We start from the raw sequence: 44,813 nt of genomic DNA, 5'->3' as shown, positions 1-44,813 counted from the left end.
GTCGACAGCACCGGCCGTGTGGTTAGAAATAACAAACGAGGTGCTATCCCACTGCATCACCCTCCTATCCTCGAACGACTGAGAATTGATCCACAACGTTGGCTGAGCAACGCTACTGAATTTGAACAACTCTATCCGAAGAAATTTGCAGCCAAAAAGCGATCTAAACGACGATCCAAACGAATCGCCTGAACTAAACACTAGCCTCTCACTCACCAATTATCAGCTACCGATCTGAGACTTTCAGTATTCTGAAATACCGTGCTCAGTGCCCAACATCCAATTTTTCTTCCAGAAAGTAACACTAGCAAAGCTTAAAATCACAAATAGAGCCTGCCCTAACTTAAAAGGAATTGAAGACCTTACAATTAACGCCTGTCCCAGTCTAAGTTCTAACTTAAAAGAAACTAAAGGACTCACAATCAACGCCTGTCCTGTTTTAATATTCTAAGTAGTACCTATTCTAATTAAATGCCTGTCCCAGCTAAGGTTATCAGACTGCATAGTTGTGTCGCACTTCGGAGTTGAATTCGCGCCTGTCCCAGCAAAGGTTCAACAATACAATCAACGCCCAGTTTATTAAATGCCTGTCCCAGCTAAGGGCCGCGTCTGTCCTAACTAAGGTTAGGTTAGCTTCGCTCAACTCATAGACTGCGCATCACATTAGCCATTAGATAAAGCCCATCACGGGGCATTTCGTTCCGCGGGGCTCGTTTTAAAATCCATAAGTACTCCGTGAGGATCAACCTCAGCGCGATGGTTCTGCGCCGCTTGCGCCCACCACATTAACTGCGTCAAAGTTCGGTTGAAATAATCAAACCAAGTATTTTGATCCTCTCCGGTTTGCATGGATCCATCATCTAGAAAGATCTCTTGCGCTTTAGGTACATGGATCATCGCCGAAACCGGCAAGCAGCCGAGCTCTGAAAGGAATGTCCGCATACCTACCGCCGCTCGCATGCCACCCCACTGACCGGCCGAATAGGTCAGGATGGCACTCGGCTTATAGGAAAACAGTGAGCTACCGAAATGATTTAACAGATTCGCCAGCGCAGGACTCATTGAATGATTGTATTCAGGGCTAATCATGATAAAGCCATCCGCGGATTCTATTTTCTCCGCCAGATCATTTAACGCCGCCGGCGCTCTATTCTTTGCATAAGCAAAATGCGGTTTAAACACCGGCTCCAATGGATAATCTAAGGCATCCACCAGCTCCACCTCGTGTTCACCATAACGCCCGGCAAAAAATTCAAGGCACGCTTTAGCAACCCGCAAACCAAGACGAGCCGGCCTCGGGGGCGTACTATCACGGACGGTACCCAAAAACATTAGAAACTTCATTTATCGCGCTCCTTCAATGATATAACTGAGCAGACACTCCTTACATACGACCCAAAAGCTCGGTCAAAACCGGAAACAGAGGAACTCCAATCAATAGAGTAGGCGGTTTGATTCAAGAGATAGATGCCATTAAATCATCTGCAGAGAAAAGCTTTGCTCACCATCCGTTATACCGCAACGAGTGCCCTGCGAGCAACGCCCATCAATATGACGAAATGGGTTCAATAATCACACACCGGCGCGAACGGCCTAGCAGGAAAAAAATCACAACGATTGCACATCATTAGTTGTGTAGGCAGTGGCTTCAGTAAATATGGATAAGAGAAAACCGATTTAAGCAAGCAGGCACTAACAAGAGCGACGAATGCCAAATTTAACAACCTGACATTCGCTCTATACCTCAGCTCTGAAAGCGATCATATCCGCATGAAAATACTCGATACGGACAAAGGCACTCGCTTTACTGCGCGGTATAACCACCGTCAATCACAACGGCTTGCCCAGTAATGCCTCGGCCACTCGCACTGGCTAAAAATAGGCAGTAATCTGCAATTTCTCGCGACTCGAGTAAACGTTTTTGCGGCACCAAAGGATAGATAACCTCCTCTAACACTTTTTCGATGGGCACATTCCGTGTTTTAGCCAGATCATTCAGCTGCCCACGCACCAGTTCAGTATTCACATAACCTGGGCACAAAGCGTTAACCGTAATACCATGCTCAGCACCTTCCAGCGCCGCCACTTTAGTTAAGCCTATCACCCCATGCTTAGCGGAGTTATAACCCGCCTTCCCGGCAAAACCGACTAACCCGTTAATGGAAGCTAGGTTAATGATGCGCCCACTGTTTTGACGCTTCATCACTGGGAAAACCTGCTTAATGATTAGAAAAGGAGCCACCAGCATAATATCTAACAACTTACGATAACTGTCAGATGGGAAGTCTTCTATCGGTGCCACATGCTGTATACCGGCATTATTGATGAGTACATCCAAGCCCTCAAACTGCTCAACCACCTGATCGACGGCCGCAAGCAGAGCCGCTTCATCCGTCACATCACATGCAACTCCAATACGATCAGGTCCAGCACCACCAAGCTGCTCTAGTGCCTCAGCCAATGCGTTTTGATCGAGGTCTAGAATGGCAATACGATCGCCCTCCTCGACAAACGCGCTTGCCACCTCGAAGCCGATGCCTTTAGCGCCACCGGTAATGAGTACTCGTTTTCCAGCCATGTTCTTCACCTTTTCATTAATACAGTTTATTTACACTCACAGCAGACCCGGTAGCCAAAGGATAATGGCTGGAAAAACAATACAGAGTATGAGGCCTGTCATCTGTAACAGTACATAAGGAACAATCGATCTGTATATAGTCGTTATCTTAACACTGCTATCCGTAACCCCTTTTAAGTAAAAAAGAGCGTAGCCAAAAGGCGGTGTTAAAAAGCTCGTTTGCAAGTTTATGGCCATCAAAATCGCAAACCAAACCAATGTCGCCTGGGATGACATACCAAAATCGAGCAAGCTAATCACCGGCAATAACAACGGTAAAACCACATAGCTAATTTCAATCCACTCGAGGAAAAAGCCGAGTACGAAAATCATTAGCATGATGGATATAAGCAAACCATAAGGGCCTAAGCCTATCGAGTCGACAATATCCATAATCAGATAGTCACCGCCAAGCTTTTTGAAAATCAGACTAAAAGCGGTTGCCGCAACGACAATGAAAACGATCATCGCCGTACTTTTAGCAGTGTCATAACAAACGTCTCTTAAGGTGACGTAGTCCAGCTTACTGGCGAAGATGGCTAAGAAAATAGCCCCTAAAGCGCCGATGGCTGCCGCTTCTGTCGGTGTCGCAATACCACTCATAATAGAGCCTAGCACCGCCACCATCAGGAACACAGGCCCAACAAGGTCTCTTAGCAAAGCGAGCGGTAACGGTGTGGTATCCGCGTCTAAATCATCAGGATCCGCTAAAGGCATCCACTCGGGCTTAAGCCAGCCGGTGATCAGTATAAAGGCGATATACAGCACACCTAGCATCAAACCAGGTATCAGCGCTGCCTTAAAAAGGTCGCCGACCGATACCTGCATAATGGACCCCATCAGCACCAACATAATGGAAGGCGGGATAAGAATTCCTAAGGTACCGGAAGCGGCGACAACACCGAGGGCCATCTCTTCCTTGTAATTTTGTTTGAGCATCACTGGCAGCGCTAGCATTCCGAGCATCACCACGGAGGCACCGACAATCCCCGTACTGGCAGCCATCACCACACCAAGGAGTGCCACCGATATCGCTAGACCACCGCGCACTTGGCCAAAGAGTCTTTGCAACGTCAGTAAGAGACGACTGGCAACACCGGACTTTTCTAACATCAACCCCATAAAAACGAACAGCGGAATGGCGATATAAAGCCAGTTTTCAACTACGCCGCCGAAAATGCGTGATCCCATCATCCCCAGATAAGGCAGAGGAACATCAGCGACCAGAGAAAACATAATACTCAGGCCACCCAAGACAAATGCAACGGGATAACCTGTAAAAATACCGATCAACAAACAGACCACCATCAATATAGGCAGCATGTATTCAATGAACATGGAAAGGCTCCTTAGTTGCTCGTGAAGGATCCAAAACAATAGAAAGGCTATAGCAAACTCGGCCTAAAGCATTTAATGCCATAAAAACTAATGCAACAGATAACGCGCCCTTAATGATGTAGCGGTCCGTCAGCCCCCCAAAATTTGACTGTTCTCCTGAGTTAAAACTCATGACCACTTGTGGCCAATAAAGATAAGCAACCATCAGACAAAAAGGAATTAACAGAAACAGATGTCCAATCACATCAACGAGGTGTTGACCACGTGGAGAAAAGCGATGATATAGCAGATCGACCCGAACATGAGAGTTGGTATGCAACGCATAGGTTGATGAAAAAAGTACTAGAAAACCATAGAGGTACCACTGCAGCTCTGTCGCTGAATTGATGGTGAAGGCGTTTTTAAAAAGAAACACGTCACTATCCCAACGCAACAGCTCATTCATACCCAACACATTCATGATGATCGTTGTCATGACCGCGGCGATGACTGCCAGAACGATCCAGCTCGTCAACCGTCCCACCCAAACTCCCACCCCAATGAGGGGTCGGGAGATTTGATGCAGGGCCGCCGCCACTTGTAAGTGAACGGCGTCTTTCATTATTTTAGCTCCTGTAGTTCGTACCAACCATCAATCAATTTGGCATGCGCCATCAATGACTCATAAGCTTCTTTGAAGCTTGGGTTATTGGTCATCTCTTCAGCGAGGACTTCATTCCAAGCACCTTCAAGCTCAGCTAATGTTGCATCATTGAAACGTCGAACCTCAAAGCCTTCTTTCTTTTCCATCCGTGCAATCGCACGCATCTGCTCTGGTGGTGATGAGGTCATAGACCAAGCTAGGGTAGACTGACAAGCCGTTTGGAATTGCTGCTGTTGCTTCTCACTATACTTAGCCCAAACATCTTTGTTGATGATCAGAGAGAACCAGCTGGCAGACTGATGCCAACCCGGGAAGTAGTAGTATTTAGTAATGTCATTAAAGCCCATCACTTCATCTACCTGAGGAACGGAGAACTCTGCACCGTCGATACGACCACGCTCCAGTGCTAGGAATATTTCCCCACCGGGCACTAGCTGAGTCGAAGCACCAAACTTGTTAAGCACTCGCGCACCTAAACCAGAGATACGGAACCGTAAGCCATCAAAATCACTCGCCGATTTAATCTCTTTGTTATAAAAACCACCGGTTTCTTGGGGTGAGACAAAACAAGGCAGGACCTTAATGTTGTAGTCATCATAAGCTGCCTGAATATACTTAGTACCGTCACCCGCCCACATCCATGAAGCAAAGGCTTCAGGCGTTGGACCAAACGGCAGTGCGCCATACAGGTTCAGTAGAGGAATCGTACCGGCCCAATAGCCCATCCAATCCCAGCCAGCATCAATGGCACCGGTTGAGACCGCATTGAATACTTCAAAAGCAGGGACTAGATCACCCGGCTCATGTACGCGAAAGTTAATTTTGCCATCAGAAGCGACATTGATCTGCTTCCCCATATACTGGGCACCAGCACCGAGAAAGTTATTAGTCGCAAACGTACTCGCCACATCAATACTTTTTGGACCATCAGCAAGGGAGGTTGTCGATAGAGCGATCGTCGCAGCCGCTATTGCAGCAACGAAAGGTTTTTTAATCATGATATCAACCCTAATTCTTATGATTATTTTAGGAACTACTAACCACTTTGCGTGGCAGCCTATTACTTAGAGCAACACTTAAGCCAGATAACAAAAAACCCTTAAAAATCAGCAAATTAAAAAACACATCGTCACTTTTTCTATTTTTAGCGCTCTAAATAAGCCTCATAAATTCCTACTTTCCGGAATTTACGGGCTCAAAAGGCTGCAAATCCCCCAGCTGCAGGCATCCGAATATCCGGAATGATTCCGAAAAACAGGAATAAATAAGGGTTATGCCTTATTCCTCTCATAGATGCAGTGATTTCAGGTCATTATTCAACCAATAATGGTAAACATGACGTTTGCTTAGTCACTTATTCAGTGCCGAACGCCAGCTATCGAAACAGAGGGATTACCGAATTAAGTATGAGGGACACCCCATCAAAGGGTTACTCTGTTATGGGCTTATTGCACTCGATAAATAACCCAGTGCAATAAGCGCAAGAGGACTTGTGATTATGTAGATGGCGGCTATCCAATGTTGACTAAACTAGCAACAGAATAACGATAGAGGTTAATTATTGAAGGATTCGCTGGCTAACTGATAGCGAACTAATTTGTCATAAATCGTTGTTTTTCCGATGCCCAGCACTTTTGCCGCATGCTGGCGATTCCCCTTGCAAGCAATCAGCGTTTGTTCGAGTATCTCTTTTTCAGCCAACGCCAAGCGCTCTTTTAAGGTACCTTGCTCAAGGCGATGATCAATAATCTCAATCCCCTCCGTTAAGGCCGCAGGTAAAGCCTGTAACGAGATCTTATAACCTTGGCTAAGATAGAAAGCCGATTCAATCGCGTTTTCCATTTCCCGCACATTACCTGGCCAACCATACTCTAGCATCCGCGTTAACGCGTCGACCGTTAACTTAGGCGCTCGGCGTCCAGTTCGGTTCGCTAGGCGGGTTAGAAAATGCTCAGCCAGTGCAGGGATATCTTCGCGGCGATCCCTCAGCGGAGGCAGCGCGACAGACACTACATTAATACGATAATAGAGGTCTTCACGGAACTCATTAGATTCGACCAGCTTTTCCAGCGGTTGATGTGTTGCCGTCACGAGGCGCACATCAATTTTCACTAACTGATTGGAGCCCACCGCCTCGACCTCACGATCTTGCAATACCCGTAGCAGCTTGGCTTGCATACTCAACGGCATATCACCGATTTCATCGAGGAAAAGTGTACCTTTATTGGCTAATTGAAACTTACCCTGCTTACCACCGCGTTTAGCGCCGGTAAAGGCTCCTTCCGCATATCCAAAAAGTTCTGACTCCAGCAAGTGCTCAGGAATAGCAGCGCAGTTGATCTTAATGAACGGCCCTTTAGAACGCTCCGATAATAAGTGCAGCGCGTGGGCGTATAGTTCTTTACCCGTACCTGACTCACCACGAATGAGGACAGAAGCATCACCACCGGCCACTTTTTTGATTCTTTCATTTACGTTTTGAATGGCCGGACTACGCCCAATCAAGTCATTAAGATGATAATGAGCTCCGGTTTGCTCTTTATCGAGGGCCCGGCGGTAATAATCTAAATCGGATACCAAGGCCTTAATTTGAGTGTTGATTTGCTGCCATTGATGGGTGTCGTGATAAAGTACAAAACCAATCGCACCAATAATTTTACCCGCTTGGCGAATAGGATAGCGGTTGGCGATCATATGCCGCCCACGTATCTTCTGTAATCTAGACAGCTCTTTTTGTCCGCTTTCAAGCACAGAATGCATCTGCGTATTTTCAATCACATCAACCACATGACAGCCATAGGACTCTTCACGCTTAATACCAAGAAACTGCGCATAAGGCTGGTTAAGAAATTGAATTTTAGCGCTATGATCAACCACAACAACCCATTCATCCAAAGCATCGAATGCTAGATTTAAACTATCAAGATCTCTGTTTAACTGCATATCTATCATTTTGACTCAGTAGCATAAAGGTAGTTAAGGGTTTGACGTCGTTAACAAGGTGGTCTGTATCTTAATCTAACAGCCGCGTTCGATGGTACCTCTGTTGCACTCTCTCCAGCCGTTTTCCAGCATAGTGCTGTTGAAAAACCCGTCGAGCACAAAGGGGCTAAGAGCAAAGTCGCTATATCGTTAGCCGCGAACTACGCCCGTCAAATCAAACGATAATTCTAACCTACTGGAAAAAAGAATACCTCGCTGATTAACTCGATCGCTGTTCAGCAAATCTTTCCTGTGGCATCGAGACCCACAAACCACCGATTGACCCAAGGCCCTTAGAGTTCCCCTTATCTGTCTGTATCAGTCATAAAAAAGGCCGATGCGTTAACATCGGCCTTTATCTGTTTTCTTGTACGATACCGAGCGTTCCGGCTATTTGAGCAATGCCTTATAAGCGGATCAGTACATTTTTCATATCGGTATATTTTTCCAACGCATGCAGAGACTTATCACGACCATTACCCGAAGCTTTCACTCCACCAAAAGGCACCGTAGAATCACCTTCACCCCAAGTATTGACCCAAACCATGCCGCTTTCGACTTTGCGGCTAACCCGGTGAGCGCGGGAAAGATTCTGGGTCCAAACCGCCGCCCCTAGACCATAGGCAGAATCATTGGCCAGCGCGATCGCCTCCTCTTCGGTATCGAACTCACAAACGGCGAGCACCGGCCCAAAGATCTCCTCCTTCACAAAGGTCATTCCATTATGGGCATTATCAACAATGGTCGGCTTAGCGAAGAAGCCTTTACCTTGTTGATATTCTGGCACCCCACCCATAATCACATGACCACCCTCTTCCTGAGCCGAGCGAATATACCGTTCGACCGTTGCCAACTGAGTGCCATCGACCATCGGCCCCATTGTGGTGGCAGGGTCCAGAGGATCACCTGGCTGAAACTGTGCGGCCGCTTCAACCAAGGCCGCGACAAACTCTTCTTTGATGCTTTTCTCCACATACAATCGAGAACAGGCGATACATACCTCCCCCTGATTGCAGAAGATCGCCGCCGCCGAGGCTGCCGCTGCCGCTTTAATATCCGCATCAGCAAACACCAGATTCGGTGATTTACCGCCCGCTTCCAACCACACCCGCTTCATATTGGACTGACCAGCATAGCCCATCAACATGCCCGCCACTCGGGTTGAACCCGTGAAGGCCAGCACATTAACATCCATATGCAACGCCAACGCTTTACCTGCGGTATGACCAAAGCCCGGCAACACATTCAACACGCCGGCAGGAATACCTGCTTGTACTGCGAGTTCAGCCAACCGTAGAGCACTTAAAGGTGTCTTTTCTGACGGCTTAAGCACCACGGAGTTACCCGCCGCCAACGCTGGAGCGATCTTCCAACTCACCATTAATAAAGGATAGTTCCACGGAGTAATCGCTCCCACCACTCCCACCGGTTGATGATGAATCATCGCCAAGGTGTCATGTCCTGTCGGGGCGATTTCGCCATAAACCTTATCGATACTCTCGGCGGTCCAACGAATGCAGTCAATCGCATCGGGCACATCGATATTCACCATTTCCGAAATTGACTTACCCATATCGAGGGTATCTAACAAGGCAAATTCATCCTGATGCTGCTCAATCAGATCCGCCCAGCGGAGCATAATCTTTTTTCGATCCCGTGGGTGCAGCTCAGACCAACTGCCAAGTCGAAATACCTCACGGGCCGCCGTAACCGCGGCATTTACATCCGCTTCATCGCAGCTAGCGACATTAGCCAATAACTGCTCAGTCGCCGGATTAATACAGGGGAATGTCTCACCGCTCGCCGCAGGTTGAAACTCACCATTGATAAAAGCCCAATCATGGAAGTTCAGGGTTTTACTTTGGGCTTGCCATTCAGAATAACTTTTCATTGGTTCTGTTCTCCACAATCAGTAGGTATAGCGACCCGCAGCGGGGTACTCCCGCGTCACTCAGCGCTTTGACTAATTTATCAGGCCGTTAGCAATTCAAACCCATGCTCTCTTCAATCCCGAAACAGGGGTTAAACAGTATTCAATAATGTGATAACCCTGCCCTTCGACTGATCACAAGGCTAGTTCTAGCGGCTTGGGTTTATGGGCCTAGATTTAATGAACGCCAGTATAGGCAGCGATTGCCTACGGCGGCTATATATCCTAGGGGGTAGCTGTAACAACGCCGCTGATCAATAGTGATAAATACCGGTGACAACGGACTCGTTAGATCTCTGCTGATAGCAACGACTGACTACCCACAAATAGGTATCCCTCCTTAGGTATATCCTTTCAACCCGTCATTTCCAGATAATCATGACTCAACAAAAATCATAGGTATTCTCGATGAAGAAGATTCTTACCGGCCTAGTCGCGGCAATGGCCCTTAGTACGACCGTCCACGCGGCCGATGTTTCCGGCACTATCTCATTTACCAATGACTACCGTTTCCATGGTCTGTCACAAACAATGGGTGATCCTGCGGTACAAGGCAGCTTGGATGTTGGTTTTGATAACGGCGTTTATGCGGGTATCTGGGGTAGTAATGTTGATTTTGGTGACGATGCCAACTTAGAGATCGATTACTATGTCGGTTACGGCAACGATATCAACGATGCGCTGTCTTATGATGTGATGGTCGCTTACTACACCTATTCCGGTTATAGCGGTGAAGACTATGACTATCTAGAACTGATCACGAGCCTCTATTACAGTGATTTCAGCTTTAGCTATGCGTATGCTGATGATTACGGCAACTCGGGTGAAGAGTCTCACTACCTAGGCGTAGATTACAGCTACCCTATCAACGACACTATTGCGCTAGACCTGCATGCCGGACACTCCTTTGGCGATGCTTATGCCGAGGATTATGAAGATTACTCCATTGGACTGTCTGGCAGCGCTGCCGGAGTGGACCTCTCCGTGGCTTACCTGACGAACGACATCGAAGGGGCTAAAACTGATGACTTTGATGACGACACCGTCGTTTTCAGTGTCTCACGCACCTTCTAAGTCAAACTTAAGTCAAACTAAGCGACCCATCAGGCACGTACCCCCTTCGCCTGTCTGATGAAGGCCACATAGAATATTCTATGTGGCCTTTTTTATTGTGATAACTGCGCGTAATATGCCGTTTTAATTTTGTCATGCTGAGGCACGGATGTCGGTTACTCTTCTCTCTCTGTTTGTTCCCACCTTTTTCTTTGTCTCGATCACGCCTGGCATGTGCATGACCCTAGCGCTAAGTCTCGGCATGTCAATTGGTGTCCGCCGCAGCCTGCATATGATGTGGGGCGAGTTGATCGGTGTGGGCTTAGTTGCCGCTGCTGCCGCGGCCGGTGTGGCGGCATTGATGCTGCAGTTTCCAGAAGCCTTTATCTTTTTAAAACTTGGCGGTGGCGCCTATCTTGGCTGGCTGGGATTGCAGATGTGGCAATCAAAAGGCAAGCTGGTGATGCAAGAGCCCGGTGCTGAGGTAAAGCATCAAGGTAACTTACAGTTAGCGTTCAATGGTTTTATTACCGCGATCGCCAACCCCAAAGGCTGGGCCTTTTTCGTCACTTTGCTGCCACCATTTTTAGATCAGAGCCAACCTTTGGCGCCACAACTGGCTTTGCTGATCGCGGTGATTCTGACATTAGAGTTCAGCTGTCTGCTTATCTATGCCAGTGGTGGTAAGGCCATGCGTCACCTACTGCTCAACCGCAGTAATGTTAAATTGATGAATCGCATCGCCGGATCACTGATGATCGCAGTAGGTATCTGGCTGGCCGTTGGCTAACACCTGTTCAGCAAAGGCCTTTCAACTGAGCCTTTTAAACTAAGACTGTTTAGGCTAGCTAGTTCGGTGTCGCAAACCGGCGTGGCTGAGGCCATCGCTGTTGTAATAACATATCCTCATCGTCGCGATACAGGGTGTAATACTCCATCGCTAAGACATCCCAAACCACATGTGTGGCATAGGTCGGCGGTACCCGATATAGCTGATCACCCACTTGCTCGGCCTGATAGCGATCATCCGGTGGATTCAATACCAATGCCGCTAGCTCTTCGCCACGCCAACTGTAATACTGTTTCGGCATACTAAAGGCTGCAGCAATCCAGCCCTCCCGAAAAGAGGGCTGAATCAACGAAAAAGCATAACACTCAAACCCGTCTTCAATACAATAACGCTGCTGTTTAAGGTCGACAATGTAGTTCTGTGATGCAAACTTTCCATCGCTGATGACACAGCCACTCAACAACAGTGAACAGATACCGACAAGGTAATATTTCTTCATCTGTAGCACGTCCCTTATTGCTATTTGCACCGAATAACGCTTTACTTTCAAGGGTAACCCGCTTAGAACTATATGGACATACCGTCTGATAAAACAACGTCACTGATTCTATCCTAACCATAGAACCACTCTAAAGAGAGTATTATCAGACCAAGGAGCCAGCATGAGCCCGGCTGAAAAACGTACCTACCAAGCCTTAGAAGACCGCACTAAAGCCCTATCAATCGCGCTAGGATTCCGCGACTACTCTACCCTTGAACACTCCGATCGAGTGCAAATTCTAGCCGCTGAATTGGGCATGGCTGTCGGCCTAAGTGAGGGTCAACTGAGCGCTCTGCGCATCAGTTCTAAATTCCACGATATTGGCAAGATAGGCATTCCCGACCGTATTCTGATGAAGCCCGACAAGCTCGATAGAGACGACTGGGAAGTGATGCAGCGTCATCCGGAGATTGGCGAAAAAATCGTCTGCTCTACCGAACTCGATGGCGCGCAACAAACCGCCCATATTATCCGTCATCACCATGAGCATTTTGATGGCAGTGGCTATCCAGATAACATTGCGGGAGAAGATATTCCCATAGGTGCACGCATTATCAGCATTGTTGATAGCTATGATGCTATGGCGTTTACCCGCCCCTATCACCGCGGTCGTAGACATACCGAAATTATCACCCTGATCACCCAAGAAACAGGCGTCAAACATGACCCTTATCTGCTCAAGCATTTTTGCCAGATCATTGAAACCAGCCCTAACCGTATTCCATAGCTCGTATTCCAAAAGTGCCATGAAATGCATCACAGCACCATGTAATAACACTCTGGCGAATTTACAGCCCGCCCACTAATCGGGTATCAACTCTCCGACCACAGAGGTCACAGGTTTTACCCCCGCCCAAATATCTAACGCCATATCCTCAGGGTCATCATTCGGCCCACCAGTGCTGACTTTTGCCGACACTTCTTCAATGGGAAAAGCAAAGACAGCCGTCGCTTTCATTTCGATGGCATTCGGTGGCCGCGCTTCTGACGAACGCCCAGGGCTATATTTATCCAGCATCGCATCCAAGACCGTCCGCTTCTCTTCGGGATCATCAACCAAACGGCCCTTGCCATAGAGCACCACAGAACGGAAATTAACCGAGTGATGATACGCCGAACGCGCAAACACCAGACCGTCTAACAAACACAGCGTTATACAGGCGGTTTGCCCTTTCATTACCTGCTGAAACAAACCATTTTTGACCGAGCCATGCAGAAATAACTCATCACCAACCCGCCAGTGGGAGCTTGGCTGCACCATCGCCTCGTCAGCCACACTCACCCCAATATTGCAGACCCAAGCCTCATCGAGGATGTTATTAATCATATCCCGATCATAGTTTGCTATTTTGCGGCCACGCCTGACCCGGGTTCGTTCGGTTACAGCAACGTCACTCATGGTAAATCCTTCACATCATTTAAGTTTGTTAAAGGACAAGATTAGTCGCTATAGTGGATCCAAATAAGACCCAATTATTGATAACTTTTAGGGCCCACTGTGAATAAATCATCCCATTCAGAACTGTTTATCCCTTTTCTGCATCTCGAAACCCTACAACACCCTCGTTATCGCGCCCTGTTTAACTATATTCAGCAACGCATTCTCAGCGGCCAACTGCCATCCAATAGCCGACTCCCCTCCACCCGTGAACTAGCAGACCTGCTGAGCCTTTCCCGCAACACGGTAAAGCAGGTGTATGAGATGCTGCAATCCGAAGGATATATCGAAACGCGTCAGGGCAATGGCAGTTATATCTCGGCTCAATTAGCACCAAACCGTCGCACACAACAGGCCCGTCGACAGCCTGCCTACCAGCCGATCCGGCTTTCCACTAAGAGCACTCAGCTAGAGCAGATACGCCCGCTGTATCATCAAGATAGAGAGCAACGATTATTGCCTGGCATTCCCGCTCTGGACCAATTCCCTTGGCCGGCTTGGCAACGCTCGGTTGGGCATGCCGGGCGACAGATGAAATTTAGCCGCGACCAAGACTATATGGGCGAACCGGCCCTACGCAATGAGATCGCCAACTACCTCAATGCCACCCGGGGGATGCATTGCACCATGGCCCAGGTAATGATCTGTTCCGGCTCACAACAGGGTATGCAGTTAACCTTTTCCATGCTGTTGAACCCCGGCGAAAAGGTATTAGTTGAAGACCCGGGCTTTCCCGGTATCGATGGCGCAATTAGCAACGCTGGCGGAATAAAAGTATCAGTGCCGATCGATCGACAGGGCTTCAGAAGCGATCTGGCCCTAACGCCACAGCAGGATGCTCGATTGGCCTTTATCACCCCTTCACGAAACTTCCCTCTGGGATATACCCTCAGCATCGAGCGACGCTTACAGCTACTCCAGTGGGCTAAACAGCAAGGCTGCTGCATTATTGAGGATGACTACGATAGTGAATTCCGCTTTGATGGCCCGCCGCTCACCGCGCTGCAGGGGCTCGATGGAGAACATTCAGTGATCTACTCCGGCACCTTCAGTCGTATTCTCCACCCCGCCATCCGGCTCGCCTATCTGGTGCTACCACCGGCGCTTGTCGAGCCTTTTAACCGGATGCGGGGCTTCCTTGACGGCGGCTTATCTTCCCTACCTCAGTTAGCACTGGCCGATTTCATGTCCCGAGGGTTATTCGCTAGTCACCTGCGACGGATGCGTAAACTGTATAAAGCGCGTCGAGACTACCTGCGACAGCGGGTCGACCCATTATTTGCAGGCCAGCTTAGATGGGAACCCAGTGATGGCGGGATGCATAGCGTGTTTCTGCTCCCCGCGGGCAGTGATGATAAAGCTATCGTTGCACAAGCGATGCAAGCGGGGTTGGGGATACGTCCACTGTCTTATTATTATGATCAACAACCCCCTCGCTCAGGGCTCGTGATCGGCTTTGCCGGTGACAGTGAGACTCAAATTGAGCAGGCGTTGGCTCGACTCAAGCCAATCATTGAGCAACAACTCCCCCTAAGTGCCCAAATTTAGCCCACAAAAAAGGCTGCTATCTTAATTGATAGCAACCCCAAGACTAACCGAGCATCCTTACTTAGCAGACAGTTTTATCCCGCCGCTTGTTTATTACTCGCCAAGACATACAAATATTCGAGTGCTAAGGTCGCCCCAGCCAGCGAGGTAATTTCCGCATGGTCATATGCCGGCGCCACTTCCACCACATCCATGCCCACCAGATTAAGCCCTTGAAGGCCACGAATCACTTTCAGTGCGCAATCCATTGTCATGCCGCCGGATACCGGTGTGCCTGTGCCTGGCGCATAGGCGGGATCAAGCCCATCGATATCAAAACTGACATACGTTTTCTTGTCACCCACACGGGCATGAATCCGTTCTAGAATGGCATGCGGCCCATGATCGCCAACCCAGGCAGCATCCAATACTTCAAATGGATGATCGTCGGGATCATAAGTGGTGCGAATACCGATCTGAATCGAGTGCTCCGTATCCACCAACCCCTCTTCCACCGCATGGTGAAACAGCGTGCCGTGGTCATACTGAGTACCGCCGGAATAGGTATCGGTGTGGGCATCAAAATGAATCAATGCCAATGGGCCATGCTGTTTAGCATAGGCGCGTAAAACCGGCAGGGTAATAAAGTGATCCCCACCAAACGTCAGTGAAGATTTACCGGCCGCCAAAATGGCACCGATATGCTGCTGCAGATTATCCACCATGGTCTGAGGCTCACCATGCTTGAACAGCACATTACCGGAATCCGCCACCTTAAGATGATCATCTAAGGCAAATGACCAAGGCCAACGCGCCCCTTCCCAGATTAGTTGCGCCGATGCCTGACGCACGCCACTCGGCCCAAACCGGGCGCCCGGACGACCCGATGTCGCCATATCAAACGGCACACCGGCGACAATCACCTCCGCATCACTGTTTGGCAGATCACTGACGACCGGAAACTCCATAAACGTCATACCTAGCGAGCCATAAATAGGCAGCTCGGCATTCGCCACCGTATTAGGTATATCAGACATCACTCACCTCTAAATACAATTGAATTGTCACTCATTAAGAGCAGCCTACCTTGCTGAGTGTAATTATTGAAATGCATAGTTATAATAACCTCATGCACACTATTAATAACAGAGACTCTATGAAGCCCTTGCGTCAGTTCGATCTAAACCTACTACTGTTACTCGAAGCGCTGCTAACCGAGTGTCATGTTAGCCGTGCAGCGCAACGGATGTGTCTGAGTCAATCAGCCATGAGCCACGCCCTCAACCGACTCAGGCAACAACTTGATGACCCTTTACTCGTGCGCGCCAGCAATGGCCTAAAGCTCACCCCCCGCGCCAAATCAATGCTACCGGATATTCGTCAAGCAATTCGTATGATTGAGCACAGCTTGAACCCACCGGAGCCCTTTGACCCCGCCCGTTCAGAGCGCTGTTTTACCATTGCCAGCACCGACTATTTTGAGGCTATCACCCTGCCCCCACTGATGCAGGAACTACAGCAGTCCGCCCCCGGCATTCGTATTCAGATTGACGTCATCGCTCAAGATGGCAACCTTAAACAGTTGGAAAACCGACAAATAGATCTCATCGCCGGACTGGATAATCGGCAACAAATTGATCCGCAGCTCATCCGTAGACAATGGCACAACGAACCCTACGCTTGTCTGGTTGCAGAGCAAAATACTTTAGTTGGCCAGCAACTCTCATTACAACAATACTGTCAGCTAAAGCATGTGTTGTTCTCTGACTTGGCCGGCGTTACCTCCGACCAGATAGACCATTGGCTAGTAGCACAACAACATCAACGAAACCCGATAGCCCGCACCGTCAACTATATGGCCGGCGCCCGTGTCGTGGCATTCACCGATGCTATCATGACACTGCCACGGCAAATGGCACTGCTGTTTGCCCAGATGTTACCGGTAAGGCTGATCTCGCCACCCAAGGGTATGCCTCAAATTGAGATGATCACCCTACACCATCCGCTGTACGCCAACGATCCAGGGCTGCAATGGCTGCTACAGAAGCTGCATCAATAACACTTAAATCTAAGCAGACTGACCGCCGCTAATGCGCCGCGGTTTTAGAGAAGATATTCATAATCACCACACCCGTAATAATAAACCCCATGCCGATGATGGCCGGAATATCGGGTATTTCTTTGTACATAACCGCACTCAGCGACGCAATCAAGACAATCCCCATTCCTGCCCAGATAGCATATGCCACACCAACCGGCACTGTTTTAAGCACTAAGGACAAAAAGTAAAATGCCGTTAGGTAGCCAACCACACAGAGGGTGCTGGCAACCGGTCGACTAAACTCCTGTGATGCTTTTAACGCCAACGTCCCCATCACTTCAGCAGCGATCGCAATCGCCAAAAACCAGTAACCCATCAACGACTTCCTCCATAACGAATCAACGCCAACATCAATGCCTGAAGATACAGACTTCAATAACAGCTCACCAGCGAAACCGACGTTGAGGGCTTATTGATAAACCATCATCAAACAAACCTTCTCACTCTCAGCCTGATACCTTCGAGCCGAAATCTCAACGCGCGGCCTAAACCCTAACAAATACCCCCCAGCGGACAGCCGCGTCAACAACAATCATCCAACAGAAAAAACTTTATTCACACCTGAACTCAGAAAAACCCACTACTGTTAGTCAATCAGGCATATAAACTATTGTCTCCACACAGAAAGCAGGCTTTAATTAGCCCTCTACAACATCGCTGGTTAAGGTTTCTGATTTGTCGAAGTTTCATCGTGTAGCAAAACAACCCTTGATGCTCTGGCATGATGCCATTGCCGGTATTATTACCCACGGGGTCAATGATGACGCCGTTGATAATCTGATGGACTCACTTCGCCGGATCGTCGATGCGGATGGCAGCACTCTGATTGTCTACCCTGACGGCAGCCAACCCTATTGCCCGTCACGTAAACGACGCCGTGGTGAAGATCCCCGCATTCATATTGATCAGTATCTTGAAAGCGCCTACCTACTGGACCCCTTTTATCGTTTAGCAGTCGATGGGCCTGCCGAAGGCGTGCATAGCCTAGCAGAGGTTGCACCCGATGGTTTCAAGCAGAGTGAGTTTTACCGGGTCTATTATCGACTGGTCAATTTCGGTGACGAGATCTGCCTGATTATTCCAACAGAAAACGCCAGTATTCAGGTGTCCATTAGCCGCCAGGATAACAAACCCAAATTCAGTCCAGCGCAACAAGCTTTGATTGAACGGGTATTTTCCACCGTAAAAGCCATTCTATTGAAATGGTGGAACCGCTCAGAACAGGAACAGAAAGAAACCTTTCTGGAATCCCATTTAGAGTGCGCTTTAAGCAACTTTGGCAGTTCGGTGCTAACCCAACGGGAAACACAAATTTTACAGTTGGTACTGCGGGGCTACGCGGTTAAATATATCGCCCAGAAGTTAGAAATCAGTCCAGAAACCATTAAACACCATCGTAAAAATATCTACGCAAAATTGGATATCAATTCGCAGGCCGAGATGTTCCACCTGTTTATTGATTCACTGCGCATGGTCACACCGGACTCGCCCCCCGATCCCTTAACCAACTATCTTAAACCCCCCGTCGTTCGATGATACCGGTCATCTAAAACATCGCCTCTTCAGGGATAAAAGAGGTCGATGTTCCGTTCGCCACCTCGATAGCGGCCCTAACAAGCAAAGCCTATAGAAGAAATAGCATTGCTGATAACAGAGCCGCGATTACGCTGCTATACTGATCCTTAGTAAGAAAAGGACTGCCAAGGTATAGATTAAATCGCCCAAAGCAAAAGCGATTCATCAAGTAAATCAGTGGTTTCGAGTACGTTAGGTAATGCTAAAACTCGTTGCATATTGAATACCCTGATGTCATCAACTGACGATAGCCAACTTTCATAACGACTGTCGTAAACTGATGTTTCAATCATTTGAATAAAAAGAGGTTATCGATGTCGTATCAGTATGCTATATCAGAATGCGATAACTACCTTCGTATTGAGGTCACAGGAACTCGGGCCGAAACCAACGTAGCACAAGAATCTCTGTCTATGTGGGAAACTGTTGCCAAACACTGTCAGAGCAAGCATTTGAACCTTATCTTAGCGATCTTCCACCTCGAGGGTACCCGCTCACTCACCGATACCTTTAATATCGTTGCCGGTGTACAAGAGTGGATCTGGCCTGAGCTTGTTATCGCCTATGTTGATACAAACCCCGCCAATATCAAAACCAACATTATCGTTGAGAAATCAGCCATGATTCACGGCATCAATTTCCGTACCTTTCTGACCGAAGATGATGGTGCCGCATGGTTAAAAGCAATGCATTCAACCGCTCGCCATTAAGCCCCGATCGTAAACCAAAAAAGCCGCTCATTGAGCGGCTTTTATCAGTTTAGACAGCGGTTATGAACCAAAGATCTGGTTAGGTAACCACAATGCAATCTGCGGAAAGATCACCACCAATGCCAAACCAATCACCTGCAAAATGATAAACGGAATAACCGCTTTATACAGGTCATAGATGGTAATCGAGGGTGGCGCCACCGAGCGCATATAAAACAGGTTATAGCCAAACGGTGGCGTTAGATAAGCAGTCTGCATACTGATAATGAATAGCACGGCAAACCAGACTGTATCAAACCCAAGCTCCTGCACAATCGGCACAAACAGCGGCACAGTGATAAAGACAATGGCAAAGTCATCCAGAAACATACCCAGAATAAAGTAAGTTGCCAACATCGCCACAATCACCATATAAGGCGAAAGGTTGGAATCTTGCACCAACTCAGTAATCAACATACCCGCACCTAGGCCGATATAGATCTTACTAAAGAAGACCGCCGCAATAGTAATCCAGAGCAGCATACCCATCAGCTGAGTCGTGCTCATCAATACTTCTTTGAGCATCTTCAAGTTCAGTGTGCGATAAATCGCAGCACAAACTAACGAACCTGCAGCGCCCACCGCAGAGGCTTCCGATGGAGAGGTAACACCGCCGATAATAAAGCCCAAGACGGTCGTGATCAGTGCCCCAGGCAGAACCAGTGCTTTGAGTGCCTTGATTTTATCCACGGCGCCTAAGCGTTCAGACAGTGCAATCGGTGGTGCTTTATCGGGATTCTTGACCGCAAATAGGAAGATATACACCATATAAATAACGGCTAACATCAACCCTGGCATCATCCCGGCGGCAAATAGCTTACCGACCGATTCCCGTGCCAAGAAAGCATAAACAATCATCAGCACACTCGGAGGAATCAGAAAGCCCAATGCACCGCCAGCCATAATCGTGCCGGTGACCAGTTTCTTATCGTAGCCACGACTCAGCATCGATGGCAACGCAATAATCCCCAGACTTACCGTCGCCGCACCGGAGACACCTGCCATGGCGGCAATAATGGCACAGATGATGACGGTGCCCATGCCCAAGCCGCCGGGTATACCACCCATCAGCTTATTGATCATGTCGAACAGATCATCGGTGATGCCGGAGCGTTGCAGCATCAAGCCCATGAAAATAAACATCGGTAGTGCCACCAGCAGGAAGTTATCCATCGCCGAAAACGCACTGGTGGCCAACAATTCAAGCCCGGCAGGGCCCCAGAGAAAATAAGCCGAACCCACACCCACGGTCAGTAGCGCCCAAGTTAGCGGAGCGCCTATCGCCAGTAGGATCAGCATCGAAAAGAACATGCCGAATGTAACCACTAAGGGATCTAGATCTAACACACATACACCTTTGTTCTATTGAAGATCTGCGCGCCAGCAAAACGATTGTTGACTGGGCCAGATAGAGAGAGTTACAGCGCCGTCTCAGACAACTCCAACATCAGACTTGTGGTTCAGGTTGTATCCCGATAACGACCATGACGCTACGAATCAGCGCCGCAATGCTCTGCAACATCATCAGGCCAACCGCCAGTGGCAGCACGGACTTGAACGGGTACACGATAGGCCCCCAGGTACTCTTCGATGACACTTCTCTAATCGCCCAAGAATCTGCAGCGAAGTTAAAGCTAATGTAGAAAAATACCGCAAACACCACCAAACCGATCACCCCGGTAATCACATCCAGTGCCGCCCGGCCCCGCTCGGGGAACAGGTTGTAGATCACTTCACTGCGCACATGGCCATGGTGTTTATGGGTATAAACACCGGCCAGAATGCAGAATGTGCCGTACAGCATGGTGGTCGACTCGTGTGCCCACGAGGTCGGGCTGTTAAATAAATAACGCGCCCCTACCTCGTAGCAAAGCCCTGCAATCATGGCCAGACACAACCAACAGAAGGTCCGACCAACCCACTCAGATACCCTGTCTTGAAACGCAAGATATTGAGAAAGCTTTGACATCAGATTCTCCCTGTTGCCTTAGCTGTTGCCGTGATCGCGTCAATCGCCTTGGCGTTACGTGGAGACTTAGCCGCTTCCTCTTTCCACACATCCATCGCAGCCGTTGTCAATGCTTTAGAATCAGCTTCAGGTAATGAGGAAAATTCAAAGATCCCTTCGCCATTAACATCCAAGCAACCGTTCACGTTCCAAGCATGCATATTGACCGCATGTTTAGCGGTCGCTAATTCCAGTGCTTTTTGCTGATCTTCAGAGAGGGAGTCCCATTTCTTCATATTGATCAACATGCCATCGGCATAACCGGGATTGATCATATTAAGATAGGTGTAATATTTAGCGGATTCGTGCAACTTCAGTGCTTTATATTCCAACGAGCCACCGTAAATAACACCATCAATAGCACCGGTCGACAGCGCAACGTAGAGTTCTTGGCTTGGCAGGTAAACGGTAGGAATATCAAATTTTTCCAGAATACCAGCGACCGTTGCAGTCGCGCGGATCTTCAGTTTTTTCAGGTCTTCAAGGCTATTCACCGGCTTAGTCGTCAGCAAATCATAAGGTCCACCAAAGACAGCCCCTAAGTACTTAACGCCTTTCTCGGCATAAGCCTCTTCCAGTAACGCTGTCAGTCCCTTCGCTTGATGCAAATAGATCGCTTCATCATAGCTTGCCCAAGCGCCTGGAATACCGGATTCGATCTTACCAATATCTAGCTGACCCGCCCAATAACCGGCATATCCCTGACACATATCCAGCGTGCCTTTGGCAACCGCATCCAACATCTGATCATTCGGTACCAACTCTGATCCACGGAAGCGTTGAATACGCACACTCTTATTCGACACCGCTTTTACATCGTTAGTGAACTCTTTATAAAGATCATCCGTCTCGGTGCCATACAATGTCTGCATCCGCAGTCGGACATTATTCCCAGCATTGGCAGAGGTTGAGGAAAGGGCTAAGGGGGCTGCAGCAATACCGGTTGCTGCTGCTTTAAGCAAGTCTCTTCTTTTCACTATCGTCTTCCTATTTTTTTATAAATTCTTATAACTCAGGCAGGCGCCTGTTGACGGACAACCGGTTGCTTAATTTTGCCGCAACGCCTGAATAACGAATCTATCTCTTAGCGGATAGATGTTCGTTATTTTTAACACCCATTTTTGAAAATAGAAAGAGCCACTGTTCTTCAATTAACACAGACAAGCGTTACTTCAGGGAATAGCCTGAACTATGAGAGCATATTTGAAGCCTATCGAAAACCAAGAAAAACAACTCTAATCTATTGTTTTAATGACATAAATCATCAATTTAACGGCTAACAATAAAACTCAAACAATATCCAATCATCACCAATTTTATACACCTACCCCTTTCAGGGGATATTGCCCGTTTCGTATTCAGAACAGCAGTGAATATTATAGCGTTAATAGATAACCACTATTAATTATCAAATTACGCACAACATTTAACGCTACTCAATCTGCTCCAACAGACCTTATATCGCTATCTATCGATAGCCGCAATTGCCACCAATGCGCGACAATAATAGCGAGATAATATTGATCTAGCCCGGCTTTAGCGGTGATGAAAACCTATAAATTGAGCTAACAACGCCGTAGAATCTCTGTCCACACCAGTCAAAAACAACGCTTCTAAGTCTGGTTCCTTTTTTACAATCCAATTCAACTCCCGTGAAAGCACCGGGAACAATTACAAGATCGCTATCGACCTTAAGGAACGCTGATGTCTCAAGCATTACTAATAGCCCCTACTGGGGTAGGCGCAGGCCTCACCACCGCGGTACTGGGCCTGTTTCAAGCGATGAACCGAAAGGGCATAAAGGTCCACTTTTTCAAACCCATCGGCCAAGAAGACAGTGACAAAGTCGACTCCACCATCGCCATGCTTCAAGGCGACTGTAGCGCGCCAATTGCAGAACCGGTCGCCATTCGCGATGTCGAACAATTAGTTAGCCAAGATAAAGGCAACCAACTGTTAGAGCAGTTAGTCGCCCGTTATGAGCAAAACCTACCGGTTGATAATGAAGTGGTGATTATCGAGGGTATGGTGCATACCGAAAGTCAGCCCTATGCCACCCGCATTAACCAAGAGATCGCCAAAGCGCTGGATGCTCAGGTTATTTTAGTGGCGACACCGGGCAGCGACAGTATTCAAGCCCTGCAGGATCATATCGATATTACCGCCCGCGCTTATGGCGGCATTAACAACAAACAACTGGTCGGTTGCATGCTCAGCAAACTGGGTGCCCCCGTTGATCGTGATGGACATATGCAGCCGTTTCTCGATGCCGGCCAAACCATCATTCACAGCCTAACCGAAGAGGTGATCCGCGAGCATGCGACCATTTTCAATGATCAATTTCGCCTGCTTGGCTGTATCCCTTGGATACCCGGAGCTGATCACTCCGAGAATCAAAGATATCGCCCAATACCTGAACGCAACGATAATCAATACCGGCGATATAGCCTCCCGCCGGGCAGCACGTATTGCGTTATGCGCCCGCAGTGTGACTAATTCAGTGGATGAGTTTAAGCCAGGCTCACTGGTCTTTATCCCCGGCGACCGGGATGACATGGTGATAGCCGCCTGCATGGCCGCCGTGAATGGCATCGAGTTAGCCGCCGTGGTCCTGACCGGTGGCTTCACCCCCTCGGCCCCGGTGCTCAAACTCTGTGCGGGGGCCTGTAAAACCGGCTTGCCGATACTCAGCATTCAACTGAATAGCTGGCAAACCGCCCTGGCCATGACACAGATGAACCAGCGCACTCAAATCGATGATCATCAGCGCATCCGCGATATAAAAGAAGCCACCGCCGCCTATATCGATCGCAACTGGCTCAACACGATGGTGGATGACAACTATCAACGACGCCTGTCGCCACCGGCGTTCCGCTATCAATTGATCAACCGAGCACGTCAAGCCGATAAATTAATTGTCCTGCCGGAAGGTAATGAGCCACGCACGGTTAAAGCTGCAGCTATCTGTGCCGAACGGGGCATCGCCCGCTGCGTACTACTTGGTAATACCAAAGAGATTGCTCAGATCGCCAAAAATCAGGGGGTCATCCTGAACGATAAAATCACCATAATGGATCCGCAATTAATTCGTAATGACTATATTAAACGACTCGTCGAGCTAAGGGGCAAACGGGGGGTGTCTGACTTTATAGCCAAACAACTGTTGCAGGATAATGTGGTGCTCGGCACCCTCATGCTAGAGATGGGTCATGTCGATGGGCTCGTCAGTGGCGCGGAACATACCACCGCCAATACGCTTCGCCCACCGATGCAGTTAATCAAAACAGCTCCCGGCAGCAACCTAGTCTCGTCGATCTTCTTTATGTGTCTGCCCGAGCAAGTGCTGATTTACGGTGACTGTGCAATCAACCCCGACCCCAACGCCGAGCAGCTGGCCGATATTGCCATCCAATCAGCAGATTCCGCTATCGCCTTCGGTATTCCTCCCCGGGTCGCGATGATTAGTTATTCCACCGGGATTTCCGGTAAAGGCGCCGATGTCGATAAAGTTAGGGAAGCAACCCGTATTGCCCGGGAGAAACGCCCGGACTTACTGATTGATGGGCCACTGCAATATGATGCCGCGGTGATGGAAAGTGTTGCCAAATCGAAAGCGCCGGATAGCTCGGTGGCTGGCCATGCGACGGTGTTTATCTTCCCCGATCTAAACACCGGTAATACCACCTATAAAGCGGTACAAAGAAGCGCAAACGTCATCAGTATTGGACCGATGCTACAAGGGATGCGCAAACCCGTTAATGATCTATCACGTGGTGCATTGGTCGATGATATCGTATTCACCATCGCACTGACGGCCATTCAGGCTAAAGCGCTAGAGAATAACTAAGTAAGCAGGCGTTTAAAAAGCAAAAAAAGGCCGCTGTTAATACAGCGGCCTGAAAGAGGACAATTAAAACCCAGTCTTGCCGGATGAAGAAATTGACCACAGCAGTTGAACATCGTCAGGTATATAAAGGTGGACGCGAAATCTGAGTGAGAGAGAGCAGATACGCAATACAGAAGCCTTATATACCCGAGTCAATTACTCAGGTAATTATATCTCCCCGCCTAATCCAGTCAAGAATTATATTGCCTATTTTTTGACCACCCTAAGCAACAAAATGCTTCGCCTCAATAATGATCTACAACTAAGCTAATCACGTATAGATACTAATACGCTGACAGCCAAGGAGTGAGCATGAACCCAATTTCCGAAACCACTGAAATCCCCGTCGGCATTAGCGCCTGTGTTATGGGTGAAGAAGTACGCTTTAATGGCGGCCATAGCCAGTCACGACTCTGTCGTAACCAACTCGCCAGCCATTTTAAATATCAAACATTTTGCCCTGAAGTCGCCGCCGGTTTCGGCATCCCTCGACCAACGATGCGACTCATCGGCGACCCAGCCAAGCCGACCTTGATCTTCTCTAAGACCGCCGATGATGCACCCGTCAAAGATCTTACCGAACAACTCACCGCCGCCTGCCAGCCAATGCTACAACGGTGTCACGATCTCGATGGCTTTATCCTTAAAAAGGACTCACCCAGCTGTGGTATGGAACGGGTAAAGGTTTATCAAGCATCGGGACATCCGCACACGGACCGCAGCGCCGGCCTGTTTGCCCGCGCGCTCATGGATCAATATCCAAACCTTCCGATTGAAGAAGATGGCCGGCTGAACGATGCTCAGCTGCGGGAAAACTTCGTAATGCGAGTATTTGCCCATCACCATTTTCGTAAAGAAGTTCTCGAGCAACCCAGCTTTCACCATTTATTGCAGTTTCACAGCAGTTACAAATACCTTCTGATGGCACACGACCAAGTCGCCTATCGTGAACTCGGCAAAATGCTCGCCGTCGCTCACAATGAGCCATTAGCGCCATTGATTAGCCGCTATTTCGATCAATTTATGACGGCGATTAACAAACCTGCCTCCCGTGGATCTCACTGCAATGTGATGCAACATATAATGGGTTATCTCAAGCAGAGCGTTGATAGCACCGCCCGACAGGCGATTTTAACAGTCTTCGAGCAGTACCGACTCGGAGAGGTCAACCTGATCACGCCGATGACCCTGTTATCGCATTATATCAACCAGAACGGCAGCGACTATATTCGCGCCCAACGTTATCTCGAACCCTATCCGGCCCATCTCGGTCTACGTAATCAAGTATAAGGAGCGACCGCTTGAACACCGTTATCGTTTGGCTGCGCCACGATCTTAGATTAGCGGATAACCCCGCGCTGTATTATGCCGCTCAGCAGGGCACGGTTATCCCAGTATTTATTGAGGATACGACCCAAACAGAATGGCGTCCCGGGGCGGCAAGCCGTTGCTGGCTGCACCATAGCCTTGCGCATCTTAATGACGCACTCAGTGACCAACTGCGCTTTTTCAAAGGCGACCCATTAGCCATCTTATTACATTTGGTCCAGCAAACCGGTGCTCAAGCGGTTCACTGGAACCGCTGCTACACACCCCATGCAATTCCTCGCGATAGTCGTATCAAGCAGGCGCTTAAAAGCACCGGCGTCGAGGTATACAGCTACAACGGTTCACTGCTGTGGGAACCTTGGACCATTAGCAAAGCGGATGGCAACCCTTACAAGGTATTTACTCCGTATTACCGTAAAGGCTGTCTTAGTGCCGTGCCGCCCTCTGAGCCACTGCCCCGCCCAGAACTTCAGCTGTTTTCTGACACGCTATTTTGTGACTCGTTGCCCGCCAGCAAACAAGCGCCTGATACCGTAACTGAGCTGACCCCCTTATCCCTGAATGAATTGGGGTTACAACCAACCCACTACTGGGCCAATAAACTCACCGAGCACTGGAATATCAGTGAAGAGGGGGCGTGGCAACGGCTGCAACGATTTACCGACGAGCGCTTACAGGACTATCAAAGAGGTCGAGATTTTCCCTCATTAGAAGCGACCTCAACTCTTTCGCCCTACTTACAATGGGGCCAGATCTCTCCTCGTCAAATATGGTATTACAGCCAACAACAGGGCAATCAGCCCGGTTTAGAGGACGCCCTCGATACCTTTATGAAAGAACTTGCTTGGCGAGAATTTTCCTATTACCAGCTGTATCACAACCCAAAGATGACCGAGGAAAATCTGAATCAACGCTTCGATCGCTTTCCATGGAAAAACCAGCCCCTGCAGTGTCGTGATTGGCAACAAGGGCTAACAGGCTTTCCCATTATCGATGCGGGTATGCGAGAGCTGTGGCAAACCGGCTATATGCACAACCGGGTACGCATGCTGGTCGCATCGTTCTTGGTCAAAAATCAACGTCAGCATTGGCGTCTTGGTGCGACCTGGTTCTGGGATACATTAGTGGATGCCGACTTAGCGTCTAACAGTGCCAGCTGGCAATGGGTCGCGGGGAGCGGTACCGATGCAGCACCCTACTTCCGTATTTTTAATCCGGTATTACAGGGGCAGAAATTTGATGCCCAGGGTGACTATATCCGGCGCTATATCCCCGAATTAAAAACACTTCCCAGTCGATACATTCATACCCCTTGGGAAGCCCCCGAGCAGGTACTTAAGGATGCAGGCATAGTACTGGGTAGCACCTATCCCCACCCGATACTCGATCTAAAGCAATCACGGCAGGCCGCATTAACGGCGTTTGCCAGTTTAAAGGAGCAAGCCAATACAAACGAATTACCGCTGGCAACATAGATGATGGGAAACGGGCGTTAAAGCCGATAGTCATTGGTTTTAACGCCCTGGCGAAAGAAAAAAACCAGCAAGGCGCTGGTTTTTTTTGTCTGTAACGATCAAATGCCTGTGCTTAGAAAATCAGCAAACCAAGCGAGATAATTACACCAGATCCTAGCAAGGCCATAATGCAATAACCCATCACATCTTTAGCCCCCAAACCAGCAATCGCCAAGGCAGGCAGCGCCCAGAAAGGCTGAATCATGTTAGTCCAAGCATCACCCCATGCAATCGCCATAGCCGTTTTGGCCGCATCAACACCCAGTGCCGCACCGGCAGGCATCATAATTGGCGCCTGAACAGCCCATTGGCCGCCACCGGAAGGAACGAAGAAGTTAACAATACCGGCACTCAGGAACGTGAACAGCGGGAAAGTCGTTTCGTTTGAGATAGACACAAAGGCTTCCGAAATAATACCGGCCAAAGAGGCACCAGAATCACCGGTGGCGGTCATCATGCCCATAATACCCGCATAGAACGGAAACTGTAGCAGGATACCGGCACAGTTTTTCGCGCCTTGAGAGACTGAATTCAACAGGCTCTTAGGTGTTCCATGTAACAAAATAGCCGAGAACAAGAAGGTGAAGTTAACGATATTTAGGTTTAGCGCAAAACCATTATTGATAAAATAATAAATAATGTATGCAAAGCCCATCGCACCCAATAACAAAGACAGGATACGGCTGTTTTCCAGACGTTCTGCTGGAGACATATCCGCTTTGTTTGGCAATGCTTCTGGCGCCGCGGTCTCAGCCAGCAATGCTGGATCGATCACCATCGTATCCTGTGGCGCAGGATGCATCAGACGATTCAATAACGGAATGGTAATAAACATTACCGCTAAGATCACTAGGTTCATCGTCGAGAACAGGGTTTCAGAGGTTGGAATAGCCGCAGTTACCGCACCATTGGTGACGGTTTCAATCTTCGTACCACTGGCAACCGCCAAAGGAATAGAGCCTGACAAACCGGCATGCCAAAATAGAAAGCCGCTATAAGCAGACGCGATTAACAAACGATAATCGACACCTTGAACTCGCGCGGCGATCTCACGAGCAAAAATAGCACCCACGACAAGACCAAAGCCCCAGTTCACCCAACAGGCGGCAGCACTAATCATGGTGACCAAAATAATGGCTTGGCCTGGCGTTTTAGCAATGCCAGCCAACATGGCTAATTTACTTTTAAACGCAGGTGCACTGGCCATTGCGTGACCGGTAACAACCACCATCGCCATCTGCATGGCAAAGGTTAATAATTTCCAAAAACCACCCGCCCAAGCATCAACAACCTGCATCGGCCCTTGGTTTGTCGCTGGCATAACCAACACAAACACCAAGAGGGTTAACACGATGGCAAAGATAAAAGGATCGGGGAGGTAACGCTGTAACAGGGTGACAAAAAACTTACTTAAACGTTGCAATAGGGTTAATTGCACAGCACTAGTATTCATACTTGTTCCTATTATTATATTAAGTCAAACGGTCTCGATAAGAGGCCATTTATATATTTACGCTTTTGGCGTTGATCCCGATAACGGCATGTGGCCCTCATCGGAATAGCTAATATTACCCGCTAACGGGCGCGCAATCATATAGCAACACGGATATCACCGCCAATAGACGATCTAGTCAGAGCTTTTTTATCTGCCCTTTCTGCTAAGGAATAAGCCTGTTTGAAGCAACACAAGGCTGCGCCGATGAAACAACCGCTGATTTTTAGAGGGGGGAATCGAGATCGCCCGCATCACCCTCACTTAAAAAGGAGGACGATACGAGCGATGATATTGAAGGGTAACAACAGCGTTTTAACTAAAGAGTTGTTTAAAGGCTAGGATAACTTAACGCCAACCTTGGGCCCAATGTTCGCTGTCGCGGAGTTGCTGCCAGGGAATGCGTTGCTCACGATGGGTTAGCACCGCTTCTAACACACATTGCTGTACCACGCCGTCATCATCCCTGATTAGCGCAGTCACCAAAAAATGTTTTTCTCGCTGCTGTGGCTTAATCGCGGTCCACTTGCTGAGATTAAGCTTATTAGGGTTGAGTTGTACCATCCTAAAAACCGGTCATCGGCTGCACAAGCTTGCCAAACAAGGTAGTGAACCGTAACGGCGCATCGGTCGCTATTAAACAGATACAATCCACATCACTGTCCACCAGCGGTTGATGTTCTATTTGGTCATCCAAATCGGCAATGTCACCGCGACAAAAACGCCCTACCTCATCTGAAAACGAGCCGCGCAAGACCAGTGTCAGCTCATTACCGTTGTGGGTATGAGTTAACATCGACTTACCCGGTGCTATCCGCAATAACCGTGACACGCCTCGTCCCTGCCAAGGCATATCGTAATACGCCACACCGGGAACAATTCTTTTCCACTGCAACTCATCCAGAGGGCCGCTAACATATTCGTTTAACGGCATGGGAATTTCAGGATCACAGACGCGTGGCACCTCCTGTTGCGGCTCATTAACGCTAGGCTCAGGCTCATCGATCTGCGCCAATATCGCAGCTAACATATCATCCTCGATGGTTTCTGCATCAAGGGATTCGAGTAACGCCCCACCCACCGCATCATTTAGCTCCGCACGTTCACGACACGCAGTACAAAACGCCAGATGAGATGCCACCACCAACGCCATCCCCTGAGATAAGCTTCCAGCGCAATAGCTCATCAGGGTTGCATCATCCAGATGGTGATTAATGTTCATACTGATCACCTCCCCAGATCTGTTTAAGTTTTTCTGACGCCAAACGGATTCTAGATTTGACGCTGCCAAGGGGAATATCGAGACGACCGGCGATGTCACCATGTGACCGCCCTTCGAAATAAGACATATAGATAACCTGCGCCTGTTTTTCAGGAAGTAACTTAATAGCGGCCGCGATACGATCCGACAGGACTTTCTGTTCGCCCTGACCCGGCTCAGAAGCCGTTTCGCTCCACTCATCCAGACTGTATTGGGGGTATTTCTGTTTACGCATCCAGTCGATGCTTTGATTGCGTGCGAGGGTGAAGATCCAAGTGCTCGCGGCCGCTTTTTCCGGGTGATACATGTGCGCTTTGCGCCACACCGACAACATCACTTCTTGGGTTAGCTCTTCGGCTGTTGCCAGCGCCACCCCCAAACGAACAATATAGGCCTTCACTTTAGGGGCAAAATGGCTAAACAGGCGTGCATATAAACGCTTATCAGGCTTAACCGCTAGGTGACCCAGCAGATTACTCCAGTCAGCGCTGGCCATCTCCGCTTGCTTCAGTTGTATGATGTTATCCACATCGTCTCCCGGTGGTCTTTTATTCATATACCTCCTATACGTCTTGCCGAGTTAAGCGGATCAATCGAATGCTAAAAACAATCGACTCGTGTTGATATATCAATAAAAACAACGGTGATCCTATTTCTGCTGCCACACGTAAAGTGCTGCAAACAGATTACAGTATGGACTGCTCACATGAATATTACCGCCATCCGCCCGAAAAAAATTGCCGTTATTGGCTCAGGCATCTCTGGCCTCAGTTGCGCATGGCTATTAAATAGAGCCCATCAGGTAACCCTATATGAAAAAGATGATCGTTTAGGAGGACATTCCAATACCGTTAACTTTGATCTTAACGGCACCCGAGTGGATGTAGATACCGGCTTTATTGTCTTTAATCCGGTGAACTACCCTAATTTGGTTAAGTTTTTTGAACATATCGATGTCTCCACCTGTGCAACCGATATGTCCTTTGCGGTATCAATTGATGATGGCCAACTCGAGTACAGTGGTTCCGGCTTAACAGGCCTCTTTGCCCAGACCCGCAATATCATCAGTCCCTCTTTCTGGTCCATGATCAAAGATTTAATGCGTTTTTATCGCAACACCGACACCATGATGCAAGACCCCTCGTTAGCGAATATCAGTTTGGGGGAGTTATTAACCCAGCACGGCTACGGCGACCGTTTTATTTACGACCATCTATTACCCATGGGCGCGGCGATCTGGTCGACGCCGGTCAAGCAGATGCTCGACTACCCCGCTCTCAGCTTCCTACGATTCTGCAAAAACCATGGCTTATTGCAGGTCAAAGATCGCCCTCAATGGCGCACCATTCCCGGTGGCAGTATTGGCTATGTCAACAAGCTCGCCGCCGCATTAGCGGGCAACATAAAGCTCAACAGCCGTATTCATAAGGTTATCCGCCAGCCTGATGGCGTCATTATCGAAGACCTACACGGCGCGCAAGAACACTATGATGATGTGGTGTTAGCCTGCCATGCAGATCAAGCACTCGCCTTGCTGGATAATCCGAGCGAAGCAGAGCAGCAACTGTTAAGCAGCTTCCCTTATCAACGCAACAAAGCTTATCTCCACCTAGACCAAAGTTTGCTCCCCCGTGACCCCAAGGTCTGGTCGAGCTGGAACTACATGGCCACCGGTAGCGGCCCTGATGACCGTCAGGTGTCTATCAGTTATTGGATGAACTGCCTACAACCATTGGCAACCGAACAACCGGTGATCGTGTCGCTCAACCCACTCAAAGAGCCGGCCGCCGATAAGATGATCCGCACCTTTTTCTATGATCATCCGGCCTTTGATCGCCACTCGCTCGCCAATCAACAAAAACTCTGGAGCCTACAGGGGCAGCAAAACACCTGGTTCTGTGGCGCCTGGTTCGGCTACGGTTTTCATGAAGATGGCTTACAATCCGGTTTAGCCGTTGCCGAACAATTAGGTGGCGTCCCCCGCCCTTGGCATTTAGACGAGCCGAACAGTCGCATTTTTGCCACGACACCCGCATCAAGTGATCATCCAACAGCGGATATTAGGGAGAGCGCTAATGGCTGAGTATGCATCAGCAATTTACACCGGCACGGTGGTGCACCAACGGTTCACGCCCAAACAGCATCGCTTTGCCTACCGTGTGTTCTCCCTGTGTCTCGATCTTGATGAACTATCGCAATTACAGCGATTAAAATTCATGGGCATTAACCGCTTCGGTTTATTTTCCTTTCATGAAAAAGATCATGGCCGTGGCGATGGCCAACTGCGCAGTGAGATCACCGAACTGCTGTCAGCACGGGGTTACAGCAGTGCAAGCGCCAGAATTGAACTGCTCTGCTATCCCCGCATTATGGGGTATACCTTTAACCCCCTGAGCGTTTACTTCTGTTACAACCAGCACAATGAGGTTGAGGTGATTATCTATGAAGTCAGCAACACCTTTGGACAGCGCCACAGCTATTTACTGAGTAATGAAAACCGCGACCATAAAACCGTCACCCAGGGCTGCCAAAAGCAGATGTATGTCAGCCCTTTTATGCCGATGGATACCGCCTACCAATTCAACATTCGCCCGCCCGGTGAACGAGTTACCGTCGCAATTTTACAATGTAGCCAAACGACAGAAGCCACCCCAATACTCAATGCAACCTTTAGCGGTCAACGACAAAAACTCACCGACCGCGACCTAATAATGCTGTTTTTCAGCCACCCTCTCATGACCCTCAAAGTCATCGGGGCGATACATTGGGAAGCACTCAGGCTGTGGCTGAAAGGCCTGAAGCTACAACCGCGTCATACCACCAAAAGTTACAGCATTAGCTGGTCAGATCGCAACGGAGAACATCACTATGAAAACCTGTCACTATAAAACCGCGACCTCGGGCCAAGCACAGGTTAAATCGGTTGCCCAACACCAGTACAGATCCCGTAAACCCCGCTGGCTGGAGCAACAGCTACTTAAACGCCTTCAGGGACCACTGAGTAAAACCCGTGGCCGTTTGCACTTGACCATGCCCAGCGGTTATCAACAAAGTTTTGGACACTTAACGCCTTTAACGAAAGCAAAAACGGCAACTGAATCTGAGCCAAATGACGCGATACAGGTGAGTGTCACACTGAATTCTCTGCGCTGCCTGTTACGCCTCGTTAGCGGTGGTATCACCGGCTGGTCTGAGGGTTATATCGCCGGTGAGTGGGATAGTCCAGATGTTACCGGGTTGGTACGCTGGGCATTGCAAAACGAAGCCACACTGGAAGGCTTATCAAAAGCCAGCTTTATCAAACAACTCTTTGATAATATCCATCATTGGCGCAATAACAACAGCCCCAGCGGTAGCCGTCGTAATATCGCCGCCCACTATGATTTAGGCAATGACTTTTACCAGCTCTGGCTGGACCCCACCATGTCCTATTCTGCCGCACTGTTTGAATCTAACAGTCAGTCCCTCGAAGAGGCACAACGGGCAAAATACCAGCGTATATTAAATCTCCTAAAACCTGCTAAAAACGACCATATTCTCGAAATTGGCTGTGGTTGGGGTGGTTTTGCTAGCGAATTATTAGAAAATCATAATACCCGCTTGCACGGTATCACCCTGTCTAAAGAGCAGCGTCAATGGAGTCGTGAACAACTAAGAGACAAAGGACTCGCTGAGCAAGCCGATATCAGCCTGACCGATTACCGAGACTTACTGAAGCAATACGATGGCGTCGTTTCCATTGAGATGTTTGAAGCCGTAGGAGAACAGTATTGGGATACCTACTTTAGCACCTTGAAAAACAGCCTCAAACCCGGTGGAGTCGCCGTACTGCAGGTGATCAGCATAGAAGAGCAGCGGTTTGACAGCTATCGTAAGCAAGCGGACTTTATTCAACGCTATATCTTCCCTGGAGGAATGCTGCCAAGTATCGAGCGACTCGAACAGAAGTTCGCCGAACATGGCTTCAGTCTGCAGCATAAACAGCTATTTGGTAAGGATTACGCCCGCACCCTGCGCCAATGGCGAGCCAGTTTTGAACAGCAAACAGAGGCTTTAGAAAAGCTCGGTTATGATGAGCAGTTTAGACGGTTATGGCATTACTATCTGTGCTATTGCGAGGGAGGATTTGAAGAGGGTTCTATCGATGTAGGGCTGTATCAGCTAGTTAACAACAACCCTTAAACTCGACAAGCAGCATGAGGGACCAATCTCATGTTGCTTCGATAGGCAAAGAGACCATCGACTTCGTACATAGTTAGGCAGATCAAATCCTGCCGTTGTCGTAACAGGCTCTATAGAGATTTCCCGATAAAAGCGGTCCGGATCGAAACTGGCAACAAGGATATATCTTTAAGCCAGAATGTTATTTCGCCTGATAAGCACCACGCTGACGAATATAGCGAATAAGTCGACCAAGCAGTGGAAACTGTTCGATCAAGCTACTGGCATCCCAGAAATCCTGATGACTGATCACTAAGCCCTGATTATTAAAACAGACCCGACTGGTGCCTTCGGTCGAAAAAGCCCCGGTTAACGAAGATGATGCAGAAAAACGCCAGTAGAGATAGCCGGTTTGTCCCTGTACTTGCGCTTCAAACACCTCAAAACTCACATCATTTAGCTGCGCAAACATCTCGCTCATCAAGCCAATAAAGTTTGCCTTGCCCTTCAACCGATTAAAGGGATCGGTGAAATAGATGGTTTCGCTGACTAACGGATCGAGTGCGACAACATTGGTCGCTTTCAATTGAGACAACCGCAAAGCATAGCGATTTAAGCACTCGGTATAAGATACCGTTGCAATGGGCAATTCAGGATTCGATCGATCTGTACTTGCCGTATCAGTGGTCGTTTCTGTCATCGTTTTATCCTCCCGTTATCCGCTTAATCAAACTAAAATAACAACCATAGGGTAACAGTCTGAAGAGTTTTAGCAGATAAACAAAGCGACGGGGAAATACAATTTCGAACCGTTGGCTTAACAAGCCTTTTACGATTCGCCGGGCGGCTTCATCCGCCTCCATTAACGCAGGCATCGGGAAATCATTCTGCTCGGTTAACGGAGTCCGCACAAAGCCGGGATTAATCAACTGTAACTTAACCCCGCTGCCCTGCAGATCCAACCGCAGCGCTTCGCATAAATTTATCAACGCCGCCTTGCCGGCTCCATAGGCCGCCGCAGTTGGCAAGCCTCGATAACCCGCCACCGACGCCACCACGGCAATATGTCCTCTGCTGCCGGAAGGCACCTGCCTTTCTGTTAACGGTTCAACGATGTGGTTCTGATCAACGACATGTAGATAACGGTATAAAACAGGGTCGAGGCAATTAATCGTTCCCTGTAAATTAATATCCAGCAATGCCTTACAACGCTGTGCCGAAAAATCAGATGCAGAGAAGGCATCATGGGTACCAGCATTTAAGACCACTAACTCAGGCATAAGACCCCGCTGATCCCACAGTTTAAACTGCTGCTGTAAACTATCGAGATTGCCAATATCAACCGGCACAGGGATAAAGACACCGGCAGAGGAAGCTAGCTCCTGTTGTAACTGTGCTAATTGTTCTGTACTGCGGGCTGAACCGTAGACGATTACGCCATGAGCACATAATAGACGGCTTAATTCCGCGCCAATACCTCTTCCTGCACCCGTTATCCAAGCACTTTTCCAAGGCAGGGTTGTATTCCCGATATTCGTTTTCATCGATAACCCCTCAGGCTTCGGTTCTGCAATACATCATCACTATGGCTCATCTTTACGCTCAACACTCTAAGACAAACGCAAAGCCCATCTCAATATTCAAACCGCTGGCTCAATCACACAACTCGGCGTAGCCGACACAGCAGTAGCGGCGCTTTCTGCATCACTCAGTTTGCGGATATGCAGGGTTAATTCCCCTACTGGTAAGCCCCATTTTTTCATCTTGGTTCGATTGATCAAATTATTCTCATCGATCAGATATAACCAATCATCCAAGGCGATATCCCACACTTTGCCATTCACCGGCACCTGCAGTGTGTAGCGCCAGTTAAGGGCATTACCCTGCACTTCACCACGGGCTTCACCGACAATATCCTCGGCCGTGCCACGATAGTGATTACCCTGTTTGGTTAAGCGCCAGCAGCGCTGTTGCTGCTCACCATCATTGAACACGAAGCGCTCATCTAATATGCCCTGTTCACCTTGCCAATGAGCGGTGATGTCTGCGCGAAATCGACGGGTCACTTTGCCCGAGAAATTCTGCACCATGCCATAGGCCACCAGTTGACCGTTAAAGAAACGATCCAGCGCCAACGAGGGCTGCTCGTCACGGTACTCATCCACGCTGCGGGCACACCCCGGCAACATAAGTAAAAGCGGTAAGGACAGTGCCATTAATGTAAGACTGGTAGGTGTCATGTCTGATAATCCTGCTGCTCTTATACGATTATTGTTTACCGGTTAATGCCCGGGTTAACTGGGGAAAATCACTGTTATCCGCTAACCAGATAGACAAAAAGGTTTGGCTAAAGCCGGCATCTTTGATCGAACCGATATAACGTTGATTGTGATAGAAATGACCGCCATCACTAGCTTGATAAAAACTCAAAGAATCCTGCTGGCGGATATCCGGCCAAATCTGCGCTAATGATGCTAACCAACGGGCTTGATCGGCCGGATTGACCTTCGCCCTTTGCCATTGAGAGGCGGTTTCGTCGAGTAATTGTTGGCGACTGATATCTCGCTGATAATCCAGATGCAGCACTAAGGGTGATATTGCCGCATCATAACGTCCTGCTAAACTTTCAAGCCGGGCACTGTAGACCTTGAACCACAGCACCTTCAGCTCTGCCTGGCCGATTACCTGCAGATTCTCGGGTAAGGGTTTTGCTAAGGCATGGGTAATACCGGTAAAAAACAGAATCAAGGAAATCACTAACAGGTTAAGCCGCATCACTTAGCTCCCCTCTAAAACGACCGTTACTCAAGCCTATTAACAGAGGAAATAGTGCCATCCAGATGAGCATCAATAGCAAACCACTCAGCAGCAACGGCCAACCTAGTGCGACCGCCTCAAAATTAACGGCCGCTAAGTAGGTCAGACTGCCAAACAGTCCGCCACAGAGTGAGGCCAGCGACAGATTAGATGCAAAGAAAGCTAAGCTCTGGCGCAGCGTGGCCGCGAAGCAAAACCATAAGAACAGCAACCACAGGGGCAAGCCCGGTGATTCAAAGCGAAAGATACCCAGGGTGGTGAGCAACATATCCACCGCGAAACCGATCAGGCCACATAGTAGTAATACGTAAAACTCCCGTAAAGGCTGAGAATGAAACAGCAGATGCAGTGTTAACAACACGATCAACACAGGCACACTATCAGTTGTGTATAAAATGGCACACCACCAAGCCAGCTGAAAACCGAGCAGGTTAACCCATGTATGTTCTGAGACTGTTTTGTTCATTATCTTTACCTCTTCTGACACTGCTTACGTAAATCAGCAACAGAGAGATCAGTGGTTTTATTTCACAGTCGATAATGGTTAAACACGACATATATCAAGGAATCCTTATTTTGTTGAAAACTAAACGCGATAAACAACCATTTTGAGTATCCCTTATCTATACCCGTTTAAGAACACCCGCTAAGATGGCCCCCTTTTTCTATCTAAGCTACTGGTGAAAGGGTTCTTTTTTGATGTCTAGGCCTCCCCAGGTTAATAACCGATTACTCGTCAGGCATATTGCGCAGCCTAACCTGATCACCTGCTCGCCAGATGCCAAGGCAGATCAGTTGGTGCGCATCATGGACGAGAAAAAAATTGGCTGTATCGTGGTCTGCGAACAACGCCAACCGATCGGTATGGTGACACGCCAAGACCTGATCAAGCGCTGGCTTGAACAAGACACAACCGCCACTATCCCGGCGCGGCACTTTATGTCGACCCCCATCATTACTATCTCAGAATGGGATTCAGTGGATGATGCGGGTAAGCAGTTTATTGCCCATGAAATACGCCACTTAGTGGTCACCAAAACTTCCGGTGAAGCCTGCGGAATTATCTCAGAAACCGATGTGGTCAATAGCCATACCATTGAGCATGACCTGTTTATGCGCTCGGTCGATGAAATTGCCAATCATTCCCCTATTGCGGTTGATAGCGGGATAACTATTTTAGCGGCACTCAATAAGTTAAAAGAATCCAATGACTCTGCCTTATTAATCAGCCAAAACAATGAGATCAGAGGTATTTTTACCGAACGGGATGCCATCCGACTACTCGCTCAAAAACGGCAGAATGAAACACTAGACGACCTCTGCAGCCATTCGTTAATCACCATTGAGCAAGATTTAAGTTTATATAATGCCCGTCAGGTGTTTCATCAGCATCGTTTTCAGCACCTCGCCATTACCGATCATGAAGGTGAAATCACTGGACTTATCTCCTATTCCGATATTCTGCAAACGGTTGAAAATGACCATATTGGTCGGCTACGTGAACGTTTAAGTGAGCGCGACCGTGCTTTAGAACGGTCTCAGCACAACCTTAAATTAGCCGACAAAGTGATTGAGGCCTCGATGGAGGCGATTGTTATTTGCGATCGGAATGCGCGCATTTTACGGGTCAACCCTTCGTTTACCGAGATCACCGGCTACACCAGTGCGGAAGTACTGGGGAAGAACCCTAACCTGCTCAGTTCCGGCCGACATCAGCCGGAATTTTATAAAAGCATGTGGCTAAAGCTCACTGAGCTAGGCTTCTGGCAAGGTGAGATTTGGAACCGCCATAAAGATGGTTCGATCTTTCCTGAATGGCTGAGTATCACCGCTATCAGAGAAGAAGACGGCGAGATATCCCAATATGCTGCTATTTTCACGGATTTAACCGATGTTAAAAAATCGGAAGCCCGTCTCAACCGCTTAGCCTATTTCGATGAGCTAACGCGACTGCCCAACCGCAAGTTGTTTAATGATCGCCTACAACTTTCCCTCAGTTATGCCAAAGAACATGGTCACCGAGTTGCGGTGGCCTACGTTGATGTGGATTTCTTCCAACAAATTAATGATCTACATGGGCATGAAGTCGGTGACCGAGTGCTGAAAGAGGTTGGTCGACGAATTGATCAGCAACTCGACGATGGCGATACCGTGGCCCGTTTTGGCGGCGACGAATTCAACCTTATTCTGACCGATGTGGATGTCGATGATAGCCCGCAGATCAGTGAGTTTCTTAACCGCATACTGAACTCCGTGAGTCAGCCAATCTTGATCGATGATAGAGAGCTTAAAACAACTGTCAGTATCGGTGTGAGCTTCTACCCTACCGATGCCGATAATGCCGAGCTATTGCTAAAGTGTGCTGATTCAGCGGTTCACTTAGCGAAAGACTTTGGCCGCAATAGCTTCCGCTTCTTTTCCTCGGAACAGCACCGCATGATCCAAAGCCGCTATCAGATGGGCAGTGATCTACAAACGGCTATCGATAACCAAGAGTTCCAACTCTATTACCAGCCTAAAGTCTGTTTAAAAACAGGTAAACCCACCAGCTGCGAGGCACTGTTACGCTGGCTTCATCCGCAGCTGGGCTTTATCTCACCGGCCGAGTTTATCCCCTTGGCGGAAGACCTTGACCTGATCAACCGCATCGGTCACTTCGTGATCGAAGAAGCATGCCGGCAGATTGCCGCTTGGAGCCAACAGGGTGATAACGTCAATGTGGCCATCAATGTTTCCGCCAAACAATTTCAACAAGGTGGTGTTGCCGAGCAAATTCTCGACGTGCTAAGTCAGCATCAGGTGCCGCCGCATCAACTCTCTGTAGAGCTGACTGAAACCAGCTTTCTGCACTGCCCAGAAGAGACCAAAAGCGCCATCAATGAGCTTCGTAGTCACGGTATACAGGTGGCCATCGATGACTTTGGTACTGGCTATTCGAGCCTCAGCTATGTGCGTAATATGTCGCTGGATATTCTCAAAATTGACCGTAGCTTTCTGATTGATTTAGAAGAATCAGAAGTCGACCGTGCCATCGTCTCATCCATCATTGAGATGAGCCATGTACTCGGGTTAAAGGTGGTTGCTGAGGGCATCGAAACACAACCACAGTTGAATATCCTCAAAGGGATGCACTGTGATCAGCTACAAGGGTTTCTGCTGGCCAGACCCATGCCACCAGACGACTTTAGAAGCTGGTATCGGCAGCAGGTGACGAGTTAACGGTCAGCCCTAACATCGATTAACTCCCCCTAACGGGTTAAAGCAAGCTTCAGTTGCGCTAAGTTCGCTTTTGCCGGGCCGGTTAAGCCCTCCTCTAGCGCCCACTCATAACCTCTAATGGCCAATACATACACTTCCGGTTGCACCTCAAAACACAACTGGCAGGTGGCCATAATGGACGGTATTGAGATGGCATGGGAGGTAAAGCTGAAATCTAATTTGGCGTTGGCTTCTGTCAGGGCAGTGAGTGAATAATCCACCACGGCCACATCCCGAGTCGCATCGATGAACAGAACCCGTCGTTTCGTACTGATCAGATCGGCATCTTCTAAAAACAACTGATAGTTGCGCACCTTCTCGGCATCAGGACAAAGCCCCTCACGCTCAAGCCAATCAATCAACGCCCAAGCCAAACCATCGTCCTGGCGAGCGACATTACCAATACCGTAGATCAGACAATCGGGATAATTAAAATCGGCCAGTGACAGTGGCAGCGATTTAACGACGTCGTTCATCGACTAAATCACCTTTCGCATCATAAAGAGACACTTCCAGCGGCATCTGACCCAACGCATGGGTGGCGCAACTGAGACAGGGATCGTAAGCACGAATACCGACTTCGATGGCATTCATCATCCCCTCGGTGATATTTACCTGACCAGCAATATAATCCTCTGCGACTGACTGCACCGTTCGGTTGATGACCTGATTATTTTGAGTCGTAGAGACAATCAAGTTAGCAAAGGTTATCTCGCCACTTTGATTGGCGCGATAATGATGGATTAAGGTGCCCCGAGGGGCTTCCACCACACCAATGCCCTCACCGGTCCAACCGTTCTCGGCGGGTGTCATAACCAACGACTTCCCCTGTAACTCAGGATCATTGAGTAACGCTTTGATCAACTCGGCGGAATGAATAATTTCAATAGCACGCGCCCAGTTGGTATGCAGTGTCATATGGTTGGATTGGCCTGCGGTGTAGTCGTGAAATTCCTCTAACGCGCTCTGTGCTAGCGGCGTCGACAAGCTTTTAGTCACATTCATACGTGCCAAAGGGCCTACCCTAACAGAACCTTTCTCCCGCCCCAGCGCTTTAAGAAAGGGAAACTTCATATAACTCCAAGCTTCCGTTGCTTCAGAAAAGTGTTCCAGATAGTCGTGATAATCAAATTCAGCCACGATAGCTTTATGTTCATCCATAATACGTATCCGGCCATGGTAGTAATCGACATTGCCATCATCATCGACCAAACACATATCCAAGGCGGGCACCACGGCGAAATGATCGATCTCGTCACGATGCTGTTCATGAAAGGTCTTAAATAGCGCCAAGCCTTCTTGGGCATAGGTGATAACCTCATCGATCGATAATAGCCCCTCTTCGCCATGTAGAAATCGATCACGCTCAGTCACACTGAGGTTCTGGTTCACCCCACCCGGTACTGAACTGATGCCATGCATCCGCTTGCCCAGTACCGCTTTTATCAGTTCTTGCCCCCACTTTCGTAGCGCCACCACACGCTTAATCAAAGCCGGGTCTTGCTCCACCAGCCCCAAGACATTGCGTTGCTCAGGCGGAGCATCCATACCAAACAACATTTCCGGTAAAATGAGATAAAAATAGGCCGTCACATGAGATTGTAACTGTTGTGCATAGTGCCCCAAACGGCGCATTTTTTCAGCCGCCGGCAACATTTGAATACCGCTACCTAAGCCGACCCCAACCATATCATCCAGCGCCTTGGCACCGCATAGGTGATGACTAACGAAACAGATACCACAGATACGCTGCAACAACATCGGCGCTTCCCAATAGGGATGCCCCTGCACCAGTTTTTCAAAACCGCGAAACTCAACCACATGAAGCTTCGCGTCAGTGACCCGGTTATCATCATCCAGTTGAATGGTCACTTTACCGTGCCCTTCAATCCGCGTTATCGGATCAATCACCAGCTTTCGACTCATATTAATATCCTAAACATTCTGATGGTTAATCGTAACGGTTAATCGATGCGGGCAGATCAAAGGGACGCCCATTAATCAGATCATCCAACACTTTAAGAATCGTTCCCCCATCCGGAGGGCAACCGGGGATAAAGTAATCCATCTTGACCACTTCATGACAGGGATAAACCTGAGTCGTTATCCGGGGAATATCGTCATCATAGGGCATCGTTGGAATCGCATTGGGCACCGCCGTCACCGAATCGATATAGGCCTCTTTCAGGCAGTCGGTCAGTGACACCTCATTACGCATCGCCGGTACGCCGCCCCAGATGGCACAGGCACCAACGGAGATCAAGATATCGCAGTTCTCGCGAAACGATTGTAGGGTTTCGATATTCTCCTCGTTGGCCACACCGCCTTCGATAAAACCGATGGCACAACGCTCACGAATGCGCTTAATATCGGTGAACGATGAACGCAGAATAGTTATTTTATCGAGTAAGCCTAACAGCGCTTCATCCATATCCAACAACGATAGACTACAACCCCAACAACCGCATAGACCAATCATCGCAACTTTAATTTTGGCATCACGGGTGGCCTGAAGCGTCGGATCCATTGGCGTCGCTGGCAGATCATGGGAGCAGATCTCAGGTTTGCTTGAGTTAGCCATTAGTCGTTATCTCCCAGCGCTCGGTCCCGTAGCGATCGACACTCATATTTACGCTGACCGATAGGCTCATTAAAGCCGATACCTTTATCAATAATACAGCCGACCGGACAGATATCCGCCGCCGCACGGACCTGTTCCACGGTCATAACATTAGCCAATTCGATATCGATTTCAATCCGCGCATGACTGCCTCGTCCGCTAATACTAAAGATCTTCTCGCCGCTATCACGATCACGAATAAACTCAACGCAACGCTGACAGAAGATACACCGGTCACGTTCGAGCCAGATATGCTCGGCACCGACCTCTCGCTGATGCGGGGTAAAGCGGTATGGAAAGCGGGACACCACCATCTCCATCTCATAAGCGGTCGCTTGTAGATCACAGCGGCCGCTTTTTTCACAACTCGGACAGTTATGGTTGCCCTCGACGAATAGCAGCTCGACCAGCGCCTTGCGCATATCGGCCACCTCCGGCTCACTCACCTCGACCACCATCCCGTCAGCAACATGTACGGAGCAGGCGGGGGTTATTCGACCGTTCACCCTTACAGAACAGACGCGACAGGTGCCAAGACAGGACTGATCAGGCCGATAGCACAGGGTTGGAATATGAATCCCATGTTGAGCGGCCACCGCCACCAAATTATGTCCGGCGGTGGCGGTGATTAATCGCTCATCGATTGTTAGTTGAATATTCATTTCACCCGCTCCGATAGCTGCGTAGACCCGTTGATCGATGTTGTCGGGATAAGCTCCGCGCGTGCTAACTCGCTACCCAACAACGCCGCCACTTTATCGAAAGAAGGCAACAACACACCTTGGGGTTCGACCAATTTTTCCTGATAAAGCTCAGTAAACTGCTGCAATGTGCTTAATACCGGATTCGGTGATGTAGCCCCTAAACCGCATCGACTGGTACTGCTCACTAACTGACCCCAGCTAACCATCTCATCGAGATCTTGCTGACAGGCTTTACCCGCTATCACCCGCTCTACCTTATGCAATAGCTCAGTATTACCTGCCCGACAGGGGGTACAGATACCACAGGATTCATCGACAAAGAACTGCATAAACTGCCGTATAATCGCCAGCAAATCCCTCGAACGATTAAAAATCATCAACGAGCCATTACAGGAAAGATCATCATAAGCAAAACAGCGATCAGCACCCTTTTTTACCGCAACACACTCACCGGATGGCCCGCTTACCTGCACCGCCCA

The 44,813-nt window shown here is 48.8% G+C and carries 43 protein-coding genes and 1 pseudogene (1 of these 44 only partly in view); 16 read left to right on the top strand and 28 right to left on the bottom strand.

Annotated elements, in window-relative coordinates:
* Window positions 1–192 (top strand): annotated as a pseudogene (locus ACN0T0_RS14570) (hypothetical protein); the annotation flags it as partial.
* A gap of 492 nt (window positions 193–684) precedes the next feature.
* Here the strand turns inward: ACN0T0_RS14570 and ACN0T0_RS14565 are convergent.
* From ACN0T0_RS14565 to ACN0T0_RS14535, 7 genes are all read right to left on the bottom strand, one after another.
* Window positions 685–1,344, bottom strand: coding sequence for an NADPH-dependent FMN reductase (locus ACN0T0_RS14565; protein WP_417227308.1), 660 nt, complete (start codon window positions 1,342–1,344; stop codon window positions 685–687).
* A 460-nt stretch (window positions 1,345–1,804) separates the two neighbouring features.
* The gene (locus tag ACN0T0_RS14560) at window positions 1,805–2,578 is read right to left on the bottom strand and encodes a 3-hydroxybutyrate dehydrogenase (protein WP_417227306.1); all 774 of its coding nucleotides are present in this window, start codon (window positions 2,576–2,578) and stop codon (window positions 1,805–1,807) included.
* 36 nt (window positions 2,579–2,614) lie between these two features.
* A complete protein-coding gene (locus ACN0T0_RS14555) occupies window positions 2,615–3,955 on the bottom strand; it encodes a TRAP transporter large permease (protein WP_417227304.1) in 1,341 nt (446 codons plus the stop codon).
* The gene (locus tag ACN0T0_RS14550; protein ID WP_417227302.1) at window positions 3,945–4,556 is read right to left on the bottom strand and encodes a TRAP transporter small permease subunit; all 612 of its coding nucleotides are present in this window, start codon (window positions 4,554–4,556) and stop codon (window positions 3,945–3,947) included. Before ACN0T0_RS14550 ends, ACN0T0_RS14555 begins: the two co-directional genes overlap by 11 nt.
* Complete coding sequence (locus ACN0T0_RS14545) at window positions 4,556–5,596, bottom strand: TRAP transporter substrate-binding protein (RefSeq protein WP_417227300.1); 1,041 nt, start codon at window positions 5,594–5,596, stop codon at window positions 4,556–4,558. Before ACN0T0_RS14545 ends, ACN0T0_RS14550 begins: the two co-directional genes overlap by 1 nt.
* A 556-nt stretch (window positions 5,597–6,152) precedes the next feature.
* Window positions 6,153–7,541, bottom strand: a complete 1,389-nt coding sequence (locus ACN0T0_RS14540) for a sigma-54 interaction domain-containing protein (RefSeq protein ID WP_417227298.1) — start codon at window positions 7,539–7,541, stop codon at window positions 6,153–6,155.
* A gap of 445 nt (window positions 7,542–7,986) precedes the next feature.
* A complete protein-coding gene (locus ACN0T0_RS14535) occupies window positions 7,987–9,471 on the bottom strand; it encodes an aldehyde dehydrogenase (protein ID WP_417227296.1) in 1,485 nt (494 codons plus the stop codon).
* A 447-nt stretch (window positions 9,472–9,918) separates the two neighbouring features.
* On the opposite strand from ACN0T0_RS14535, the gene ACN0T0_RS14530 reads away from it, so the two are divergent.
* Entirely contained in the window at window positions 9,919–10,584 is a 666-nt protein-coding gene (locus tag ACN0T0_RS14530) for a TorF family putative porin (RefSeq protein WP_417227295.1), read from the top strand.
* 148 nt (window positions 10,585–10,732) lie between these two features.
* On the top strand, window positions 10,733–11,353 hold the full coding sequence (locus tag ACN0T0_RS14525) for a LysE family translocator (protein WP_417227293.1): 621 nt from the start codon (window positions 10,733–10,735) through the stop codon (window positions 11,351–11,353).
* Between the two features lie 58 nt (window positions 11,354–11,411).
* Here the strand turns inward: ACN0T0_RS14525 and ACN0T0_RS14520 are convergent, their stop codons facing one another.
* Window positions 11,412–11,852 carry a hypothetical protein gene (locus ACN0T0_RS14520; protein WP_417227291.1) on the bottom strand — a complete coding sequence of 147 codons (441 nt, stop codon included), beginning with the start codon at window positions 11,850–11,852 and terminating at the stop codon, window positions 11,412–11,414.
* A 163-nt stretch (window positions 11,853–12,015) separates the two neighbouring features.
* Between ACN0T0_RS14520 and ACN0T0_RS14515 the strand changes: the two genes are divergently transcribed.
* Entirely contained in the window at window positions 12,016–12,621 is a 606-nt protein-coding gene (locus ACN0T0_RS14515) for an HD-GYP domain-containing protein (RefSeq protein WP_417227289.1), read from the top strand.
* Between the two features lie 75 nt (window positions 12,622–12,696).
* Here ACN0T0_RS14515 and ACN0T0_RS14510 read toward each other — a convergent pair whose 3' ends face one another.
* A complete protein-coding gene (locus tag ACN0T0_RS14510) occupies window positions 12,697–13,293 on the bottom strand; it encodes a pyridoxamine 5'-phosphate oxidase family protein (protein ID WP_417227287.1) in 597 nt (198 codons plus the stop codon).
* Window positions 13,294–13,392: 99 nt separating this feature from the next.
* On the opposite strand from ACN0T0_RS14510, the gene ACN0T0_RS14505 reads away from it, so the two are divergent.
* The gene (locus ACN0T0_RS14505; RefSeq protein WP_417227285.1) at window positions 13,393–14,880 is read left to right on the top strand and encodes a PLP-dependent aminotransferase family protein; all 1,488 of its coding nucleotides are present in this window, start codon (window positions 13,393–13,395) and stop codon (window positions 14,878–14,880) included.
* 74 nt (window positions 14,881–14,954) lie between these two features.
* Here the strand turns inward: ACN0T0_RS14505 and speB are convergent, their stop codons facing one another.
* Complete coding sequence (speB, locus tag ACN0T0_RS14500) at window positions 14,955–15,896, bottom strand: agmatinase (protein WP_417227283.1); 942 nt, start codon at window positions 15,894–15,896, stop codon at window positions 14,955–14,957.
* 119 nt (window positions 15,897–16,015) lie between these two features.
* Between speB and ACN0T0_RS14495 the strand changes: the two genes are divergently transcribed.
* Window positions 16,016–16,918 (top strand): LysR family transcriptional regulator, encoded by a 903-nt coding sequence (locus ACN0T0_RS14495; RefSeq protein WP_417227281.1) that lies wholly within the window; start codon window positions 16,016–16,018, stop codon window positions 16,916–16,918.
* 28 nt (window positions 16,919–16,946) lie between these two features.
* Here ACN0T0_RS14495 and ACN0T0_RS14490 read toward each other — a convergent pair whose 3' ends face one another.
* The gene (locus ACN0T0_RS14490) at window positions 16,947–17,279 is read right to left on the bottom strand and encodes a DMT family transporter (RefSeq protein WP_417227312.1); all 333 of its coding nucleotides are present in this window, start codon (window positions 17,277–17,279) and stop codon (window positions 16,947–16,949) included.
* 356 nt (window positions 17,280–17,635) lie between these two features.
* On the opposite strand from ACN0T0_RS14490, the gene ACN0T0_RS14485 reads away from it, so the two are divergent.
* Window positions 17,636–18,496, top strand: a complete 861-nt coding sequence (locus ACN0T0_RS14485; protein WP_417227279.1) for a response regulator transcription factor — start codon at window positions 17,636–17,638, stop codon at window positions 18,494–18,496.
* 353 nt (window positions 18,497–18,849) lie between these two features.
* Window positions 18,850–19,245 carry a hypothetical protein gene (locus ACN0T0_RS14480; RefSeq protein WP_417227277.1) on the top strand — a complete coding sequence of 132 codons (396 nt, stop codon included), beginning with the start codon at window positions 18,850–18,852 and terminating at the stop codon, window positions 19,243–19,245.
* A gap of 60 nt (window positions 19,246–19,305) precedes the next feature.
* On the opposite strand, the gene ACN0T0_RS14475 is transcribed toward ACN0T0_RS14480, so the two are convergent.
* The 3 genes from ACN0T0_RS14475 to dctP form a co-directional block, all read right to left on the bottom strand.
* On the bottom strand, window positions 19,306–20,631 hold the full coding sequence (locus ACN0T0_RS14475; RefSeq protein ID WP_417227275.1) for a TRAP transporter large permease: 1,326 nt from the start codon (window positions 20,629–20,631) through the stop codon (window positions 19,306–19,308).
* A 100-nt stretch (window positions 20,632–20,731) separates the two neighbouring features.
* The gene (locus tag ACN0T0_RS14470; RefSeq protein ID WP_417227273.1) at window positions 20,732–21,253 is read right to left on the bottom strand and encodes a TRAP transporter small permease subunit; all 522 of its coding nucleotides are present in this window, start codon (window positions 21,251–21,253) and stop codon (window positions 20,732–20,734) included.
* Window positions 21,253–22,269, bottom strand: a complete 1,017-nt coding sequence (gene dctP / locus ACN0T0_RS14465; RefSeq protein ID WP_417227271.1) for a TRAP transporter substrate-binding protein DctP — start codon at window positions 22,267–22,269, stop codon at window positions 21,253–21,255. Before dctP ends, ACN0T0_RS14470 begins: the two co-directional genes overlap by 1 nt.
* A 727-nt stretch (window positions 22,270–22,996) precedes the next feature.
* On the opposite strand from dctP, the gene ACN0T0_RS14460 reads away from it, so the two are divergent.
* The 4 genes from ACN0T0_RS14460 to ACN0T0_RS14445 all read left to right on the top strand — a co-directional run bounded on the left by ACN0T0_RS14460 (window position 22,997) and on the right by ACN0T0_RS14445 (window position 27,982).
* The gene (locus ACN0T0_RS14460; RefSeq protein ID WP_417227269.1) at window positions 22,997–23,788 is read left to right on the top strand and encodes an AAA family ATPase; all 792 of its coding nucleotides are present in this window, start codon (window positions 22,997–22,999) and stop codon (window positions 23,786–23,788) included.
* Window positions 23,670–25,139 carry a phosphate acetyltransferase gene (gene pta / locus ACN0T0_RS14455; protein WP_417227310.1) on the top strand — a complete coding sequence of 490 codons (1,470 nt, stop codon included), beginning with the start codon at window positions 23,670–23,672 and terminating at the stop codon, window positions 25,137–25,139. Before ACN0T0_RS14460 ends, pta begins: the two co-directional genes overlap by 119 nt.
* 351 nt (window positions 25,140–25,490) lie before the next feature.
* On the top strand, window positions 25,491–26,468 hold the full coding sequence (locus ACN0T0_RS14450) for a YbgA family protein (RefSeq protein ID WP_417227267.1): 978 nt from the start codon (window positions 25,491–25,493) through the stop codon (window positions 26,466–26,468).
* An 11-nt stretch (window positions 26,469–26,479) separates the two neighbouring features.
* Window positions 26,480–27,982, top strand: a complete 1,503-nt coding sequence (locus ACN0T0_RS14445; RefSeq protein ID WP_417227265.1) for a cryptochrome/photolyase family protein — start codon at window positions 26,480–26,482, stop codon at window positions 27,980–27,982.
* A 112-nt stretch (window positions 27,983–28,094) separates the two neighbouring features.
* Here ACN0T0_RS14445 and ACN0T0_RS14440 read toward each other — a convergent pair whose 3' ends face one another.
* The 4 genes from ACN0T0_RS14440 to ACN0T0_RS14425 all read right to left on the bottom strand — a co-directional run bounded on the left by ACN0T0_RS14440 (window position 28,095) and on the right by ACN0T0_RS14425 (window position 31,330).
* Window positions 28,095–29,474: a short-chain fatty acid transporter gene (locus tag ACN0T0_RS14440; protein WP_417227263.1), complete on the bottom strand. Its 1,380-nt coding sequence runs from the start codon at window positions 29,472–29,474 to the stop codon at window positions 28,095–28,097.
* Between the two features lie 387 nt (window positions 29,475–29,861).
* Window positions 29,862–30,077 (bottom strand): TIGR02450 family Trp-rich protein, encoded by a 216-nt coding sequence (locus tag ACN0T0_RS14435; RefSeq protein WP_417227261.1) that lies wholly within the window; start codon window positions 30,075–30,077, stop codon window positions 29,862–29,864.
* Between the two features lies 1 nt (window position 30,078).
* Window positions 30,079–30,735: a ChrR family anti-sigma-E factor gene (locus tag ACN0T0_RS14430; protein WP_417227259.1), complete on the bottom strand. Its 657-nt coding sequence runs from the start codon at window positions 30,733–30,735 to the stop codon at window positions 30,079–30,081.
* The gene (locus ACN0T0_RS14425; protein ID WP_126159030.1) at window positions 30,725–31,330 is read right to left on the bottom strand and encodes a sigma-70 family RNA polymerase sigma factor; all 606 of its coding nucleotides are present in this window, start codon (window positions 31,328–31,330) and stop codon (window positions 30,725–30,727) included. Before ACN0T0_RS14425 ends, ACN0T0_RS14430 begins: the two co-directional genes overlap by 11 nt.
* Before the next feature lie 150 nt (window positions 31,331–31,480).
* Here ACN0T0_RS14425 and ACN0T0_RS14420 point away from each other — a divergent pair, with 150 nt between their 5' ends.
* The 3 genes from ACN0T0_RS14420 to ACN0T0_RS14410 are packed head-to-tail and all read left to right on the top strand — an operon-like array spanning window position 31,481 to window position 34,956.
* A complete protein-coding gene (locus tag ACN0T0_RS14420; RefSeq protein ID WP_417227257.1) occupies window positions 31,481–32,857 on the top strand; it encodes an NAD(P)/FAD-dependent oxidoreductase in 1,377 nt (458 codons plus the stop codon).
* Window positions 32,850–33,662: a DUF1365 domain-containing protein gene (locus ACN0T0_RS14415; RefSeq protein ID WP_417227255.1), complete on the top strand. Its 813-nt coding sequence runs from the start codon at window positions 32,850–32,852 to the stop codon at window positions 33,660–33,662. Before ACN0T0_RS14420 ends, ACN0T0_RS14415 begins: the two co-directional genes overlap by 8 nt.
* Window positions 33,643–34,956: a class I SAM-dependent methyltransferase gene (locus ACN0T0_RS14410; RefSeq protein WP_417227253.1), complete on the top strand. Its 1,314-nt coding sequence runs from the start codon at window positions 33,643–33,645 to the stop codon at window positions 34,954–34,956. The genes ACN0T0_RS14415 and ACN0T0_RS14410 overlap by 20 nt, the downstream gene beginning before the upstream one ends.
* 181 nt (window positions 34,957–35,137) lie before the next feature.
* Here ACN0T0_RS14410 and ACN0T0_RS14405 read toward each other — a convergent pair whose 3' ends face one another.
* The 5 genes from ACN0T0_RS14405 to ACN0T0_RS14385 all read right to left on the bottom strand — a co-directional run bounded on the left by ACN0T0_RS14405 (window position 35,138) and on the right by ACN0T0_RS14385 (window position 38,218).
* A complete protein-coding gene (locus ACN0T0_RS14405; protein ID WP_417227251.1) occupies window positions 35,138–35,635 on the bottom strand; it encodes a nuclear transport factor 2 family protein in 498 nt (165 codons plus the stop codon).
* Between the two features lie 4 nt (window positions 35,636–35,639).
* Window positions 35,640–36,479 (bottom strand): SDR family NAD(P)-dependent oxidoreductase, encoded by an 840-nt coding sequence (locus ACN0T0_RS14400; RefSeq protein ID WP_417227249.1) that lies wholly within the window; start codon window positions 36,477–36,479, stop codon window positions 35,640–35,642.
* Between the two features lie 96 nt (window positions 36,480–36,575).
* The gene (locus tag ACN0T0_RS14395; RefSeq protein ID WP_417227247.1) at window positions 36,576–37,175 is read right to left on the bottom strand and encodes a DUF3833 domain-containing protein; all 600 of its coding nucleotides are present in this window, start codon (window positions 37,173–37,175) and stop codon (window positions 36,576–36,578) included.
* 28 nt (window positions 37,176–37,203) lie between these two features.
* Window positions 37,204–37,713, bottom strand: coding sequence for a hypothetical protein (locus ACN0T0_RS14390; protein ID WP_417227245.1), 510 nt, complete (start codon window positions 37,711–37,713; stop codon window positions 37,204–37,206).
* Window positions 37,700–38,218, bottom strand: a complete 519-nt coding sequence (locus ACN0T0_RS14385; RefSeq protein ID WP_417227243.1) for a DUF2878 domain-containing protein — start codon at window positions 38,216–38,218, stop codon at window positions 37,700–37,702. Before ACN0T0_RS14385 ends, ACN0T0_RS14390 begins: the two co-directional genes overlap by 14 nt.
* Window positions 38,219–38,451: 233 nt before the next feature.
* Here ACN0T0_RS14385 and ACN0T0_RS14380 point away from each other — a divergent pair, with 233 nt between their 5' ends.
* Entirely contained in the window at window positions 38,452–40,971 is a 2,520-nt protein-coding gene (locus ACN0T0_RS14380) for an EAL domain-containing protein (RefSeq protein WP_417227241.1), read from the top strand.
* Between the two features lie 29 nt (window positions 40,972–41,000).
* Here the strand turns inward: ACN0T0_RS14380 and ACN0T0_RS14375 are convergent, their stop codons facing one another.
* The 5 genes in view from ACN0T0_RS14375 to ACN0T0_RS14355 are tightly spaced (at most 25 nt apart) and all read right to left on the bottom strand, a layout consistent with a single transcriptional unit that may run on beyond the window.
* Window positions 41,001–41,486, bottom strand: coding sequence for a hydrogenase maturation protease (locus tag ACN0T0_RS14375; protein ID WP_417227239.1), 486 nt, complete (start codon window positions 41,484–41,486; stop codon window positions 41,001–41,003).
* Entirely contained in the window at window positions 41,470–42,936 is a 1,467-nt protein-coding gene (locus ACN0T0_RS14370) for a Ni/Fe hydrogenase subunit alpha (RefSeq protein WP_417227237.1), read from the bottom strand. The genes ACN0T0_RS14375 and ACN0T0_RS14370 overlap by 17 nt, the downstream gene beginning before the upstream one ends.
* A gap of 25 nt (window positions 42,937–42,961) precedes the next feature.
* Complete coding sequence (locus ACN0T0_RS14365) at window positions 42,962–43,591, bottom strand: NADP oxidoreductase (protein WP_417227235.1); 630 nt, start codon at window positions 43,589–43,591, stop codon at window positions 42,962–42,964.
* Window positions 43,591–44,292, bottom strand: a complete 702-nt coding sequence (locus ACN0T0_RS14360; protein WP_417227233.1) for a 2Fe-2S iron-sulfur cluster-binding protein — start codon at window positions 44,290–44,292, stop codon at window positions 43,591–43,593. The genes ACN0T0_RS14365 and ACN0T0_RS14360 overlap by 1 nt, the downstream gene beginning before the upstream one ends.
* Window positions 44,289–44,813, bottom strand: partial view of an NAD(P)H-dependent oxidoreductase subunit E gene (locus tag ACN0T0_RS14355; protein WP_417227231.1) — the end only. It continues 1,317 nt past the right edge of the window; the window shows 525 of its 1,842 coding nt (coding positions 1,318–1,842); its start codon lies off the right edge, out of view — the gene reads right to left on this strand; it ends in the stop codon at window positions 44,289–44,291. The genes ACN0T0_RS14360 and ACN0T0_RS14355 overlap by 4 nt, the downstream gene beginning before the upstream one ends.

The sequence above is a fragment of the Amphritea sp. genome (assembly GCF_048266285.1).
Classification (GTDB): Bacteria; Pseudomonadota; Gammaproteobacteria; order Pseudomonadales; family Balneatricaceae; genus Amphritea.
Note: the sequence above shows the minus strand (reverse complement) of the source record. Positions and strands in the feature narration are given on the sequence as shown.

Coding starts and splice junctions, on each gene's coding strand:
- ACN0T0_RS14360 (WP_417227233.1), bottom strand. CDS start 44,292: ATGAATATTCAACTAACAATCGATGAGCGATTAATCACCGCCACCGCC.
- ACN0T0_RS14365 (WP_417227235.1), bottom strand. CDS start 43,591: ATGGCTAACTCAAGCAAACCTGAGATCTGCTCCCATGATCTGCCAGCG.
- ACN0T0_RS14550 (WP_417227302.1), bottom strand. CDS start 4,556: ATGAAAGACGCCGTTCACTTACAAGTGGCGGCGGCCCTGCATCAAATC.
- ACN0T0_RS14420 (WP_417227257.1), top strand. CDS start 31,481: ATGAATATTACCGCCATCCGCCCGAAAAAAATTGCCGTTATTGGCTCA.
- ACN0T0_RS14480 (WP_417227277.1), top strand. CDS start 18,850: ATGTCGTATCAGTATGCTATATCAGAATGCGATAACTACCTTCGTATT.
- ACN0T0_RS14495 (WP_417227281.1), top strand. CDS start 16,016: ATGAAGCCCTTGCGTCAGTTCGATCTAAACCTACTACTGTTACTCGAA.
- ACN0T0_RS14555 (WP_417227304.1), bottom strand. CDS start 3,955: ATGTTCATTGAATACATGCTGCCTATATTGATGGTGGTCTGTTTGTTG.
- ACN0T0_RS14560 (WP_417227306.1), bottom strand. CDS start 2,578: ATGGCTGGAAAACGAGTACTCATTACCGGTGGCGCTAAAGGCATCGGC.
- speB (WP_417227283.1), bottom strand. CDS start 15,896: ATGTCTGATATACCTAATACGGTGGCGAATGCCGAGCTGCCTATTTAT.
- ACN0T0_RS14440 (WP_417227263.1), bottom strand. CDS start 29,474: ATGAATACTAGTGCTGTGCAATTAACCCTATTGCAACGTTTAAGTAAG.
- ACN0T0_RS14515 (WP_417227289.1), top strand. CDS start 12,016: ATGAGCCCGGCTGAAAAACGTACCTACCAAGCCTTAGAAGACCGCACT.
- ACN0T0_RS14430 (WP_417227259.1), bottom strand. CDS start 30,735: ATGAACATTAATCACCATCTGGATGATGCAACCCTGATGAGCTATTGC.
- ACN0T0_RS14530 (WP_417227295.1), top strand. CDS start 9,919: ATGAAGAAGATTCTTACCGGCCTAGTCGCGGCAATGGCCCTTAGTACG.
- ACN0T0_RS14565 (WP_417227308.1), bottom strand. CDS start 1,344: ATGAAGTTTCTAATGTTTTTGGGTACCGTCCGTGATAGTACGCCCCCG.
- ACN0T0_RS14370 (WP_417227237.1), bottom strand. CDS start 42,936: ATGAGTCGAAAGCTGGTGATTGATCCGATAACGCGGATTGAAGGGCAC.
- ACN0T0_RS14535 (WP_417227296.1), bottom strand. CDS start 9,471: ATGAAAAGTTATTCTGAATGGCAAGCCCAAAGTAAAACCCTGAACTTC.
- ACN0T0_RS14385 (WP_417227243.1), bottom strand. CDS start 38,218: ATGAACAAAACAGTCTCAGAACATACATGGGTTAACCTGCTCGGTTTT.
- ACN0T0_RS14375 (WP_417227239.1), bottom strand. CDS start 41,486: ATGAACGACGTCGTTAAATCGCTGCCACTGTCACTGGCCGATTTTAAT.
- ACN0T0_RS14520 (WP_417227291.1), bottom strand. CDS start 11,852: ATGAAGAAATATTACCTTGTCGGTATCTGTTCACTGTTGTTGAGTGGC.
- ACN0T0_RS14450 (WP_417227267.1), top strand. CDS start 25,491: ATGAACCCAATTTCCGAAACCACTGAAATCCCCGTCGGCATTAGCGCC.
- ACN0T0_RS14510 (WP_417227287.1), bottom strand. CDS start 13,293: ATGAGTGACGTTGCTGTAACCGAACGAACCCGGGTCAGGCGTGGCCGC.
- ACN0T0_RS14545 (WP_417227300.1), bottom strand. CDS start 5,596: ATGATTAAAAAACCTTTCGTTGCTGCAATAGCGGCTGCGACGATCGCT.
- ACN0T0_RS14395 (WP_417227247.1), bottom strand. CDS start 37,175: ATGACACCTACCAGTCTTACATTAATGGCACTGTCCTTACCGCTTTTA.
- ACN0T0_RS14380 (WP_417227241.1), top strand. CDS start 38,452: ATGTCTAGGCCTCCCCAGGTTAATAACCGATTACTCGTCAGGCATATT.
- ACN0T0_RS14415 (WP_417227255.1), top strand. CDS start 32,850: ATGGCTGAGTATGCATCAGCAATTTACACCGGCACGGTGGTGCACCAA.
- ACN0T0_RS14435 (WP_417227261.1), bottom strand. CDS start 30,077: ATGGTACAACTCAACCCTAATAAGCTTAATCTCAGCAAGTGGACCGCG.
- ACN0T0_RS14525 (WP_417227293.1), top strand. CDS start 10,733: ATGTCGGTTACTCTTCTCTCTCTGTTTGTTCCCACCTTTTTCTTTGTC.
- ACN0T0_RS14540 (WP_417227298.1), bottom strand. CDS start 7,541: ATGCAGTTAAACAGAGATCTTGATAGTTTAAATCTAGCATTCGATGCT.
- ACN0T0_RS14410 (WP_417227253.1), top strand. CDS start 33,643: ATGAAAACCTGTCACTATAAAACCGCGACCTCGGGCCAAGCACAGGTT.
- ACN0T0_RS14405 (WP_417227251.1), bottom strand. CDS start 35,635: ATGACAGAAACGACCACTGATACGGCAAGTACAGATCGATCGAATCCT.
- ACN0T0_RS14400 (WP_417227249.1), bottom strand. CDS start 36,479: ATGAAAACGAATATCGGGAATACAACCCTGCCTTGGAAAAGTGCTTGG.
- ACN0T0_RS14425 (WP_126159030.1), bottom strand. CDS start 31,330: ATGAATAAAAGACCACCGGGAGACGATGTGGATAACATCATACAACTG.
- ACN0T0_RS14460 (WP_417227269.1), top strand. CDS start 22,997: ATGTCTCAAGCATTACTAATAGCCCCTACTGGGGTAGGCGCAGGCCTC.
- ACN0T0_RS14470 (WP_417227273.1), bottom strand. CDS start 21,253: ATGTCAAAGCTTTCTCAATATCTTGCGTTTCAAGACAGGGTATCTGAG.